The sequence below is a fragment of the Marinibacterium profundimaris genome (assembly GCF_002210095.1).
Taxonomy (GTDB): domain Bacteria; phylum Pseudomonadota; class Alphaproteobacteria; order Rhodobacterales; family Rhodobacteraceae; genus Marinibacterium; species Marinibacterium profundimaris.
Window position 1 is genome coordinate 110,637 of sequence record NZ_AQQR01000001.1, and the last position, 55,895, is coordinate 166,531.

At 66.6% G+C, this 55,895-nt stretch carries 55 protein-coding genes, 2 tRNA genes and 1 pseudogene (2 of these 58 cut by a window edge); 44 read left to right on the plus strand and 14 right to left on the minus strand.

Annotated features, from left to right (window positions below; genetic code table 11):
- Positions 1-299, plus strand: the 3' end of a protein-coding gene (locus ATO3_RS00555) for a biotin transporter BioY (RefSeq protein ID WP_088647854.1). 301 nt of this gene lie to the left of the window's left edge; only the last 299 of its 600 coding nucleotides appear in the window; its start codon lies beyond the left edge, outside the window; it ends in the stop codon at positions 297-299.
- Between the two features lie 192 nt (positions 300-491).
- Here the strand turns inward: ATO3_RS00555 and ATO3_RS00560 are convergent, their stop codons facing one another.
- From ATO3_RS00560 to ATO3_RS00570, 3 genes are all read right to left on the minus strand, one after another.
- Positions 492-1,721 (minus strand): bifunctional alpha/beta hydrolase/OsmC family protein, encoded by a 1,230-nt coding sequence (locus tag ATO3_RS00560; RefSeq protein ID WP_088647855.1) that lies wholly within the window; start codon positions 1,719-1,721, stop codon positions 492-494.
- A gap of 251 nt (positions 1,722-1,972) precedes the next feature.
- Positions 1,973-2,218, minus strand: coding sequence for a hypothetical protein (locus ATO3_RS00565; protein ID WP_088647856.1), 246 nt, complete (start codon positions 2,216-2,218; stop codon positions 1,973-1,975).
- Positions 2,218-2,871, minus strand: a complete 654-nt coding sequence (locus ATO3_RS00570; protein WP_088647857.1) for an alpha/beta hydrolase — start codon at positions 2,869-2,871, stop codon at positions 2,218-2,220. The genes ATO3_RS00565 and ATO3_RS00570 overlap by 1 nt, the downstream gene beginning before the upstream one ends.
- 235 nt (positions 2,872-3,106) lie before the next feature.
- Between ATO3_RS00570 and iscR the strand changes: the two genes are divergently transcribed.
- The 15 genes from iscR (at position 3,107) to ATO3_RS00645 (ending at position 17,371) form a co-directional block, all read left to right on the plus strand.
- Positions 3,107-3,568 (plus strand): Fe-S cluster assembly transcriptional regulator IscR, encoded by a 462-nt coding sequence (gene iscR, locus ATO3_RS00575; protein ID WP_088647858.1) that lies wholly within the window; start codon positions 3,107-3,109, stop codon positions 3,566-3,568.
- A gap of 90 nt (positions 3,569-3,658) precedes the next feature.
- Positions 3,659-4,705: a cysteine desulfurase family protein gene (locus ATO3_RS00580; protein ID WP_233151985.1), complete on the plus strand. Its 1,047-nt coding sequence runs from the start codon at positions 3,659-3,661 to the stop codon at positions 4,703-4,705.
- A gap of 245 nt (positions 4,706-4,950) precedes the next feature.
- Positions 4,951-6,498, plus strand: a complete 1,548-nt coding sequence (gene sufB, locus ATO3_RS00585; protein ID WP_088647859.1) for a Fe-S cluster assembly protein SufB — start codon at positions 4,951-4,953, stop codon at positions 6,496-6,498.
- Positions 6,499-6,500: 2 nt separating this feature from the next.
- A complete protein-coding gene (locus ATO3_RS00590) occupies positions 6,501-6,698 on the plus strand; it encodes a hypothetical protein (protein WP_088647860.1) in 198 nt (65 codons plus the stop codon).
- On the plus strand, positions 6,695-7,006 hold the full coding sequence (locus ATO3_RS00595; protein WP_088647861.1) for a heavy metal-binding domain-containing protein: 312 nt from the start codon (positions 6,695-6,697) through the stop codon (positions 7,004-7,006). The genes ATO3_RS00590 and ATO3_RS00595 overlap by 4 nt, the downstream gene beginning before the upstream one ends.
- Positions 7,007-7,029: 23 nt before the next feature.
- Positions 7,030-7,785 (plus strand): Fe-S cluster assembly ATPase SufC, encoded by a 756-nt coding sequence (sufC, locus tag ATO3_RS00600; protein WP_088647862.1) that lies wholly within the window; start codon positions 7,030-7,032, stop codon positions 7,783-7,785.
- Positions 7,785-9,065, plus strand: a complete 1,281-nt coding sequence (sufD, locus tag ATO3_RS00605) for a Fe-S cluster assembly protein SufD (protein WP_088647863.1) — start codon at positions 7,785-7,787, stop codon at positions 9,063-9,065. Before sufC ends, sufD begins: the two co-directional genes overlap by 1 nt.
- 1 nt (position 9,066) lies before the next feature.
- On the plus strand, positions 9,067-9,552 hold the full coding sequence (locus ATO3_RS00610; RefSeq protein ID WP_088647864.1) for a YIP1 family protein: 486 nt from the start codon (positions 9,067-9,069) through the stop codon (positions 9,550-9,552).
- The gene (locus tag ATO3_RS00615) at positions 9,549-10,139 is read left to right on the plus strand and encodes a YIP1 family protein (protein WP_088647865.1); all 591 of its coding nucleotides are present in this window, start codon (positions 9,549-9,551) and stop codon (positions 10,137-10,139) included. Before ATO3_RS00610 ends, ATO3_RS00615 begins: the two co-directional genes overlap by 4 nt.
- Positions 10,132-11,352 (plus strand): cysteine desulfurase, encoded by a 1,221-nt coding sequence (locus ATO3_RS00620; RefSeq protein WP_088647866.1) that lies wholly within the window; start codon positions 10,132-10,134, stop codon positions 11,350-11,352. The genes ATO3_RS00615 and ATO3_RS00620 overlap by 8 nt, the downstream gene beginning before the upstream one ends.
- 409 nt (positions 11,353-11,761) lie before the next feature.
- A complete protein-coding gene (locus tag ATO3_RS00625; RefSeq protein ID WP_088647867.1) occupies positions 11,762-12,772 on the plus strand; it encodes a methyltransferase in 1,011 nt (336 codons plus the stop codon).
- Positions 12,773-13,006: 234 nt separating this feature from the next.
- A tRNA-Arg gene (locus ATO3_RS00630) sits at positions 13,007-13,083 on the plus strand.
- Between the two features lie 664 nt (positions 13,084-13,747).
- Positions 13,748-14,491: a Crp/Fnr family transcriptional regulator gene (locus tag ATO3_RS00635; protein WP_088647868.1), complete on the plus strand. Its 744-nt coding sequence runs from the start codon at positions 13,748-13,750 to the stop codon at positions 14,489-14,491.
- A 443-nt stretch (positions 14,492-14,934) separates the two neighbouring features.
- Positions 14,935-15,222, plus strand: coding sequence for a hypothetical protein (locus ATO3_RS00640; RefSeq protein WP_088647869.1), 288 nt, complete (start codon positions 14,935-14,937; stop codon positions 15,220-15,222).
- Complete coding sequence (locus ATO3_RS00645; RefSeq protein ID WP_088647870.1) at positions 15,215-17,371, plus strand: phage head spike fiber domain-containing protein; 2,157 nt, start codon at positions 15,215-15,217, stop codon at positions 17,369-17,371. The genes ATO3_RS00640 and ATO3_RS00645 overlap by 8 nt, the downstream gene beginning before the upstream one ends.
- Before the next feature lie 132 nt (positions 17,372-17,503).
- Here ATO3_RS00645 and ATO3_RS00650 read toward each other — a convergent pair whose 3' ends face one another.
- The gene (locus tag ATO3_RS00650; RefSeq protein ID WP_088647871.1) at positions 17,504-18,799 is read right to left on the minus strand and encodes a DEAD/DEAH box helicase; all 1,296 of its coding nucleotides are present in this window, start codon (positions 18,797-18,799) and stop codon (positions 17,504-17,506) included.
- A 428-nt stretch (positions 18,800-19,227) separates the two neighbouring features.
- On the opposite strand from ATO3_RS00650, the gene ATO3_RS00655 reads away from it, so the two are divergent.
- Entirely contained in the window at positions 19,228-19,878 is a 651-nt protein-coding gene (locus ATO3_RS00655) for a class I SAM-dependent DNA methyltransferase (protein ID WP_088647872.1), read from the plus strand.
- Between the two features lie 28 nt (positions 19,879-19,906).
- Here the strand turns inward: ATO3_RS00655 and ATO3_RS00660 are convergent, their stop codons facing one another.
- On the minus strand, positions 19,907-21,541 hold the full coding sequence (locus tag ATO3_RS00660; RefSeq protein WP_088647873.1) for an FAD/NAD(P)-binding protein: 1,635 nt from the start codon (positions 21,539-21,541) through the stop codon (positions 19,907-19,909).
- A 1,073-nt stretch (positions 21,542-22,614) separates the two neighbouring features.
- Here ATO3_RS00660 and ATO3_RS00665 point away from each other — a divergent pair.
- Positions 22,615-22,971, plus strand: coding sequence for a hypothetical protein (locus ATO3_RS00665; RefSeq protein ID WP_143747198.1), 357 nt, complete (start codon positions 22,615-22,617; stop codon positions 22,969-22,971).
- A 374-nt stretch (positions 22,972-23,345) separates the two neighbouring features.
- Complete coding sequence (gene oxlT, locus ATO3_RS00670; protein ID WP_198963182.1) at positions 23,346-24,650, plus strand: oxalate/formate MFS antiporter; 1,305 nt, start codon at positions 23,346-23,348, stop codon at positions 24,648-24,650.
- 195 nt (positions 24,651-24,845) lie between these two features.
- Here oxlT and ATO3_RS00675 read toward each other — a convergent pair.
- Together ATO3_RS00675 and ATO3_RS00680 are read right to left on the minus strand one after the other, a co-directional pair.
- Positions 24,846-24,935 (minus strand) — tRNA-Ser (locus tag ATO3_RS00675).
- A gap of 104 nt (positions 24,936-25,039) precedes the next feature.
- Positions 25,040-26,500, minus strand: a complete 1,461-nt coding sequence (locus tag ATO3_RS00680; protein ID WP_088647875.1) for a calcium-binding protein — start codon at positions 26,498-26,500, stop codon at positions 25,040-25,042.
- A 199-nt stretch (positions 26,501-26,699) separates the two neighbouring features.
- Between ATO3_RS00680 and ATO3_RS00685 the strand changes: the two genes are divergently transcribed.
- The 8 genes and pseudogenes from ATO3_RS00685 (at position 26,700) to ATO3_RS00720 (ending at position 34,041) form a co-directional block, all read left to right on the plus strand.
- Positions 26,700-27,542 (plus strand): DUF2059 domain-containing protein, encoded by an 843-nt coding sequence (locus ATO3_RS00685; protein ID WP_088647876.1) that lies wholly within the window; start codon positions 26,700-26,702, stop codon positions 27,540-27,542.
- The gene (locus tag ATO3_RS00690; protein ID WP_088647877.1) at positions 27,542-28,432 is read left to right on the plus strand and encodes a hypothetical protein; all 891 of its coding nucleotides are present in this window, start codon (positions 27,542-27,544) and stop codon (positions 28,430-28,432) included. The genes ATO3_RS00685 and ATO3_RS00690 overlap by 1 nt, the downstream gene beginning before the upstream one ends.
- Before the next feature lie 304 nt (positions 28,433-28,736).
- A pseudogene (gene rplU, locus ATO3_RS00695) lies at positions 28,737-29,126 on the plus strand (50S ribosomal protein L21); the annotation flags it as partial.
- A gap of 18 nt (positions 29,127-29,144) precedes the next feature.
- A complete protein-coding gene (gene rpmA, locus ATO3_RS00700; protein WP_088647879.1) occupies positions 29,145-29,414 on the plus strand; it encodes a 50S ribosomal protein L27 in 270 nt (89 codons plus the stop codon).
- Between the two features lie 391 nt (positions 29,415-29,805).
- Positions 29,806-30,342 (plus strand): GNAT family N-acetyltransferase, encoded by a 537-nt coding sequence (locus ATO3_RS00705; protein WP_088647880.1) that lies wholly within the window; start codon positions 29,806-29,808, stop codon positions 30,340-30,342.
- A gap of 192 nt (positions 30,343-30,534) precedes the next feature.
- Positions 30,535-31,569, plus strand: coding sequence for a GTPase ObgE (gene obgE, locus ATO3_RS00710; protein ID WP_088647881.1), 1,035 nt, complete (start codon positions 30,535-30,537; stop codon positions 31,567-31,569).
- Positions 31,557-32,663, plus strand: coding sequence for a glutamate 5-kinase (proB, locus tag ATO3_RS00715; protein ID WP_088647882.1), 1,107 nt, complete (start codon positions 31,557-31,559; stop codon positions 32,661-32,663). The genes obgE and proB overlap by 13 nt, the downstream gene beginning before the upstream one ends.
- A gap of 112 nt (positions 32,664-32,775) precedes the next feature.
- A complete protein-coding gene (locus tag ATO3_RS00720) occupies positions 32,776-34,041 on the plus strand; it encodes a glutamate-5-semialdehyde dehydrogenase (RefSeq protein WP_088647883.1) in 1,266 nt (421 codons plus the stop codon).
- Between the two features lie 150 nt (positions 34,042-34,191).
- On the opposite strand, the gene ATO3_RS00725 is transcribed toward ATO3_RS00720, so the two are convergent.
- Positions 34,192-34,788, minus strand: coding sequence for a histidine phosphotransferase family protein (locus tag ATO3_RS00725; RefSeq protein ID WP_088647884.1), 597 nt, complete (start codon positions 34,786-34,788; stop codon positions 34,192-34,194).
- Positions 34,789-34,871: 83 nt separating this feature from the next.
- Here ATO3_RS00725 and ATO3_RS00730 point away from each other — a divergent pair, with 83 nt between their 5' ends.
- From ATO3_RS00730 to tsf, 6 genes are all read left to right on the plus strand, one after another.
- Complete coding sequence (locus ATO3_RS00730; protein WP_088647885.1) at positions 34,872-35,057, plus strand: DUF3553 domain-containing protein; 186 nt, start codon at positions 34,872-34,874, stop codon at positions 35,055-35,057.
- Between the two features lie 186 nt (positions 35,058-35,243).
- Positions 35,244-36,044 (plus strand): GNAT family N-acetyltransferase, encoded by an 801-nt coding sequence (locus ATO3_RS00735; RefSeq protein WP_088648675.1) that lies wholly within the window; start codon positions 35,244-35,246, stop codon positions 36,042-36,044.
- Positions 36,041-36,886, plus strand: coding sequence for a lysophospholipid acyltransferase family protein (locus ATO3_RS00740; protein ID WP_088647886.1), 846 nt, complete (start codon positions 36,041-36,043; stop codon positions 36,884-36,886). The genes ATO3_RS00735 and ATO3_RS00740 overlap by 4 nt, the downstream gene beginning before the upstream one ends.
- A gap of 31 nt (positions 36,887-36,917) precedes the next feature.
- Complete coding sequence (locus tag ATO3_RS00745; protein ID WP_088647887.1) at positions 36,918-38,306, plus strand: alpha/beta fold hydrolase; 1,389 nt, start codon at positions 36,918-36,920, stop codon at positions 38,304-38,306.
- 405 nt (positions 38,307-38,711) lie between these two features.
- On the plus strand, positions 38,712-39,506 hold the full coding sequence (gene rpsB, locus ATO3_RS00750; RefSeq protein WP_088647888.1) for a 30S ribosomal protein S2: 795 nt from the start codon (positions 38,712-38,714) through the stop codon (positions 39,504-39,506).
- 99 nt (positions 39,507-39,605) lie between these two features.
- Positions 39,606-40,481 (plus strand): translation elongation factor Ts, encoded by an 876-nt coding sequence (tsf, locus tag ATO3_RS00755; protein WP_088647889.1) that lies wholly within the window; start codon positions 39,606-39,608, stop codon positions 40,479-40,481.
- 725 nt (positions 40,482-41,206) lie between these two features.
- Here tsf and ATO3_RS00760 read toward each other — a convergent pair.
- From ATO3_RS00760 to ATO3_RS00775, 5 genes are all read right to left on the minus strand, one after another.
- Complete coding sequence (locus tag ATO3_RS00760; protein WP_088647890.1) at positions 41,207-41,962, minus strand: LuxR family transcriptional regulator; 756 nt, start codon at positions 41,960-41,962, stop codon at positions 41,207-41,209.
- Positions 41,959-42,408, minus strand: a complete 450-nt coding sequence (gene aroQ, locus ATO3_RS00765) for a type II 3-dehydroquinate dehydratase (RefSeq protein WP_088647891.1) — start codon at positions 42,406-42,408, stop codon at positions 41,959-41,961. Before aroQ ends, ATO3_RS00760 begins: the two co-directional genes overlap by 4 nt.
- Before the next feature lie 128 nt (positions 42,409-42,536).
- On the minus strand, positions 42,537-42,830 hold the full coding sequence (locus ATO3_RS29515; protein ID WP_332888688.1) for a MaoC/PaaZ C-terminal domain-containing protein: 294 nt from the start codon (positions 42,828-42,830) through the stop codon (positions 42,537-42,539).
- Positions 42,781-43,014 carry a MaoC/PaaZ C-terminal domain-containing protein gene (locus ATO3_RS29520; protein ID WP_332888685.1) on the minus strand — a complete coding sequence of 78 codons (234 nt, stop codon included), beginning with the start codon at positions 43,012-43,014 and terminating at the stop codon, positions 42,781-42,783. Before ATO3_RS29520 ends, ATO3_RS29515 begins: the two co-directional genes overlap by 50 nt.
- Before the next feature lie 122 nt (positions 43,015-43,136).
- On the minus strand, positions 43,137-44,132 hold the full coding sequence (locus tag ATO3_RS00775) for an NADPH:quinone oxidoreductase family protein (RefSeq protein ID WP_088647892.1): 996 nt from the start codon (positions 44,130-44,132) through the stop codon (positions 43,137-43,139).
- Between the two features lie 220 nt (positions 44,133-44,352).
- Between ATO3_RS00775 and ATO3_RS00780 the strand changes: the two genes are divergently transcribed.
- From ATO3_RS00780 to ATO3_RS00830, 11 genes are all read left to right on the plus strand, one after another.
- Positions 44,353-45,174 carry an SDR family oxidoreductase gene (locus ATO3_RS00780; protein ID WP_088647893.1) on the plus strand — a complete coding sequence of 274 codons (822 nt, stop codon included), beginning with the start codon at positions 44,353-44,355 and terminating at the stop codon, positions 45,172-45,174.
- Positions 45,175-45,186: 12 nt separating this feature from the next.
- The gene (locus tag ATO3_RS00785; protein ID WP_088647894.1) at positions 45,187-46,119 is read left to right on the plus strand and encodes an SDR family NAD(P)-dependent oxidoreductase; all 933 of its coding nucleotides are present in this window, start codon (positions 45,187-45,189) and stop codon (positions 46,117-46,119) included.
- A gap of 26 nt (positions 46,120-46,145) precedes the next feature.
- Entirely contained in the window at positions 46,146-47,342 is a 1,197-nt protein-coding gene (locus ATO3_RS00790) for an acetyl-CoA C-acyltransferase (protein ID WP_088647895.1), read from the plus strand.
- Between the two features lie 17 nt (positions 47,343-47,359).
- A complete protein-coding gene (locus tag ATO3_RS00795) occupies positions 47,360-48,367 on the plus strand; it encodes an NAD(P)H-dependent flavin oxidoreductase (protein ID WP_088647896.1) in 1,008 nt (335 codons plus the stop codon).
- Between the two features lies 1 nt (position 48,368).
- Positions 48,369-49,031 carry a histidine phosphatase family protein gene (locus tag ATO3_RS00800; RefSeq protein WP_088647897.1) on the plus strand — a complete coding sequence of 221 codons (663 nt, stop codon included), beginning with the start codon at positions 48,369-48,371 and terminating at the stop codon, positions 49,029-49,031.
- 16 nt (positions 49,032-49,047) lie between these two features.
- Positions 49,048-50,079 carry a phosphotransferase family protein gene (locus ATO3_RS00805; RefSeq protein ID WP_088647898.1) on the plus strand — a complete coding sequence of 344 codons (1,032 nt, stop codon included), beginning with the start codon at positions 49,048-49,050 and terminating at the stop codon, positions 50,077-50,079.
- 541 nt (positions 50,080-50,620) lie between these two features.
- Positions 50,621-51,865, plus strand: a complete 1,245-nt coding sequence (locus ATO3_RS00810) for a branched-chain amino acid ABC transporter substrate-binding protein (protein ID WP_088647899.1) — start codon at positions 50,621-50,623, stop codon at positions 51,863-51,865.
- Positions 51,866-51,949: 84 nt separating this feature from the next.
- Positions 51,950-52,906, plus strand: coding sequence for a branched-chain amino acid ABC transporter permease (locus ATO3_RS00815; RefSeq protein WP_088647900.1), 957 nt, complete (start codon positions 51,950-51,952; stop codon positions 52,904-52,906).
- Complete coding sequence (locus ATO3_RS00820; protein WP_088647901.1) at positions 52,903-54,195, plus strand: branched-chain amino acid ABC transporter permease; 1,293 nt, start codon at positions 52,903-52,905, stop codon at positions 54,193-54,195. Before ATO3_RS00815 ends, ATO3_RS00820 begins: the two co-directional genes overlap by 4 nt.
- Entirely contained in the window at positions 54,192-54,950 is a 759-nt protein-coding gene (locus ATO3_RS00825; protein WP_088647902.1) for an ABC transporter ATP-binding protein, read from the plus strand. Before ATO3_RS00820 ends, ATO3_RS00825 begins: the two co-directional genes overlap by 4 nt.
- Complete coding sequence (locus ATO3_RS00830; protein WP_332888689.1) at positions 54,947-55,651, plus strand: ABC transporter ATP-binding protein; 705 nt, start codon at positions 54,947-54,949, stop codon at positions 55,649-55,651. The genes ATO3_RS00825 and ATO3_RS00830 overlap by 4 nt, the downstream gene beginning before the upstream one ends.
- A 100-nt stretch (positions 55,652-55,751) precedes the next feature.
- On the opposite strand, the gene ATO3_RS00835 is transcribed toward ATO3_RS00830, so the two are convergent.
- Positions 55,752-55,895 carry the 3' portion of a glutathione S-transferase family protein gene (locus ATO3_RS00835; RefSeq protein WP_198963183.1) on the minus strand. Its footprint extends 462 nt past the window's final position, so the window shows 144 of its 606 coding nt (coding positions 463-606); its start codon lies off the right edge, out of view — the gene reads right to left on this strand; its stop codon occupies positions 55,752-55,754.

Consider the following 55,895-nt stretch of genomic DNA (forward strand, 5'->3'; position numbering starts at 1 on the left):
ACATGATGGGCGGCACCGGCGGCTACCTGGTGGGCTACGTGCTGGCCACCGTGGCGCTTGGATACCTGGCGCAGCGCGGCTGGGACCGCTCGGCCGGCAAAATGGCCCTGGCGCTGCTGGCGGGCAACGTGCTGATCTACGTTCCGGGCCTGTTCTGGCTGGGCACGCTCTACGGCTGGGACCAGCCGATCCTGCAATGGGGCCTGACGCCCTTCCTGATCGGCGACGCGATCAAGCTGGCCCTGGCCGCGATGATCGTGCCGGGCGCCTGGAAGCTGGTGGCCAAGCTGCGCGGCTGAGCCATTCCAGGATCCATTTCGACGGGCGCGGGGAAATCTCCGCGCCCTTTTTCCTTGGGCGCGTGGCTGCCAGCGGGCCACCCGGAAGGACCGTTCCGCCCGTGGCGGATGATGCGCCCCGAACGCGCGGAGATCAGCCGCGCGCGGGGTGGAGAGGGCGCAGCGGTGGCGCCGCTGGCCCATGACGGGACATCAGGCGACCCGCGTCTCGATGTCAGCGCCCTGTTCGAGGGTGCGGTGCACGGGGCACTTGTCGGCGATCTCCATCAGCCGGGTACGCTGTTCGCTGTCCAGATCACCCTCCAGCCGGACCTTGCGGATGAAGCGGTCGATCTTCGCACCCTTCGAGGCGCTGTCGTCCGTGTCGGCCTCGGCATCCTGGCGGTGCACCTTGTCATGTGTGACATCCACGCTGACATGGTCCAGCGGCCAGCCCTTGCGCCGGGCATACATGCGGATCGTCATCGCGGTGCAGGCGCCCAGCCCCGCCGCCACCAGCCCGTAAGGGGACGGTCCGCGATCGGTGCCGCCATAGGCCTCGGGTTCATCCGCCAGCATGTGGTGATCGCCCCCCCAGGAGACATCCTGCAGAAAGCCGTCCGGATCGGCTTCGGCCACGCGCACCACGCCTTCGGGCGCGCCGGGCGGCGCAGGCGGGGGCGCGAGATCGATGTAGCGGGCAGCCCATGCGGCGATGATTCCCGCGGCGTATTCCGCATCCGCCGGGTCCGAGATCAGGTGGTCGGCGTCGTCCAGCGTGACGAAGCTCTTGGGATGCAGTGCGGCGGCGAAGAGATGGCTGGCATTCGCAATCCCCACCACCGCGTCGCGCGGCGCATGCAGGATCAGCAGCGCGGCGTGAAGATCGTGCAACGCCTCGTCCAGCCGCGCCTGCGCGACATCCTCGACGAAGCCCTGCCCGATGGTGACGGGGCGCCCGCCCAGCTCGACCTCGGCCTTGCCGTCCGCCCGGATCCGGTCGAGCGCGCCGGAGAAGTTCTCGAGCACATGCGAGGGATCGGACGGCGCCCCCAGCGTGGCGACGGCGCGTGTGGAGGGAATGCGCGCGCGGGCGCGGATCACCGCGGCACCGCCAAGGGAATGACCGATCAGCAGGGACGGCGCCATATCCCGGCCCGCCAGATATTCGGCGGCCAGGACAAGATCATCGACGTTGGAGCTGAAGGAGGTGTTGGCGAATTCCCCGCCGGAATGGCCAAGTCCGGTGAAATCGAAGCGCAGCACCGCAAAGCCCATCGACGCCAGCTGGCCCGAGATCCGGCGCGCGGCGGGAATGTCCTTGGAGCAGGTGAAGCAATGGGCCATCAGCGCCGTGGCGCGCACCGGTCCCTCCGGCAGGTCGAGCCGGGCGCTGAGCTCGCTGCCATCATGGCCGGCAAAGGTGATACGTTCGCTGGGCATGGCAGGGCTCTCCCGTTTGGCGTGCTGCCTGAAGGTGGGTCCCGGGGCCGACGTGGGCAAGGGCTGGGGACGGCCGCCACGTCATGGTGATGCCGCTGTAACATGAGCGGGACGCAGGGCGGACTGAGAGGGACAGACAGCGCGCGGGTGCTGGCCGGCGCCTCGGCGCAACGCACCGGGATCCGGACGCGGGTGTAAAGAGGGTCAGCGCAACCGGCCTGTCGCCGTGCGACGGAACCGCAGGCCCGGCCCTAGCCCCGTGGCGGGGTCGGGCGCGCCGCGCGGTATTCGGCGAGGCGCCGTTCGAGGAATGCGCGCGCCTGCTTCTCGGTCAGGCGGATACGCACCTCGGTGAGAAAGGCCTCCTCCAGCGACTGGGAGGAGGCCGAAATGACCTGCGCGACCTCGGTAAAGAACCGCTCGTCGCCCATTTCATCCATCGCGGCCACCACGTCATCGGCCAGCTGCGAGGCAAGGCGGACGAGCGTGTCGGACATCAGCGCGTGGTCTCGGTCAGGCGCCGCTTCACGTAATCGGTCACGTTGGTCATCAGCGTGTCCATGTGCGGCTCCTTGAAGAAGTGATCCGCGCCTTCGACCTCGGTATGGGTGATCGTGATTCCCTTCTGCTCGTGCAGCTTGCCGACGAGAGAGGTCGTGTCGGCGGGCGGCGCCACGCGGTCGGCGGTGCCGTTGATGATCAGGCCCGAAGAGGGGCAGGGCGCCAGGAACGAGAAATCGTACATGTTCGCCGGGGGCGAGACCGAGATGAAGCCCGTGATCTCGGGCCGGCGCATCAGCAGCTGCATGCCGATCCAGGCGCCGAAGGAGAACCCCGCGACCCAGCAATGCTTGGAATTGTTGTTCATCGACTGAAGATAGTCGAGCGCCGAAGCGGCATCCGAAAGCTCACCGATCCCCTGGTCATATTCGCCCTGGCTTCGGCCAACACCGCGGAAGTTGAACCGCAGGACGGTAAAGCCCATGTTGTAGAAGGCGTAATGCAGGTTGTAGACGACCTTGTTGTTCATCGTCCCGCCGAACTGCGGATGCGGGTGCAGCACGATGGCGATGGGGGCGTCTTTTTCCTTTTGAGGGTGGTAGCGGCCTTCAAGGCGACCTTCGGGTCCTGGAAAAATGACCTCGGGCATGGAGGGCGGCGTCTCCTGACTTGTGCTTCTTGTTCGGCCGACAAATTATTGACGGAATCGCCCGGGGTACCTACAGGGGCAGTCCAGATCGGGGCGATCGCCGCGGCGCAACCGTTCAGAGCACTTATGCTCTTGGATGGCGCGCGTCAATATTTGCGAACGCTGGTGGCGGGAACGGTTCATTTGCGCATCACACCCGAACGGGCGCGCGGACCACGGCGGAGGAGAAAACCAGGTGAAGCTGTCGACCAAGGGGCGTTATGCCATGGTGGCCCTGGCGGATATCGCCCTGCAACCGGCCGAGGAACTGGTGACGCTGAGCGCGATCGCGCAACGCCAGAAGATTTCGCTGCCCTATCTCGAGCAGCTCTTCGTGAAGCTGCGGAGAGCCAACCTCGTCGTATCGGTGCGCGGGCCCGGCGGCGGCTATCGCCTGGCGCGCCCCCCGGCCGAGATCCGGGTCGTCGACGTGCTGAGCGCCGTGGACGAAACCGTGGACGCGATGCACAAGGGCGCGGGCGCCTCGGGAGGGTCGTCGGGAAGCCGGGCGCAATCGCTGACCAACCGGTTGTGGGAGGGGCTGTCGGCCCATGTCTATGTCTTCCTGCACCAGACCCGGTTGTCGGACGTGATCGCCAATGACCTGGCGCCCTGTCCGGCGGTACCCAACCTCTTTGCGGTTGTGGACGAAGACTAGGCCGGTGTACCGACCCGGTCCCGACGGTCGAGGGGCGCTGCCCCTCGAGCTCCCCGGAGGTATTTTTGCAAAGATGAAGGAACGGGCCCCGTGAAGAGCCGCGTCTACCTGGACTGGAATGCGACGGCGCCTTTGCGGGTCGAGGCGCGCGAGGCCATGATTGCGGCGATGGATGTCGTGGGCAATCCGTCCTCGGTCCATGCCGAGGGGCGTGCGGCCAAGGGGCTGGTGGAACGGGCCCGGGCGCAGGTGGCGGCGGCCTTCGGGGCCGAGGGGGCGGATATCGTCTTTACCTCGGGGGCGACCGAGGCGGCCGCACTGGCCTGTGCCGGGCGCGGTTTGCTGGGCGCCCCGGTGGAGCATGACGCGGTGCGCGCCTGGGTGTCCGAAGAGCTAGGCGTGTCGGAGAGCGGAGCCGTGCAGGTGGACGACCCCGGCCGGTCGGTCCTGCAGCTCGCCAATTCCGAGACCGGCGTGATCCAGGATCTGCCCGAGGGGCTGGAGCTGGTGGACGCGACCCAGGCCTTTGGCAAACTGCCGGTCGCCTTCAACTGGATGGGCGCGCGGATGGCGCTGATTTCGGCCCACAAGCTGGGCGGTCCGAAGGGAATCGGGGCCCTGGTGATGAAGCGCGGCACGGATGTCGCCGCGCGCATCCTTGGCGGCGGTCAGGAGATGGGTCGCCGGTCGGGGACGGAAAACGTCATTGGAATCGCGGGCTTCGGGGCCGCAGCAGAGGCGGCGGCACGGGATCTGGACGCCGGCGTCTGGGAGTCTGTTTCTGGAATTAGAAATATTCTAGAAAAGGCTATTGAGGTCGCTGCGAAAACGACTATTTTCGTCGGGAAAGATGCTGCACGCCTGCCCAACACGTCCTGCCTGATAGCCCCGGGCTGGAAGGGCGAGACCCAGGTGATGGCGATGGATCTGGCCGGCTACGCGATTTCCGCGGGATCGGCCTGTTCGAGCGGCAAGGTGCGGGCCAGCCACGTGCTGATCGCGATGGGATACGACCCCGACCTGGCCGGGGCAGCCGTGCGGATCAGCATCGGCCCGGCCACGACGGAAGACGAGGTACTGAGGTTCGCCGAAACCTGGGCCCGAGGGTTCAACCGGCATCGCGACCGCGGTGCATAAGGCAGACCGCACCGGCGGTGCAGACGTGTGTACTGCGCCACCGATGCGAGAGTTCCGTCAGCGCCGAGGGGCGCAATGTTCGATACGCACCTCGGTGCGACCCTGAAAACCGCACCCCCTGGTGCGAGCCTAATAACCGCACCTTCGGTGCAAACCTACTAACCGCACCGTCGGTGCGAGCAATCAAGCGCACATCAGGTGCGAGACAGACGAGCGCCGAAAGTGGCGCATGATCGGAGGACAGCATGACCGCATTGGATCAGCACCCGGCGGATGCCAAGATCAAGGACGCCGACGTCAAGGACGGTGTCGACCAGGAAACCGTTGACGCAGTCCGCGAGATCGGGACCTACAAATACGGCTGGAACACCGATATCGAGATGGAATACGCGCCCAAGGGCCTGACCCCGGATATCGTGCGCCTGATCTCGGAGAAGAACGAAGAACCCCAGTGGATGACCGACTGGCGGCTGGCGGCCTACGAGCGCTGGCTTCAGAAGGAAGAGCCTGACTGGGCGATGGTCGATTATCCGGAAATCGACTTCCAGGACCAGTATTACTATGCCCGCCCAAAGAGCATGGAGACCAAGCCGAAGTCGCTTGACGAGGTGGATCCCAAGCTGCTGGCGACCTACGAAAAGCTGGGCATCCCGCTGAAGGAGCAGATGATCCTCGCCGGTGTCGAAGGCGCCGAGGATGCGCCGGCGGACGGGCGCAAGGTGGCCGTGGACGCGGTGTTCGATTCCGTCTCTGTCGGCACCACCTTCCAGAAGGAACTGCAGAAGGCCGGGGTGATCTTCTGCTCGATCTCCGAGGCGATCCGCGAGCATCCCGAGCTGGTGAAGAAATACCTTGGCTCGGTCGTTCCGGTGTCGGACAACTTCTATGCGACGCTGAACTCGGCCGTCTTCTCGGACGGGTCGTTCGTCTATGTGCCGCCGGGCGTGCGCTGCCCGATGGAACTGTCGACCTACTTCCGGATCAACGCCGAGAACACGGGTCAGTTCGAACGGACGCTGATCATCGCCGACAAGGGCTCTTACGTCAGCTACCTCGAAGGCTGCACCGCACCGCAGCGCGACACGTCGCAGCTGCACGCGGCCGTGGTCGAGATCATCATCGAGGAAGACGCCGAGGTGAAGTATTCCACGGTGCAGAACTGGTTCCCGGGCGACGAGAACGGCAAGGGCGGGATCTACAACTTCGTGACCAAGCGCGCCGATTGCCGGGGCGACCGGGCGAAGGTGATGTGGACCCAGGTCGAGACCGGCTCGGCCGTGACCTGGAAATACCCGTCCTGCATCCTGCGCGGCGATGACAGCCAGGGCGAATTCTACTCGATCGCCATCACCAACAACCACCAGCAGGCCGATACCGGCACCAAGATGGTGCACCTGGGCAAGAACACCCGTTCGCGGATCGTGTCCAAGGGGATCTCGGCCGGGTTCGCGCAGAACACCTATCGCGGCCTGGTCTCGATGCATCCGAAGGCGATGAACTCGCGGAACTACACCCAGTGTGACTCGCTGCTGATCGGCGACAAGTGCGGGGCGCATACGGTTCCCTACATCGAGGTGAAGAACAACTCGAGCCGGGTGGAACACGAGGCGACGACGTCCAAGGTGGACGACGACCAGATGTTCTATTGCCGCCAGCGCGGCATGGACGAGGAAGAGGCCGTGGCGCTGATCGTCAACGGCTTCGCCAAGGAAGTGCTGCAGGCGCTGCCGATGGAATTTGCCATGGAAGCGCAGCAGCTGGTTGCCATCTCGCTGGAAGGCTCCGTGGGCTGATCATGTCGGGCGGCCTGAAGTTCTTCGCCGCGGTGGCGCTGACCGCCGTCGTGGCGGCGGCGCTGACGATCGCAGCGGCGCAGGGGTTCGGCCTGCTTCAGGGCGAAGCCCTGTCCCTGGTGTCGATCGCCGCGCTTGCGGGGGCGGCCGGGTGCCTCGGGGCACGGGCGGCGGCGCGTTTCGGAAAGGACCGGAAATGATCATCACCACAACACCCAATGTCGAGGGCCACCAGATCTCCGACTACAAGGGGATCGTCACGGGTGAGGCCATCCTTGGCGCCAATGTCTTCCGCGATCTCTTTGCCGGGATCACGGATGTCATCGGCGGTCGCTCCGGCGCCTATGAACAGGAACTCGGCCGTGCGCGCGAAACCGCCCTGGCCGAAATGGAAGAACGCGCCCTCGGGCTTGGCGCCAATGCCGTCGTGGGCGTCGATCTCGATTACGAAGTTATCAACAACATGCTGATGGTCAGTGCCTCCGGCACCGCCGTCGTGCTGGGCTGAGGGCCCTTGAGAAGGGAAAGAACATGCTGGAAATCAAGAACCTGCACGTGAAACTGGAAGAAGAGGACAAGCAGATCCTCAAGGGTGTCGACCTCGAGGTCCCGGCCGGCAAGGTCCATGCGATCATGGGCCCGAACGGCTCGGGCAAGTCGACCCTGTCCTATGTGCTCTCGGGCCGCGACGGCTATGAGGTGACCGAGGGCTCCGCCTCGCTTGAAGGTCAGGACCTGCTGGATCTGGATCCCGAAGAGCGCGCCGCGGCCGGCCTGTTCCTGGCGTTCCAATACCCGGTCGAGATCCCCGGCGTCGGCAACATGACCTTCCTGCGCACGGCGGTGAACGCGCAGCGCAAGGCGCGCGGCGAGGACGAGATGAGCGCGACGGACTTCCTGAAGATGGTCCGCGAGAAGGCGAAGGATCTCAAGATCGACGCCGAGATGCTCAAGCGTCCTGTCAACGTCGGCTTCTCCGGCGGCGAGAAGAAGCGCAACGAGATCCTGCAGATGGCTGTTCTTGCGCCCAAGATGTGCATCCTGGACGAGACGGACTCGGGTCTGGACGTGGACGCGATGAAGCTGGTGTCGGACGGTGTGAACGCGCTGCGCGACGCGGGCCGCGGCTTCCTCGTGATCACCCACTACCAGCGCCTGCTGGACCACATCAAACCCGACGTCGTCCACATCATGGCCGACGGCCGCATCATCAAGTCCGGCGGGCCCGAACTGGCGCTCGAGGTCGAGAAGAACGGCTATGCGGACATCCTGTCGGAGGTGGCTTGATGGCTTTGCCGCAGACCAAGCATGACACCACCGAAGCGCGGCTGGCGACGCTGAGCCTGCCCGAAAGCGGCTGGTCGGCCCCGGCCCGGCGCGCGGCGCTGGCCCGCGTGCGCGAGATGGGCCTGCCCGCTGCGCGCGACGAGTACTGGAAATTCACCCGCCCCGACACGCTGACCCGGCCCGATGTGATCGAGGCGGCGGTTTTCGACTCCGGCGAGCCGCCGTTCTTCAACGAGATCGACACGCTGAAGGTGGTCTTTGTCGACGGTGTCTTCGATGCCGACGCCTCGGACGACCTGTCGCTGGAAGGTGTCAGCATCGAGCGTCTGGCCGACGTGGCCGGAACCGATATCCACTGGGCCAAGGATCTTTACGGCACGCTGGAAACCAACGGGCAGGACCCGGTGGCCCGGCCGCTGGCGGCGCTGAACACCGCCTTTGCCACCGACGGGCTGCTGATCCACGTGACCGGCAAGCCGTCGAAGCCGATCCAGCTGACGTACAGCCACGCCGACACCCGCTCGGATGCAATCCTGCACCACGTGGTGAAGGTCGAGGCCGGGGCCGAGGTGACGATACTGGAAAACGGCCCGGCCGCGGCGCGTTTCAACAAGTGCACCGAGATCGACATCGCCGACGGCGCCGCGCTGCATCACGTGCGCGCGCAGGGCCGCGACCATGAGCGCCGCGCCGCGACGCATATGTTCACCCGGCTGGGCGAGAAATCGACCTACAAGTCCTTTACCCTGACCGTGAACGGCGTGATGACACGCAATGAACAGGTGCTGGAGCTGACCGGCGACGAGGCGATCGCGCATGTGGCCGGCGCCTGTGTCGGCGATGGCGATTTCCACCATGACGACACGGTCTTCATCACCCATGACGCGGTGGATTGCGAAAGCCGCCAGGTGTTCAAGAAGGTGCTGAAGAACGGCGCCACCGGTGTCTTCCAGGGCAAGATCCTGGTGAAGCCCGGCGCGCAGAAGACCGATGGCTACCAGATCAGCCAGTCGCTTCTGCTGGACGGCGACAGCCAGTTCCTGGCCAAGCCGGAGCTTGAGATCTACGCCGATGACGTGGCCTGTTCGCATGGCTCGACCTCGGGCGCGATCGACGAGGAGGGGCTGTTCTACCTGCGCTCGCGCGGGGTGCCGGAACGCGATGCGACGAACCTGCTGACGCTGGCCTTCCTCGCCGAGGCGGTGGACGAGATCGAGGACCAGGCGCTTGCCGACGAAATCGTGTCCCGCCTGGAAGGGTGGCTGACGCGGCACGGCTGAGATGGCAGTCACGACCGACATCGCGGCGATGTATCGCCGGCCGCGCCCGGTTGTGGCGCGGCTGCTTGATATGGGACCGCGCGAGGACCGTGCCCTGGTCTTCCTGATGCTGTTCTGCGCCCTGGGCTTCGTCGCCCAGCTGCCGCGCCTCTCGCGTGAGGCGTATCTGCAGGAGCAGGAGCTGAACATGCTGATGGGCGGCGCGCTGCTGGGCTGGGTCTTTCTGGCGCCGCTGATGTTCTATGGCATCGCGGCGCTGTCGCACCTGGTGGCGAAGATCTTTGGCGGCAAGGGCCAGTGGTACGGCGCGCGCATCGCGCTGTTCTGGGCGCTGCTGGCCTCTGCGCCGCTGATGCTGCTGCACGGGCTGGTGGCCGGGTTCATCGGCCCTGGTGCGGCGCAGACGCTGGTTGGCGTCCTTTGGCTTGCCGTTTTGGGCTGGTTCTGGTTCACCGGGCTGAGGCTGGCGGAGCGTAGTGTGACATGAGCGGACAGGATTGGGGGGCGCTGGCCCTTCTGACGGTGAAAGACCCGGCCGAAGCGGCGCGCCAGGTCATGGCGATGGGACTGCCCCGACAGGTTCTGTGGCTGGCTCTGATCGTTGTGTCGCTGCTGAACACGATCCTGCTGTTCACACCCGCCATCGTGGCGGGGCTGCCGGTGCTTCTGCCCGGTGTGCTGGCAAATCCGGTGCCGTATTTCCTGCTGGTCTCAGTCGGGCTTGTGGTGATGATCCACGTGATCTGGTGGATCGGCGCGAAGATGGGCGGGACAGGTTCTCTGGACGACGTGGCCGCCGTGATGATCTGGATGCAGGCGCTGCGCGTGGCGGTGCAGGCGGTGTCGCTGGTGCTGCAATTCCTGTTCCCGATCTTCACGCTGTTCCTGGCGGTGGCCGTGGGCGTCTATTCGCTCTACATCCTGCTGCATTTCATCGACCAGGCCCACCGGATGGGCTCTCTGGCGCGGTCGGCCGGCGTGCTGATCGCTTCGGTGCTGGCGCTGGCCCTGGCCATGACCCTGCTGCTGACCCTGGTCGGCGGCCCGATGGGAGAGGCGATTCCGAATGTATGACGTCACCAAGATCCGCTCTGATTTCCCGATCCTCGCGCGCGAGGTGAACGGCAAGCCGCTGGTCTACCTGGACAACGGCGCCTCGGCGCAAAAGCCCCAGGTCGTGATCGACGCGGTGACGCAGGCCTATGCGATGGAATATTCCAACGTGCACCGGGGGCTGCATTTCCTGTCGAACCTGGCGACCGAGAAATACGAGGGCGTGCGCGGGACCATCGCGCGGTTCCTGAACGCAGGCCACGAGGACGAGGTCGTGATGAACTCGGGCACCACCGAGGGCATCAACACGGTGGCCTATGGCTGGGCCGCGCCACGGCTTCAGGCCGGCGACGAGATCGTGCTGTCGGTGATGGAGCATCACGCCAATATCGTGCCCTGGCATTTCCTGCGCGAACGGCAGGGCGTGGTGCTGAAATGGGTCGATACGGATGCGACCGGCCACCTGGATCCGCAGGCGGTGATCGACGCGATCGGGCCAAAGACGAAGCTGATCGCCATCACGCAGCTGTCGAACGTGCTGGGCACCAAGGTCGACGTTAAGGCGATCTGCGACGGCGCCCGCGCGAAGGGCGTGCCGGTGCTGGTCGACGGCAGCCAGGGTGCGGTGCACATGCCCGTCGACGTGCAGGACCTGGGCTGCGATTTCTACGCGATCACGGGGCACAAGCTGTACGGGCCTTCGGGATCGGGCGCGATCTGGATCCGCAAGGAGCGGCTGGACCAGATGCGGCCCTTCATGGGCGGCGGCGACATGATCCGCGAGGTGTCGAAAGACACGGTGACCTATGCCGATCCGCCGATGAAGTTCGAAGCCGGCACGCCGGGCATCGTGCAGATGATCGGGCTGGGCGTGGCGCTGGAATACCTCATGGAGCTGGGGATGGAAAACGTCGCGGCCCACGAGGAGACGCTGCGGGATTACGCGCGGTCGCGGCTGGACGGGCTGAACTGGCTGCAGGTGCAGGGCACGACCCCGGACAAGGCCGCGATCTTCTCCTTCACGCTGGACGGGGCGGGGCATGCGCATGACGTCTCCACGATCCTCGACAAGAAGGGCGTGGCGGTGCGTGCGGGGCACCATTGTGCCGGGCCGCTGATGGACCACCTTGGGCTGACGGCGACCTGCCGGGCGTCCTTTGGCCTCTACAACACCGAAAGCGAGGTCGATGTGCTGATCGACGCGCTGGAACTGGCGCACGAGCTCTTTGCCTGACGTTTAGTCCGTCCTGCAAGGGGCGTGACGGGAACGACCTGCGGTCGTGGCCTCCGGCGGGAGGTATTTTTGCCAAGAAGAACGAGGGGCGTTTTGCGCTGTCCCCCCGACCTGCGCGGTTTTCGGGCGTCGGATCGAGGTATTTGTGCAAAGGTGAAGACAGGGCGGCAACGCGCGCGGCCCGTGGTCTTTGACAGGGTTGCAGATGTCGGATGCCATTGCGGCAGAATGGGCCGCCCTGCGGGTAGGGTGAGGCCGGCCGCGACGTCGGCAGGCGCGGGGTGGCGCTGTTCTGCCTGTGCTTTGTGCAATTGCGACCTGCAAGGTGTCGTTTTTTGGCGCTGACGGGTGGTACTCCGGGTCGTGAGGAGTAGTCTGGCGCCAATCGAAAGCCACCGACGGAGTATGTATGTCCCTTCTCACCGAAGCAGACGAGATTTCCAACATCGCATTCGGATTCATGGGGTCCAAGGCGCTTTTCGCGGCGCTCGAGCTCGAAGTCTTCTCGAAGCTTGCCCAGGCGCCCAGGACCTCGGCCGAACTGGCGGAGGCGGTCAAGATCCACCCCGATCGCGCGATGACGCTGCTGACCTCGCTGGCCGGGCTGGGGCTTGTCTCGGTCGAGGATGGCCGGTTCTCGAACTCTCCGGCGGCCGAGGCCTTCCTGGTGAAGGGGGCAAAGTACGACTTTTCCGACTACCTGCGCCTGCAGGTCGGCAAGCAGATGTATCCGCTTCTGGATCAGATCGAGGGCGCGCTGACCGGCAAGCTGGACGAGGCCGACACCAAGTCCTATGCCGACTGGTTCTCGGACCCCGAAGAGGCGCGGCTGTATTCCGAAAGCCAGCATGCGGGCTCGCTTGGCCCGGCACGACAGCTGAAGAAGGCGCTGGACCTCAGTGGCAAGAAGAGCCTTCTGGACGTTGGCGGCGGCACCGCGGCCTTCGACATCACGCTGTGCGCGGCGAACCCGGAGCTGACGGCGACGGTGCTGGAATTCCCCAATGTCGCCGCGCTGGGACGGGAATATGTCGAAGAGGCCGGGCTGACCGACCGGATCACCTACCATGAAGGCAACGCGCTGGAGGCCGAGTGGCCGAAAGGGCAGGATATCGTGCTGATGTCCTACCTGTTCTCCGGCGTGCCCGGCGACACCCATGACCGGCTGATCCAGCAGGCCTGGGGCGTGCTGAACCCGGGGGGCATGATCCTGATCCACGATTTCGTGGTGAAGGCCGACCGCTCCGGCCCGCCGCTGGCGGCGCTGTGGCAGCTGCAGCACACGGCCTTCACGCCCGAGGCGCGTTCGCTCGATGCCGGCTGGCTGACCGAGACGCTGAACCAGGGCGGGTTCAAGGATGTGGACGTGCGGACCATGATCCCCGAAATGACCATGCTGGCCCAGGGTGTGAAGCCCTGAGCCATCTGTCGTGACGATGTCTTGGCCGCAGCCTCCAGTCGGGCGCGGCCGGGCGTTGCGCGGTTGCGGGCTCTGGCTTGAGGCCGTGGCCTTGCGTGACACTCTTTCTGGAAAGGGTGGCCGAGCCTCTGGCTGCAGGTCGGGCGCCAAGATGCGCATCTGTTCAGAAAGTTGCTGAAGGCGGCTCTTCGGCGATTGCACCGGGTGCGGGCTTTCGCTACAAGCCCCGAACAGGCACCCGTAGCTCAGCTGGATAGAGCGCTGCCCTCCGAAGGCAGAGGCCAGAGGTTCGAATCCTCTCGGGTGCGCCATGATCTCAATGACTTACGAATGTGGTTTGCTCCGGGTGGTGTTGATTTGGTGTGGTTTCGCATCAAGCGCTCCTTTGCATGGCCTGAGGTGCGGCTCGCTGCAGTCGGGGTGATGGTGGGCGTGAATCCTTTGGAGGATCTTGGCTCTGGTCTGAAAATCCCCGGCTGCCTGCCAGAAGCTGGCGCGCGTCTTCAGGGCACGGGTGATGGCCGTGTGGTGCAGAAGACGACTGACAAGAGCAATTCACGGTCGGACAGGGCTGCGAAACGGTATCGGGTCCGATCTGCGGCGGCTGTCCATACGACTTGTCAGCCCGGAGACAGGACGTGCTGGCCGCATTGCTCATGACATTCGGTGCTTTTTTTGAATCAAGTGCAGGTGTTCACCCATCCCCACCTCTTGGACGTCCCTGATCATCCTCTTTGCTGGTCGTTATCTTGAATGGCCTGCGGTCCTGTTCGGTTGTTGAGATCTTAGCCGCGTCTTCAACCTCTGCGGTCGTCATGCTTGGGTTTCGGCGGAATTCGACTGACTGTCAGGGGCATTCGCAACAATTGGCCGATACCCCTGACAGATGCCGTCGACGCGGCCCGACCTGCTTGACTTGCCACCGTCACCGTAGAAGACGTCCGGCCTGAAAACTGCCCCGGACTGGCTCTTCCCATGATGTTTCCCGCTGACCGCCATCCGCTTGACGACTCCCACTGGTTGTCTCAGGTGCCAGCCGCCTTTCGCAAGGATGTGCTCGATCTGTGCACCTTTCGCAGGTTGAACGATCAGGAGTTGACCCTGGGCGCCGAGGACGCGCCGGGGAGCGTGATCGGCGTGGTGTCTGGCGCACTGGCGCTCGAACGGGACGTGCCGGGGCAAGGGTTCGTGCCTGTCTGGCTGCTTCAGGAAGGTACGTGGAGGGCGGTTGACGGGACCTTTCAGGGCGATACGCGGGGGATCACGTTGCGGGCCGCCGGACCGGCCGAGATCGTGGAGCTTTCGGCGATGCAGGTGCAGCGGATCGCCGAGGCGCACGAGGATGGCTGGCGCTGGTTTGCCCAGATCTCTGCGGGCCAGGCGCAGCTGGCGACCGAGGTGTCGCTGAGTTTCATGCAGCTTGACGGTGCCGTGCGGATGGCTAACCTGCTGCTGAGGCTTTGTCGGTCGGGACGGGCGGATGGCGCGCTGATGCCCGTGGCGCTGGCCGAAGCGGATCTTGCGCGGATCTGCGGCCTGACGCTTCTTGCGCTCGGGCGCGGACTGGGCGTCCTGGCGGCGCTGGGTCTGGTCCGACATGTGAACGGAGTGATCGAGATCCTGTCGGAACCGAAGCTGAGCGCCTGGCTGGGGCCGCGCGCGGTGCCCTCGGCGTACGCGGGCGGGGCGGCCGACGCGTCGAACAGGCGGATCGCCTGAGCGCGGGGAGAAGGCAGCGTCTGCCAGATCCAGAAAACTCCATAAAATTCAGATCTCTGTAGACGTTTTTTAAACTGTTTCCGGGATCCCTAGTCGGCTTGGAGTCCGGCGAGCGACCCGGGTCCGGACAACCGATGCCCTGGCTGCAGTGAGCGAGACAGGGTTGGAGATCGGTGCCCGGGTCTGGCCCGGTCACACCGCGCCGTGGCGCCGCATGTGGCCCGGCGCAGGTCCGCGCATGCGAGGCGCAACACCACAGAACGCTCTGGTAAGCCGGGCTTAGACCCCGTGCACCTACCTGTTTTCCTGCAAGAGGCCGGTGGGATCGGCGACGTCGCGATGAAAGCCCGGCCGTCCTGTCGGCCCGTCTTCGGCTTTCGGCCGGTCCCGCTCTGGCCTCGCCCGCACGCGTGACAACGACCTCAAACACAGGAAATCCAGCCATGGCGCATCTCAACACGATCACTTGCTTCGGCGGCGAGTGGACCGAGCTTACCAATGCGGATGTCTCCGCGATCCGGATCCAGAATCAGGGCGGTGACCTGATCCGGGTCATGGCCACGCCGGACACGGCGGAACCGGCGGGCAGCCAGGGCTCCATCGCGCTTGGCGCGGGGGACATCGTGGCGGCAAGCACGCCGCTGGCGGATCTTTTTCCCAGTGTGACCGCGGGCTACCGGGTCTGGGCCTGGGCTGTGGTGACGGTCGACGTGTCGGTGTCGCATGGCTGATTTCGTCACCGGCTTTTCCCGCAGCCCGTTCCTGGTGCAGCGGCCCGCCGGGTCGCGAAACAGCGCCTTTTCGGCCTATGCGGTCAACGGGGTCGCGCCGCGGCTGGTCAGCGATTTCGCGGCCGGCCTGTACCTGGACCAGGGCGGCGTCAGCGATGTCGCGACGCTGTTCGGCGGCTGCGACCGAAGCGGCCCGGCCACGCAATACGACAGCGACGGGCGCCTGGTGTGGGCGCCTCACAACCTGGCGGTCAACAGCGGCTCACCGGCGGCGCAGGATATCGCGGTGGAGCCCGGCGCCCGCTATACAGTTGGCTGTTCCGGGAATGGGACGGTGACATTGTCCGGGGCAGGCACGGGCAGCGCGATTGCCGGGGCGCCGGTCAGCATCGTCGCCGCCAGCGCGACACTGAGCTTGGCGGTGACCGGAGCGGTGGCGCAGATGTGGTGCCACCGGTCGGACCTTGGCGGCATGGCGCCGGTGCCGAAGGGCGTACGCCCGGCGGCGGGGCTTGAAAGCTGCCTGCCGACCGGGGGCGCGCCGCGCTACATGATGCGCTCGGCCGCCTACCTTCCGGCGCCGGGGATCTTCTGGATCGGGGACAGTTTCCTGAACGGGGATTTGTTGCCGATAGAAACCATGGCGCTGGTCGAACCCAACGGGCTGATCCCGCATGAGACAGACGGTGTCGGCGGCAGCAACCTTCAGCAGCAGGCCACGCGCTTTGCCGGCGCGGACCCGGCCATGTACGAGCGGACGCTGGTGATCATGGACGGCGGGCTGACCGACAGCGCAGCGCAGGCCATGGCGGCAATCGACGACATGGTCGGACGGCTGGGCCACGACCGCTGGATCTATGTCCAGCCGGCGCCGTTCTCGGCGCCCGATGCCGGGATGCTGCAAACCTGGGCCGACATCCGCGACCACGTGGGAGAGGCGCATTATGTCCCGACATGGGAAGGCGCGCTGGCGCTCAGCGACGGCTCGCCCGAGGACGAGGCACGGGTGGCCGACGGGCTTTGGCCGCTGTCGCTCACCGAGAGCGAGACGGATTTCCACGCCAATGCCGCCGGGCGCAGCTATCTTGCCGCGCAGATCCACGCCAAGCTGTTGGCGCGCGGGGATATCGGCAATCCGGCGGCACGGGTGCGGGCGGGCCTGCAGGTGGAACCGGCCACGTCCAACCTGCTGGAACAGACGGCCTTTGCCTCGGCCACGCCGCCGGGCTGGACGGTCTTCGTGGGCTCGGGCACGCGCAGCCTGACCGAGCTTTACGGCGCGCCCGCAATCCGCTTCACCTGTGCCGGGCAGCGCGACGCGCTCTACCAGCCGTTCACGCTGGCGCCCAACACGACCTACACGGCCTCGGCGCGGGTCAGCGTCCTGGCCGATACGCTGGGTCCGGTGATGGGGATCTACAACCTGTCGGATGCGACGGCTGCGGGCGGCAGCCTGTCGGCGACGCTGGCCGACCGCGACGCGCAGGGCTATGTCACGATCACCTTCACCACCGGGACGGATATCTACGGCGATCTCCGCTTTGGGGTCGGGCTGGACGCGGGTCGGACCGGGGATGTCGTGATCTCGGAGGTGCAGCTGGAACCCGGATCGCGGCGCACGTCTCATGTGCCGTCGCTGGCCGGTCCTGCGGTGCGCGCGGCGGATCCGGTGCCAACCATCCCGGCCGCACGCCTGCCAAGTGCCGGGGGCATGCCCGACGCGATCTGCTTCGCGATCCGGGGGCGGATGAGCTACCGGGACACGGGCAACGCGCTGGAGGTCCGGCCGCTGACCTGGCAGGGGAATTCCGACAATTTCATCCATTACTACCTGCGCACCGATGGCGCGAGCACCGGGCAGCCGCAGATGCGGCACAAGGGGCAGGGGGTGACGCAGGATGTCACCGGTCCCACCGGCGCCTATGCGCCGGGCGAGGAGGTGGCGTTTTCCCTGGGCTCCCGCCTGTCGGCGGAGGGAATCAACGCGGCGATCGACGGGGTGGCCCTTGGTGGCGCCGCATCGGTGGCGATGCCGGATCTTGCCGCCTCGAACCTGCAGCTGGGGCAGACCTTTACCGGCTATATCTCCTGCTTTGCCATGTGGGACACCGATATCGGCGACGCCGGACTGGAAGAGGCGACCGGGTAGATCAGCGGGAACCCTGGACATGAAAACGGCGCGGGGCCATGCAAGCCACGCGCCGTTTTTTTCGTTCTTGGACAGCCCTGCCTTGCGGCGGGCCATCCTGATCCGGCCGACCCAGGGGCAGATCCCCCGGGATCAGGCGGCGCTGCGGCGGGGCCTGCGGCGGCGGGCCTGGCCGCCGGGCTTGCCATGATTGGCACCCTGCGCGCCGCCCTGCGGCTTGCCGCCGCCACCGCCGCCGCGACGACGACCGCCTCCTCGGCCGCGCCCGCCGCTGCCGGCGGGTTGTCCTGCGCCCGGAGGCGGGGCTTCGCCGCTGGCGACCGGGATGTCGATCTTCATCAGCTTCTGGATCTGGCGCAGCTGGTCGGCCTCGTCCGGAGCGCAGAAGGCGATCGCCTCGCCCTCGCGGCCCGCGCGCGCGGTCCGGCCGATGCGGTGCACGTAGTTGTCAGGCACTTCCGGCAGGTCGAAGTTGATGACATAGGCCACGCCCGGGATGTCGATGCCGCGCGCGGCCACATCGGTGGCCACCAGCACCTTCACCGTGCCGTCGCGGAACGCCTTGATGGCGCGGTCACGCTGGCCCTGGCTCTTGTTGCCATGGATCGAGGCGGCGTCGAACCCGTCGGCCACCAGACCCTTCATCAGCCGTTCCGCGCCATGCTTGGTGCGCGAAAAGACCAGCGTCAGGGCATCCATGTCCTGGCGCAGGATCTCGCGCAGCTTGGCGGGCTTGTCCCCCTTGTCGAGGAAATGCACCGACTGGGTGATCTTGTCCGCGGCCTTGCCCGGAGGAGAGACCTGGACCCGGCGCGGATCCTTGAGATAGGCGCGGCTGAGCTCTTCCATCTGCTTGGGCATGGTGGCCGAGAACAGCATCGTCTGGCGCGGCGTGCCGAGCTTGGGCGCGATCTTGCGCAGGGCGTGGATGAAGCCCAGGTCCAGCATCTGGTCGGCTTCGTCCAGCACAAGGTGGCGCACCTGGCCCAGGTCCACGGCGCCGCGGTCCATCAGGTCGATCAGGCGCCCGGGCGTGGCGACAAGAACATCGGTCCCGCGCGAGAGCATGTTGATCTGCCGGTTGATCGACTGGCCGCCGACCACGGTGGACACGCGGATCTTGGTCTTTTCGGTCAGGGTCTTCAGGCTTTCGGCGATCTGGTTCACCAGCTCGCGCGTGGGCGCGAGGATCAGCGCCTTGGCGGTCTTGGGCGCTGGTCTGCCCGGCATGGACAGCAGCTGGTTGATCAGCGGCAGACCGAAGGCCAGGGTCTTGCCGGTGCCGGTCTGGGCCAGGCCCAGAACGTCATGGCCGTCCATCGCAAGCGGGATCGCCTGGTTCTGGATCGGGGTGGGTTCGGAGAAACCGATGCGCTCCAGCGCATCATTCAGCTCGGGCGAAAGGCCCAGCATGTCGAAATCGAACACGTAGTTTTCCTTTTGGCACCGGGGCCGCAATCTGGGCGGCACGGCGCAATGGCTGTGGCCGCGTGGATCGCGGCGCACGAGGGTGTTGCGCGGCCTCGGAAGACGCAGGGGGATCCTGCGGCACCCGGCCGACACATCCAGCACCCTGCGTGATGGGGAACCTGAAAGATCGTCGCTGACGGGCCCGGACAAAAACCTGCAACACATGCAGACGGGCCACGGCTAGCTCACGCGGCAATGCAGCGACGGGCAACATGTGGGGCATGGGGGACGATCTGTCAAGAGTGCAGTCGGGGCAGGGGGTTAAGAGAAGGTTGCCGCGGTGCCGCACCGCCCTGAGACGCCGCCGCCGCCGGCCCCCCGGGTTGCGGCGCTGCCAGCGGCATGGGAGGTTGCGCCGCAACGGAAACGACAAAAGGATCAGGCGCATGGCCACCAAGACCCCCGACCGGCAGCAGGGCTTCGACCTCAGGGGCGGCACCACGGACGCAAGCGCGGTTTCGGGCTATTACGACGACTGGGCCGCGACCTATGAGGCGTCGGTGAAATCCTGGAACTACAGCGCGCCCTCGGACGCCGCCGCACGGCTGGTGCCGCACCTGTCGAAGGGCGACTCGGTGCTCGACATCGGCTGCGGGACGGGGCTTTTCGGGCAGGCCATGGCCGGGCGCGGAGCCTTCCGGCTGGTCGGGCTGGATATCTCGGACGAAAGCCTGCGGCTGGCAAAGGACACCGGGGTCTATGCCGAGCTGACCGAACATGACCTGCAGGTGCTGCCGCTGCCGGTGGCGGACGACACCATGGACGCCGCCGCCTCTGTCGGAGTGCTGACCTATCTGGAAGACGCCGGCGCCATGCTGCGCGACGCCTGCCGCTGCGTGCGGCCCGGCGGGATCATAACCTTCACCCAGCGCACCGACCGCTGGGCCGCGCTCGATTTCGGCGCGACGGTCGAGCAGATCGCGAAGGACGGGCTCTGGACGGTGCTGGAGATCAGCACGCCCCAGGATTACCTGCCCGGGCACGAGGATTTCGGACAGGATATCAAGATCATCCACACGGTCTGCCGGGTGGTCTGAGGCCGGGGCGGCACAGGCCCCCGCGCGCTTAGCCCTGCGGCTGCCCGATCCGGTCGGTCACGCCCCGCGCCCAGCGGCGCGAGGCAGCGCCGAAGCAGTCGTGCAGCGAATCGGCGGCGATGACACTGCCCAGCGACATCCGCCCCAGCAGGCACAGCCCCGGCGCGGTCGCGCCGTCCGGCCCGATAAGGGCGCCGTCCCCGGCGGTGTCCGCCGCCAGAGGCCCCTCGCGCGCGGTCAGCCAGCCGTCGTCCAGCAGCCCCGTGACCAGCGGATCCCGGACCGCGCCGAGATCGGGGTTGGGAAGCACCCCATCGACCATCACGCTGGCCTCGATCGCGGTGTCGCCACAGGCCAGCCGCCAGCCTTCGGGGATCAGAGTGATCTCGGGGTCGGTCGCCAGCTCGAGCGAGACGATGCCGGCCTCGATCAGCGCGGCCAGCTCGTGGCAGGACGAGACCGGCGGGCCGTAGGAATAGCGCTTCAGCCCCTCGTCAAAGCCCACAAGGGCCTCGGCGGTGTCGGGCGGGGTGGTCGCGGGGTTGTAGCCGATGCGCAGCGCGTCCTGCCATGTCCGCCAGACCTGGCCGACCGTGTAGCCGATCGACGGCGGCTGGCGTCCCTCGGCCATGGCAAGGCCGTCCTGCAGCGCCTGCAGCGGAGAGCTGTCCTCCTGCGTGCCGGGCGCGTCCCATTCGGTGGCAAGCCAGTCGGCGACCCCGGCGGGGTCGGTCCCCGTCTCCTCCAGGATCCGGCGGACAGGGGGCAGGAGCGCGCCGTCGATCTTCTGCCGGGCCGTGTCGGGATCCGCCGTCGCGGCGGCGGCGATGGCCTCGGCAAAGGCGTCGCTTTCCGCCTGGGTCGGCGCGAAGCATGCGTCAAGCGCGGCGGTGGCGGGCTTCGGGGCGGGCGGTCGCCCGTCGAGAGAGAAGGGCAGGATACGCGCGGGCTCGCCCCCCGAGGCGACATAGGTGCCGTCTGCGAACCGCCCGCCCTGACCGGTGGTGAGCACGCGCAGCACGTCGAAGGACGACAGCGCCAGCCCCCGGATCGCGACGGTCTGGCCGGCCCAGTCCACCGCGCGATCCTGCAGCAGCCGCGCCGGATAGGCCTGCGCCAGCCTGCCCGCCCCCGTGCCGGCGTGGTCCTGCCATTCGGCAAGCTGGTCGTCCGGAGCGACTTTGGGCTGGCCCGGCACCAGCAGCACCTCGGCATAGGGTCCGTGCCAGCTGTCGTCGGAAAACAGCTGCCAACCCGTGTCGTCGCGCTTGAGATCGGTGACCGCATGCGGCCGCAGGGAGATGGCCAGCGCCGCATGCGCGCGCAGCTCGGCAAAGCGGGCTTCCAGGTAGCGGCCGAGTTCGGCGCGCGGGGGGAAGGCATCGGGATCCGCGGGCGCGTCCGGCCAGTCGGCGAAGGGGCCAAGGGCCGAGAAGGCCGGCGGCCGGATGGCGATGTCGCGCATGGGGATGTTCAGACGGCAGAGCGGGCTTTCGGCCGGGTCGAAATTCGGTCCCGCGCCGGGGGCCGGGAAGGCATCGAAGATGTCCACCTTCAGCGCCGGTTGTCCCGCGCGCGCATCGGCCAGCGCCTCAAGCGCGCCCAGCCCGCGTGGCCCCATGCCCACGACCGCAATCCGTGGTGCCGTAATCCCGTCTGACATTCGTAACTTCCCTGCGTCCCCTGTGGCGCAGGAGGATAACGCCGGCTCAGGCGCTCCGTTCCCGGGCGCGGGCTGTCCGTGGGTTTTGTGGTGGGATTGCCGCCGTGGCGGTCTTGGCGGTGCCCCTGTGGGCACTGCCCGTTACCGACCGACCTACCGTCGTGGCCCTTAACGCCCCCCCTGACAGGCTTTCCCTAAGTGCCAGGGGCAACTGGCCCCGGTTTGCGTTCACCGTCGCAACCGGGTTTTCCTTTCATCACAGCCAAGTTGGCGCCTTTGGACAATTTGGGTCAGACAGGAATGTGGCGAATGTCTGCAGCGCGTTCGCCACCAACGTAATGGCTCCCATGCACGCGTTCTTTCAGTGAATTCTTCTTCGCTGAGCAGCCCCCTCCGCAAGAGACTTCTCACGAAATCTGCTGTGTCAGCGGCTTGCTTTCTTCTTTTGCACCCGTAGCACGCTGCAACAGTCTTTCCATAAGTATTGTCGCCCTGACCTGAATGGGAAACGACGTGGTCAAGCTCGCAATTTTCGTCCGAAATCTCTCTCAAGCAATAAAAGCACTTATAATTATCTCGCTCCATGATCGGTAATGAATGCCTAATTGCGAGAAGCACGCTCGGTGAATTGAATCTCGGAATTGATCTTTTCCGGTTTCGGCCATCTGCGGGACATCATCCCGAATGTCGCCCGGCGGATCGGGGCGAGCGATATGGTCCCTCACTTCTGTTGTGCGCTCATGATGCACCTGCAGCAGGACTTGAGGCTTGAAAGCCCTGCCTGGCATGGCTCAAACGGGGTCGGGGATAGAACCATGACGACGCATGCGCCGCTTTACCCAAGGGAAGGTCGACATTGCGTTGCGCGTTTTTTCAGCGCATTGCCGGAGGCTCCAGACGGAGTAAGGATGCACAATAAGCTGGGGTCGCTTCTTTTGGCCCGATTTCGACATCCACGATAATTGCGGATGAACGTCAGCAGGAATTTTCCGACGCCGCGGGGAAAATGCCAAACAATTTCTTGCTCGAATCAAGGGACAGTGTCTTATTCACCGATCATGAGCCACATCCACTTGTCCCTTCATTCCGTTCTGACGATCCTGCGCTCCCTTCTCGTGGTGGCGCTGATCCTGGCGGCAATGCCGTGGAAGACGGGATCTTCGGGCCCCCGCCTCGGAGAGGGGGCGCCAAGACTCGAGGTGGCCCAGGACGGCGGTGACAGTCTCATGCCGCGCCCGGTACTGCCGCAGGCGGAACGGAGCGCGAAGAAGGACGTGACGGCCGACAGCGACTGCGGGACCCTGCCGTCGGGGGCGCACCCCTCGCCGGTGCTGCGGATGGCGCTCGCGGGAGGCACGGCCGCGCGGCTGTGGCGCGAGATGCCGACATCGCTCCGGCCCGAGCCGAGGGCGCCGCCGCAGACCACCTGATCCGCCCTGCGCGCCCCGGCCCGACCGGGCCCACGCACCGGCGGTATTGGACAGCGCGACCCGGCAAGGTCCGCTTTCCCTGACCATTCAGAATTCCGATACGCCCCACGGGCGGACAGGATCGGCAGCGACGCCCCGGCCCCACACCGGCCGCGTCGTTGCCCCGAAAGGCCGCGGGGGCTCCGCGCCCCGTAGGCCCGCCATGGCGACCCGAGGTCGTCCAGGCCCGCCACCGACCCCGGCCGCACTGGCCGGAGACGACACCGCACCCACGAAAAACAATACCCAAGAAAAACAAGAAACGTCGTGCCGACCGCATCCGGTCGGTTTCGCGGCCGGTGCTGTACCGGACCGTGCTTTTGGAGGAACAATACGTGTCGAAACTCTTCTCGGCGTCCGAGGGACTGGGTCCCGACGTACCGGTCAACCGCTGGCTTCAGCTTGTGGCCGGCGTGGCCTGCATGGTCGCCGCCTCGAATATCCAGTACTCCTGGACGCTCTTCGTCCCCGCGATCCAGGAAACCCACCAGTGGAGCCGGGCGGCGATCCAGACCGCCTTTACCATCTTCGTGCTCATGCAGACCTGGAGCACGCCGCTGATCGGGCATTTCATCGACCAGCGGGGGCCGAGGACCGTGGTCTCCATCGGCGGGATCCTGATCGCGATCGCCTGGCTGGTCAATTCGCAAACCGGCTCGCTTGCGGGCTTCTACGTCGGCGGCGCCATCGGCGGTGTCGGGGTGGCCTGCGTCTACTCGAGCTGCATCAACAACGCGCTGAAGTGGTTCCCGGACAAGCGCGGTCTGGCCGTGGGCCTGACGGCGGGCGGCTACGGGGCAGGGACCATCCTGACCATCATGCCGATCGCGGCGATGATCGAGAACTCGGGCTACCAGTCGGCCTTCTTCGTCTTCGCCCTGATCCAGGGTGCGGCGATCTTCGGGCTGTCCTGGTTCCTGAAGGCCCCCAAGGGCGAGGTCGGTTATTCGACCACCGTGGCCCAGAGCCGGCGCGACTATACGCTGGTCGAGGCACTGAAGACTCCGGTCTTCTGGGTCATGCTGGCCATGTTCACCGCGACGGTGACGGGCGGGCTGATGGCCGTGGCGCAGCTTGGGCCCATGGCGAAGGATCTTGGCGTGGCCGATCACGTCATCTTCTGGGGCATGGCCGCGCTGCCGCTGGCGCTGATGCTCGACCGTCTGATGAACGGGCTGTCGCGTCCGCTGTTCGGCTTCATCTCGGACAAGATCGGGCGTGAGCCGACGATGTTCATCGCCTTCTCGCTCGAGGCGACGGGGATCTTCGCGCTGGCGCACCTGGGGCACAACCCCTACATGTTCGTGCTGCTGTCGGGGGTGGTCTTCATCGCCTGGGGCGAGGTCTACTCTCTGTTCTCGGCGACGGCGGCAGATGTCTTCGGCACCAAGCACATCGCGAAGATCTACGGCGTGCTCTACACCGCCAAGGGGTTCGCGGCCCTGCTGGTTCCGATCGGCAACCTGCTGATGGAATCGACGGGCACCTGGAACACCGTGTTCTACAGCATGTCGTTCCTCGATGCCTGCGCGGCGGTCTGTGCCATCCTCGTGCTGCGGCCGCTGATCCGGCGCCATCACGCGAACAACGAGGCGATCCGCGCCGAGCCGCCGGCCGCGCGCGTGGTTCCCGCGCAGTAACGTTACCTGTGACCGGTGGAGGCGGGGCGCGCTTGCGCTCCGCCTTTCCATTTGAGGGGGGTGCGGTGGCCCGGAGATACGTCGCCGTCAGCGACCGGTCGGCGTTGGCCGGACGGCAGGTCGCATGGTGGACAGCTCAAAGTGGAACGCTCAAAGTGGAACGCTCAAGATAATGTCGCACTATCAGGGGAATAGTGGCGGAGAGACAGGGATTCGAACCCTGGGACCCCGTGAAGGGTCAACGGTTTTCGAGACCGCCCCGTTCGACCACTCCGGCACCTCTCCGCGGGGGTCTGTGGAAGCGCCGTTTACGCGGCTTTGCCGGGGCATGCAAGGGTGGAATCCGGGGTTTTTTCATCTCTGCCCGTGCGGGCATGTCCAGGCCCCGGTCAATAGCCCGAGACCAGGTGCAGGATCGCCTCCAGCTCGGCCTGGCCGGCCAATGTCAGGGAATGCGCCGGACCGAAGTCCAGCACCAGCGTCCCGTCGATCAGCGTGGCGCTGTCGCGCAGGTCGTCCTCGGTCAGGCTTGCGCCGCGGGCGAAGCGGTCGGATATCTCGATCCGGTCCTCCGGCGTGAGATCGAGGATCACGTCATGGCCGCCGTTGAAACGGAAGGTGTCGGCATCGGCGCCCCCGTGCAGCCGGTCATCGCCCGCTTCGCCGATGAGCAGGTCGCGCCCGTCCTCTCCAAACAGCGCATCGTCCCCGGCGCGGCCGCGCAGCACGTCGTCGCCCGCGCCGCCGCGCAGGGCGTTGGCCTGGGCGTCGCCGCGCAGCACATCGTCGCCGGCGCCCGCGATCACCATCTCGACCGACACGAACCGGTCGCCCCATGCCACGCCGCTGGAGGCGGTGGGATCGGCCATGTCGATGCTCAGCCGTGTCTCGACCCGCGCATAGCTGACCCGGTCCCAGCCGGTGCCGCCGTCCAGAAGATCCGGCCCCGCGCCGCCCACCAGCAGGTCGTTCCCCGCACCGCCGCGCAGGATGTCGGCGCCGCCAAGACCGATCAGCCGGTCGTCGCCCGCCTCTCCGCGCAGGCGGTTGTCGCCGGTGGTGCCGACCAGCAGATCATCGCCCGATGTGCCGATGGCGTTCTCGACGGCGACAAAGCTGTCCTGCGCCGCCGCGCCCGCATTGCCGCGGCTGTCGGCCAGGTTGATCGTGCTGCCCGCGTAGCCATAGGCGCCCCGGTAGTCGACGGTGTCCAGCCCCGGCCCGCCGTCGAAGAGATCCGGGCTGTCATCCGCGACCGCGCGAAAGAGATCGTTGCCCAGACCGCCGAAATGCTCCGATGTCCGGGCAAAGGCGTCCTCGATCACGTCGGCCTCGCTGACCGTCACGCCCGAGAGCGTGGCCAGGTCCACCACGGCGCCCTCTGCAAAGGCCGGCCCCGGATCGCTTTGCCGCGCCGCGTCGGTGAAGCGGCGAAAATCCTCCGGGCCGCGGAAGACGGGCAGGGGGGCGCCATCCAGCAGCGCCCAGCTGTCGTATTGCCCGACCGAGCGGAACTCGCTCCCGTCATCGATCAGGTAATCATAGGTCACCCGGTAGATGGTCGAGGTCCCGCCCGACCAGCGCAGGTCGAAGACCTCGTGGGTGAAACTACGCCGGTCGGCCGCGTAATATGTCGGGCTCTCACCGTAAGAGGCCACGTCGATCCAGCTGCCGCTGTCCCAGGCCAGCGCGCCCTCCTCGATGGTGACGGGCGCGTCATCCCGCGTGTACAGGCGCCCGGTATAGGCCGTCAGCTCGTCGCCGCGCGAAACCTCGGGCCCGTCGCCGAAAAAATCGGACCGGCTGCGCCAAGTCCAGGATTCGATGATGTCGAAACTGTAGGTGGTCATGCCGGCCCCCTTGTACTGATACTGACACGCGCCCCGCTGCGCCCGGGTGTCGCAAACAGCCCATGACTAGCCGCAAATTCCGGCCACCGGGCAACTTTTTTCGACGTGCGACGGCCGACGCGGCGTCGCGGATCACGATCTGGCGCACGGTGCCGGTTTTCGTTGGCCCCGCTCGGCCACAGGGCTTATCTTCCCCCCCATGACAGCTTTGCTTCGCACCCCCGCCCGATGGCTGGGCGCCGCCTTCGTGGCGCTGGCCCTCTCCGCATCCTCCGCCGCCGCGGCCGACCGCGAACGGGTGGAGGCCTTTCTGGAAGTGACCGGTTTCGACGTCTCGCTCGAAAGCCTGAAATTCTCGGCCGAGGACGCGCCCGAAATGCTGGGCCTGGATGCCGGAGTCTTCGGCTACAGCTGGACCCGGCTCTCGGGCGAGGTCTTTGACGTCGACCTGATGCATGACATGGCCGTCGACATCCTCGAACAGACGCTCGAGGACGACAAGCTGGCCCATGCCGCCGATTTCTACGCCTCCGACCTCGGCCAGCGGCTGGTCGAGGTCGAGAACGCCTCGCACATGGATCCCGACGACACCGGCAAGCAGGAAAAGGGCGCCGAACTGGTGGCCCAGATGGTCGAGGAGGGCTCGCCCCGGCTTGAGATGTTCAAGCGCATGGGCGCCGCGATCGACAGCTCGGGCACCGCGGTGCGCGCGATGCAGCAGATCCAGATGCGCTTCCTGCTGGCCGCCAGCGCCGCCGGCGTGATCGAGCTTCGGGTGGATCCCGAAGAGATGGAAGCGATGATGAAGGAACAGGAGCCGGCGCTGCGCATGGCCGTGGCCCAGAACGCGCTGGCCTCGTCGGCCTATGTCTACCGCGATTTCAGCGACGAAGAGGTCGAGACCTATACCGAGGCGCTGGAGCATCCCGACATGCAGGAGGTCTATGAACTGATGAACGCCGTGCAATACGAGATCATGGCAAATCGGTTCGAGGCGCTCGCCGCCCGCATGTCCGAACTGGATACCGGACAAGACATCTGATGGGACGGCAGACGACGCAAGCGGGCGCCGCGGCAAAGCGGCGTGTCGCCGGGTCGCCGGTGCGGCATGTCGGCCTGCCCGCGCTGCTGGCCCTGGCGCTGACCTTCCTCGTGGCGCTGGCGCCCCGGGTCGCAGCCGACGGTCCGGCCCAGGCGCTGACCGACGCGCTGCGCCTCGAGGAACTGGCAGGGCTGATCCGCGCCGAGGGGCTGGCCGATGCCGGCACCTTCGTGCCGCCCGGCCCCTCGGGCAAGACCTCGGACGACACGCTGGCCCGGATCGAGGCGCTGTTCAATCCCGCCATGATCCGCGCCGAGATGCAGGCCGCCCTGGCTGCCGGGATGGAGCGTGACGCGCAGATCCGCGCGATGAACTTCTTCGACGCGCCCCGGGGGAAGTCCCTCGTGAGGATGGAACTGGACGCGCGCGCGGCCATTTCCGACCCCGATGTCGAGGCGATCGCGCGCTCGGACTGGGCCATGCGCCAGGATGACAGCGACCAGACGATCCAGTTGCTCAAGCGCTTTGCCGAGGTCAATTCCCTGGTCGAGCGCAACACCGCCTCGACCATGACCGCGCGCTACCACTTCCTGTGCGGCCTTGCGGTCGGCGCCGGCGGGATCCCCGACGAGGATGCCATCCTGTCGCAGGTCTGGAGCCGCCAGGACATGATCCGCGCCGACACCGAAAACTGGCTGATGGGCTACCTGATGATGGCCTATGCGCCGGCGGATGACGCGGATCTGAAGGCCTATGTCGCCTTTTCCGAAACGCCCGCCGGCCAGGCGATGAACGCGGCCCTGTTCGACGGGTTCGAAGCGGCCTATGCCCGCATCTCCTATGGGCTGGGGCTGATCGCCGGGCAGGCGACGCTGGGGCAGGAGCTGTAGCAGCCCGCGCCGCTGTCCCGCCGCCGTGCGGGGCTGGCCGGCCCTGCCGTCCGACGGACGGGTCCAATTGGAGGGATTGACCGGTTGACAGGCCCGGGGGGCCGGTCCATATAGCCCAAATCCCGGCCGGACGCTCCGCGCCGGGTTTTGCAGTCATTATGCCCCGGAGGGGGCGCGCTGTTCGAGGTGGCCTGCCGCCGATCCCTGTCCGGACCGATCCGGACGCCCGGGATGGCGGATCGACATCAGGCCGAAACGCCCGGGACCGGGGACCACAGGACGCGGCAGATAAAAGGAAGACGCTATGTTTGCGGTCATGAAGACCGGTGGCAAACAGTACAAGGTCCGCTCGGGCGATGAGCTCCGGATCGAGAAACTGGCCGCCACTGCCGGAGAAACGGTGCAGTTCAACGACGTTCTGATGATCGTCGGTGACGATACGGTTGTCGGCGCGCCGACGATCGAAGGCGCTGCCGTGCAGGCCGAAGTGGTGGACGTTGTGAAGGCTGACAAGGTGATCAGCTTCGTCAAGCGCCGCCGCAAGCATTCCTCGAAGCGGACCCGCGGTCATCGCCAGCAGCTGACCCTGGTGCGCATCACAGAAATTCTGGCCTCGGGCGCGGATGCGACCGGTGTCAAGGCCGCCGCCGGCGCGGGCTCCGTCAAGGACGCCCCGGCCGCCGAGGCCGCCGAAGCGTAAGGAGAGACCAGCATGGCACATAAAAAAGCAGGCGGTTCATCCCGCAACGGTCGCGACTCCGCAGGTCGTCGCCTTGGCGTGAAGCTCTACGGTGGCCAGGCCGCCATCCCGGGCAACATCATCGTGCGCCAGCGCGGCACGAAGTTCTGGCCGGGCGAAGGCGTGGACATGGGCAAGGATCACACGATCTTCGCCACCACCGAGGGCGCCGTGACCTTCCACAAGGGTCTGAAGGGTCGAACCTTCATTTCGGTCCTGCCGGCGGCAGAGGCCGCAGAGTAAGCCGAACCCGTACGAGGAACGTAACACCCAGGGGATCGGCCAGACAGGCCGGTCCCCTTTCGCGTTTCAGGGGATCGGGTTTCAGGGGGCCGGTTTCAGGGTCGGTTCTCAGGGACCCGATATCTTGGGACCAATTACAGGGCCCGCGCGGGAACGCCACGGGCCCCATGCGAGTTTCGGAAGAGCCGGACAGGGGTTTCCCCGGCTCTCCCCGTCCCGGCCGGGAGTCGCGGCATGCGCCGCGGACAGGAGGAGGACCGGGACGATCACCGCCTCGCCAGGGCCTCGTTAGGCCCAAGCCATGGAGCTATGGCCGGCCGCATCCGCGACCGGAGACAGACAAGTGAACCGGGATCCGGGCCGCATGGACCCGCCCGGCAGGGAGTGAACCATGATACTCGACCGGATCGTCACCCAGCCCGTGATCGAAACCGAACGCTTCGACCTGCGCCCGCTGCGCCGGTCCGATGCCGGCCTGATCAGCCATTGGGCGGGAGATGCGCGCGTGGCGCGCATGACGACGTCGATTCCGCACCCCCTGCCGCCCGGCGCGATCGAGGCCTTCGTCGAACGCGCCATGGCCGCGGACCGCGACGAACATGTCTGGGCCATCGACGGCACCCGCGACCAGGGGCCGGAACTGATGGGCGTGATCTCTCTCAAGCCGCTGGACGAGGACGGGGCCGAGGTCGGCTATTGGGTCGCGCCGCTGTTCTGGAACACCGGCATGGCCTCGGCGGCACTCGAGGCGCTCGTGCGCGAGAACCCGATGGGCGACCGGACGCTCTTTGCCTCGGTCTTCCAGGACAACCCGGCCTCGGCGCGAGTGCTCAGCCATTGCGGCTTCGAGTACCTGGGCGATGCAGAAAGCTACTCGGTCGCGCGCGGGGCGCTGGTGCCGACCTGGACCTATTCGCGCAAGCTGTAGGGGCAGGGAGTCCTTGTTTGGGGGGCGCTGCCCCCGTCCGCCGAGGGCGGACTCCCCCGGAGGTATTTGGGCCAAGAAGAAGCAGGGGCGCGGCGCGGACTGGCCGCCGATATGCCCGGAATTCGTCACTTGGTATTGGAATGAAAGCGCGCGCGACTTGTGTTGCGCGCGTCTTGGTGTAGGAACCCGGTCATGAAGTTTCTCGATCTCTGCAAGGTCTATATCCGCTCGGGCAGCGGGGGCGGCGGTGCCGTCTCGTTCCGCCGTGAAAAGTTCATCGAATACGGCGGGCCCGATGGCGGTGACGGCGGCGGCGGCGGCTCGGTCTGGGCCGAGGCGGTGGACGGGCTGAACACGCTCATCGATTTCCGCTACCAACAGCATTTCTTTGCCGAGAACGGGCGACCCGGGATGGGCCAGCAGCGCACCGGCAAGACCGGCGACGACATCGTGCTGAAGGTGCCCGTCGGGACCGAGATCCTGGACGAGGACGAGGAGACGGTGATCGCCGACCTCGCCACGCTGGGCGATCGGGTCGAGTTGGCGCGCGGCGGCAATGGCGGCTGGGGCAACCTGCATTTCAAGACCTCCACCAACCAGGCGCCGCGCCGGGCCAACCCGGGCCAGCCGGGGGTGGAGCGCACGCTGTGGCTGCGGCTGAAGCTGATCGCCGATGCCGGGCTGCTGGGCCTGCCCAACGCGGGCAAATCCACCTTCCTGGCCGCGACCTCGAACGCGCGGCCGAAGATCGCGGATTATCCCTTCACCACGCTGCATCCCAACCTCGGCGTCGTGGGCGTCGACAACGCGGAATTCGTCATCGCCGACATTCCCGGCCTGATCGCCGGGGCCCATGAGGGGCGCGGCATCGGGGACCGGTTCCTGGGCCATGTCGAACGCTGCTCGGTTCTGCTGCACCTGGTCGACGGCACATCCGAGACCATCGCCGAGGATTATCAGACCATCATCGGCGAGCTTGAAGCCTATGGCGGGCATCTGGCCGACAAGCCCCGGGTCACCGCGCTGAACAAGATCGACGCGCTGGATGACGACCAGCAGGCCGAGGCGATGGCCGAGCTGCAGGAGGCCTGTGGCGGGCCGGTGCTGGCCATGTCCGGCGTCGCGCGTCACGGCGTGACCGAGGTGCTGCGCGCGCTGAAGGCCGAGATCGCCGAGGACCGGCTGCGCCAGTTGCCCGTCGAGGACGAAGAGCCGTGGCATCCCTGAGCACGGCGCGGCGCATCGTCGTCAAGATCGGCTCGGCCCTGCTGGTCGACCGCGACAGCGGCGACCTGCGCGCGCAATGGCTGACCGCGCTGGCCGAGGATGTCGCGCGGCTGAAGGCGCGCGGCGCCGACGTGATCCTGGTCTCGTCGGGGTCCATCGCGCTGGGGCGCGGCGTGCTGGGCCTGCCGCCCACCGTGCTGGCGCTGGAACAATCCCAGGCCGCCGCCGCCGTCGGCCAGATCCGCCTGGCCCGCGCCTATGAAGAGGCGCTTGCGCCGCACCACATCACCGCCGGACAGGTTCTGGTCACGCTGGAAGACAGCGCCGACCGCCGGCGGTACCTGAATTCCCGCGCCACGCTTGAGACCCTTCTGGCGCTTGGCGTCGTGCCCATCGTGAACGAGAACGACACCGTCGCCACGGACGAGATCCGCTATGGCGACAACGATCGCCTTGCCGCGCAGGTCGCCGTGACCGTGGGGGCGGATGTGCTGGTGCTGCTGTCGGATATCGACGGGCTTTACACCGGCAATCCCAAGGACGACCCGGACGCGCGGCGGTTCAACCGGGTCGACCGGATCACGCCCGAGATCGAGGCGATGGCCGGCGACGCCGGATCGGGGCTGTCGAAGGGCGGCATGAAGACCAAGATCATGGCCGCGCGCATGGCAACCGCCGCCGGCTGCGCCATGGCGATCACCGAAGGTTCGGCGCTCAATCCGCTGACCCTGCTGGAAGGCGGCGCGAATGCCACCTGGTTCACCGCGCAGCTTGATCCGCAGGCCGCGCGCAAACGCTGGATCGCGGCGATGAAGCCGCGCGGCACCGTGGTGATCGACGCCGGCGCCGCAAGGGCGCTGAGCGCCGGGCGCTCGCTGCTGCCCGCCGGGGTCACCCGGGTCGAAGGCAGCTTTGGCCGGGGCGATCCGGTGGCCATCGCGGACGAGGCCGGAAGCCGGCTGGGCCAGGGCCTGACCCGCTATACCGCCGCCGAGGCGGAGGCCATCCGCGGCCACCAGAGCCACGAGATCGAGGAGATCCTCGGCAACCCGGGCCGCGCCGCGCTGATCCACCGGGACGACATGGCGCTTTAGGTCACGGGGGCGGGAGGCCGGCATTTTCCTCCTGACTCATGCGTCATCTTTGTCTAGATACCTTGAACCGGCGCCCGCCAGGGGCGCGCCCGTCAACCATGGGAGAAGGCCGATGAAAGATCTCGACGACATCCAGGCCGTGATGGCCACGCTCGGAACACAGGCGAAAGATGCCGCTGCCGAACTGGCCTTTGCCCCAGCGGAACAGAAGCGGAAGGCGCTCGAGGCGGCGGCCGATGCGGTCTGGGCCCGGCGGGCCGAGATCCTGGAGGCCAACGAGAAGGACATGGCCTTCGGCGCCGAAAAGGCGCTGAGCCCGGCGATGATGGACCGGCTCAAGCTGACCGAGGACCGGATCCAGGGCATTGTCGACGGCCTGCGCGCGGTGGCGGCCCAGGACGATCCGGTGGGCGAGGTGCTGACCGAATGGGACATGGACAGCGGGCTGCATATCCAGCGGGTGCGCACGCCGCTGGGCGTGGTCGGCGTGATCTATGAAAGCCGGCCGAACGTGACCGCCGATGCCGGCGCGCTCTGCCTGAAATCCGGCAATGCGGTGATCCTGCGCGGCGGGTCGGAAAGCTTCAACTCCTCCGGCGCGATCCATGCCTGCCTGGTCGACGGGCTGCGCGCGGCGGGCCTGCCGGAGGCGGCGATCCAGCTGGTGCCGACGCGCGACCGCGCGGCGGTGTCCGAGATGCTGGCGATGACCGACACGATCGACGTGATCGTGCCGCGCGGCGGCAAGGGGCTGGTGGGCCTGGTGCAGCGCGAGGCGCGGGTGCCGGTCTTTGCCCATCTGGAAGGGATCGTGCATATCTATATCGACGCCGCCGCCGATCCGGAGAAGGCGCTGAAGGTGGTGATGAACGCCAAGACCCGGCGCACGGGCATCTGCGGCGCGGCCGAATGCCTGCTGATCCACCGCTCGCTGGTGGACACGATCGGGCAGGGGGTGATCCGGGCGCTGATCGACGCAGGCGTCGAGGTGCGCGCCGATGCGGCGCTGCAGAAGGTGCCGGGGACCGTGCCGGCGAGCGCCGAGGACTGGGGCCGCGAATACCTGGACACGATCATCGCCGCGCGGGTGGTGGATGACGTGGACGCGGCGATCGCCCATATCCGCAAGTATGGCAGCCATCATACCGATTGCATCCTGACCGAGGATGACGCCGTGGCCGCGCGGTTCTTCCAGCGGCTCGACAGCGCGATCCTGATGCGCAATGCCTCGACCCAGTTCGCCGATGGCGGGGAATTCGGGATGGGGGCCGAGATCGGCATCGCCACGGGCAAGATGCATGCGCGCGGCCCGGTGGGCGCGGCGCAGCTGACCAGCTTCAAGTATCTGGTGACCGGTGACGGGGCGGTGCGGGGCTGAACGGCGCCGCTTGTCCGGCCCTTGCAGGCCGGCCGCGCGAGGTGGGCACCCTGACCCGAGCTTGGGCTCGGAGCCTCGGGGAGCCGCCTGAGCGGCGACATCCGGGGCCAAATGTGCAGCGCCTTGAGGCCGGGTCCGGCCGGGCGGATGTCAGAACGTCAGCTCGATCCGGTCCGTCCCGGCGGCCACCTGCAGGTTGCGCCCGGCATCCTCGACCGCCGCGGGAAGCAGGCCGAATTGCACCAGTGCCGGCGTGATCTCGGGCTTGGCGGTCAGGTCGGTCAACCCGCCCCACAGCACCGGGTCGAGCGAGAGCCGCTCGGCGCTGCCCGCCACGGTCCAGACCGCGCCGTCCTGCGTGATCCGGATGTCCCCGCCATAGGGCATCGCGGTTTCCAGGCACTGGATGCACAGCAGCGCCAGCCGCACCTCGCAGCGCGGCTGCGGCTCCAGCGGCATCCACTCGAAATTCAGCCGGCCGCCGGACGCCACGTCGCGCAGGACCGAGACGACCTCGGACCGCGGGATCGCCTGATCGCCCGCGGCGCCGTAGGCCAGCCGGAAGAAGCGGATCCGCGCCTCGGCATTGGTGACGCTGTCGGCGATCAGCCCCATTTCCGGCCCCGACGCCGCGCCGGCCATGTCGAGCAGTTCGAGCCCGTTGTGGATTGCCCCGATCGGGCTGATCAGGTCATGACAGATCCGCGACCCTATCAGCGCGGCAAGGTTCTCGTTAGCCTGTCCCATGAAGCCTCCCGTGGACATTCCCCTGGCGGATACCCGCCACACCCCTGACGCAACTGCCTCGCAACCCAGATCCGGAGACATCCTTGACCAATCTGAACTCCATTCTCGCGCCCGGCATGCTGGTGCGCCATCCCGATCACCCCGACTGGGGCACCGGGCAGGTGCAATCCAACATCGGCGGCAAGGTTACCGTGAACTTCCGCGACGCCGGCAAGGTTGTCATCGACGGCACCCGTATCGGGCTGCTGCCCGTCTTTGATGACGGATGATGGTTACTTAAGCGTTAACACAACCCTGGCGTGAAACGGCGATCCGCGCAAGCATGCCGGCACCGCCTGTTGCATCGCCGGTCCCCCCCGGGGTATCCCCTGCGCAACCGCGCCCGGGGTTCCCGTATCGCCCGATCCGTCCCCGACAAGGGCGCCCAAGCCGAGGTCCGTCCGCCCATGCCCGACATGCCCGACCGGGGCCCCTCCTTCACCGTCTCCATCGCCGAAACCGAGGCCGAGCTGCGCGCCGCCCAGGCCCTGCGCTACGATGTCTTCGTCCGCGAGCTGGGCGGCGGCGGCGCGCTGGTCGATCACGACGCGGGACTGGAGCGCGACGCCTTCGACCCGTTCTTCGACCACATGATCGTGCGCGACGACCGCTCCGGCGCGGTGGTCGGCGTCTACCGCCTTTTGCGCGGCGACCAGGCCGAGGCCGCTGGCCAGTTCTATTCCGAGGACGAATACGACCTGTCGCGCCTGCGCGCCTCGGGCCGCCGCCTGCTGGAACTGGGCCGGTCCTGCCTGCATCCCGATTACCGGGGCGGGGCGGCGATGTATCACCTCTGGACGGGGCTCGCCGCCTATGTCGAAACCCACGGGATCGAGATCCTCTTCGGCGTGGCCAGCTTCCACGGCACCGATCCCGCCCGCCTGGCCGAGCCGCTGTCGCTGCTGCATCACAACCACCTGGCGCCGCCGGACCTGCGGGTGCGCGCGCTCGACGGGCAATATCAGGACATGAACCTGATCCCGAAGGACCGGCTGGACCGCAAGGCCGCGATGGTCGCCATGCCCGCGCTGATCAAGGCCTACCTGCGCCTGGGCGGCACGGTGGGCGAGGGCGCCTATGTCGATCATGCCTTCAACACCACCGACGTCTGCCTGGTGATGGACACGGCGCGGATGAACGACCGTCAGAAACGGATCTATACCGGGCAATCCACGGGCCAGACGGCGCGAAAGCCCGCAGGCGTCCGCGCCGGATGAGCCCCACCTGGCAGGCCGACACGCCCCCGGACCCGGTGCGCATCCCGCCGCTGGGCTGGCTGCTGGTGCTGGTGCGGGGGGTGCCTCTGGCCCTGCTGGTCTTCGGTGGCCTGGCCCTGTTGCTGGCCCTGCGCCTGATCGAAAGGCCGATCCACGGGCTGCACCGGCCCTGGACGCCCCGGATCACGCAAATCGTCTGCCGCAACGCTCTGCGGATCATGGGGATCACCTTCACCAACCGGGGCGAGGTCATGCCCCACCATGGCGCGCTGGTCGCCAACCATTCCAGCTGGCTCGACATCTTCACGCTGAACGCGCAGCAGCGGGTCTATTTCGTCTCCAAGGCCGAGGTCGCGGGATGGCCCGGGATCGGCTGGCTGGCCCGCGCCACGGGCACCGTCTTCATCGAACGCGACCGCCGCCAGGCGCGCGACCACAACCGGCTGTTCGAGGACCGGTTGGGCGCCGGGCACAAGCTGCTGTTCTTCCCCGAGGGGACCTCGACCGACGGGCTGCGGGTGCTGCCGTTCCGGACGACGCTCTTTGCCGCCTTCTTTGCCGAACCCCTGCGCGACACGACCTGGATCCAGCCCGTGACCGTCCGCTACCGGGCGCCCCGGGGCCGGCCGGCGCGGTTCTACGGCTGGTGGGGCGAGATGGATTTCGGCACCGACCTGCTGAAGATCCTCGCGCAGTCTCCCCAGGGGGGTGTCGAGGTGATCCATGGCACGCCGCTGCGGGTGGCCGACTTCCCTGACCGCAAGGCGCTGGCCCGCGCCGCCGAAGAGGCCGTGCGCGCAGGGCTGGCCGACGCCCCCGGTGACAGCCGGGCAGGGGCCTGATACCTTTTCTTACCCAAGCGAAAGGGCCGGGATGGAACGACGACTTGCCGCGATCCTCGCCGCCGACATGGTCGGCTTCTCGCGCCTGATGGAGCGCGACGAGCTTGGCGTCCTGTCGCGGCAGAAGGCCCACCGCGCGTCGCTGATCGACCCCGAGATCGCCCGCCACCGGGGCCGCATCGTCAAGACCACCGGCGACGGCATGCTGGCCGAGTTCGGCTCGGCCCAGGACGCGGTGCGCTGTTCCATCGACATCCAGCGCGCCATGAACGACCGCGAAGGCGACAGGGGCGCCGACGACCGGATCCAGTACCGGATCGGCGTGAACCTGGGCGACGTGATCTTCGACGAGGACGACATCTTTGGCGACGGGGTGAACGTGGCCGCGCGGATGGAGGGGCTGGCCGAGCCCGGCGGGGTCTGTGTCTCGGATTCCGTGCTGCAGGCGATGGGCGACAAGCTGTCGGCCGGGTTTCGCGACATGGGCAGCCAGCGGGTGAAGAACATCTCGCGCCCGATCCGCGTCTGGCAGTGGAGCCCGACGCAACGCGCCCGGCCGGCGCCGCCACGGCTGGCGCGTGACCAGCACGTGCGGTTCTGTCGCTCCGGCGACGGCACCACCATCGCCTGGGCCGAGCTGGGCGATGGACCGCCGGTGCTGAAGGCGCCGCACTGGATGTCGCACCTGGAATACATGTGGACCAACCCGATCTGGAGCCCCGAGATCACCGCCTTTTCCGAACGCTTCCGCTATGTCCGCTTTGACCAGCGCGGCAACGGCCTGTCGGACCGCGAGGTGGAGCGGGTCACCGTCGAGGCGATGGTCGAGGACATGGAAGCGGTGGCCGATGCCGCGGGGCTGGAGCGCTTCGCCCTGATCGCGGCAAGCCAGGGCGCGGCCTTCTCGGTGGAATATGCCCGCCGGCACCCCGACCGCGTCAGCTGCATCGTGTTCAACGGCGGATACCTGCGCGGCCGGCTGACGCGCGGCACGCCCGAACAGGCGGCGCTGTACGAGACCGCGATGGGAATGATCCGGCAGGGCTGGGGCTCGCCCAACCCGCTGTTCCGGTCGTTCTTCACCTCAAGCTTCGTGCCGGGGGCAAGCCCCGACCAGCAGGCGAGTTTCGACGAGGGGCAGAGGGTGGCCACGGATACCGAAATGGCGCTGCGGCTGTTCGACATGAACGCGCGGATCGACATGCTGGAGCGGGCGGCCGAGGTGACGGTGCCCGCCCTGGTGATGGGCGCGCGCGGCGACCGGGTGGCGCCGCCCGAGGAATCGCGCCTGCTGGCCCGGGCGATCCCGAACGCGCAGTTCATCGAGATCCCCGGCGACAACCACATCCAGCTGGAAGGCACGCCGGGCTACGATTGCCTAATCGAGGAGACGACCCGCTTCATCACCGCGCATGCCTGAGCGCGCGCGGCGCGGGCGGTTCGGCCCTCCGGGCCTGTGTCGGGCAGACCCCGGGGCCTCGGCTTCGCCTCGGACCGGCTTCGGGGCGCCTCGGCTTCGCCTCGGGCGGGCTGCGGGGCGGCCCTCCGGGCCGCTATCATTGTCGCGCGTTCCTTGACGAAAGGTTAATCCGCCGCTGCAACCCATTGATTTTCCTCAACCGCCCTCCTGTCCCACGCGTGGGACACCCGGGACGGAACAGACGGGGAAGTTTGGCCTTGCGCAGGGGGGCGGGTTGGGCTATCCCCCGCGCCATCAATCCCGCTGGCGGGGATTGGGCCTATTGGGGGAGACATCCCCAGGGTCCGCCGGTTGGAGCATCCGCTCTGAACCCCCGCCGAGGCATGAAACCGGAAAGGACGAGCAATGGCTCTTACTGACTTCAACATGCGTCAGCTGCTGGAAGCTGGCGTGCACTTTGGCCACCAGACCCAGCGCTGGAACCCGCGCATGAGCCCGTATATCTACGGCGCCCGCAACGGCATCCACATCCTGGACCTGACGCAGACAGTCCCGATGCTGGACCAGGCCCTGCAGGTCATCCGTGACACCGTCGCCAAGGGCGGCCGGGTCCTCTTTGTCGGCACCAAGCGCCAGGCCGCCGCGGCCATCGCCGATGCCGCCGAGAAATCCGCGCAATACTACATGAACCACCGCTGGCTCGGCGGCACGCTGACCAACTGGAAGACCGTCTCCCAGTCGATCGCGCGCCTGAAGACCATCGACGAGGCCATGGATGCCGGCGCCGAGGGCCTGACCAAGAAGGAACGCCTGGGCATGGAACGCGACCAGGAGAAGCTGCAGGCTTCGCTGGGCGGGATCCGCGAAATGGGCGGCGTGCCGGATCTTCTCTTCGTCATCGACGTGAAGAAAGAGGCGCTTGCCATCGCCGAAGCCAACAAGCTGGGCATCCCGGTCGTGGCCGTGGTCGACACCAACTGCAACCCGGAAGGCGTCGACTACGTCATCCCCGGCAACGATGACGCCGCGCGCGCCATCACGCTGTATTGCGAACTGGCCGCCAACGCCGCCCTGGAAGGCATGTCCGACCAGCTGGGCGCCGCCGGCGTCGACATCGGCGAGATGGAAGAAGCCCCGGTCGAGGAACTGGCCGACGAAGCCGCTCCGGCCGCCGCCGAAGAGACCCCGGCCCAGGCCTGATCTTTCGCCGACGTGCGTCCGGGGCATGTGTCACGGACATGACATGTGGAGCGGGTTAAACCCGCTCCAAACACAAACTGAACGTGAGGAGAGCGCCAGATGGCAATCACCGCAGCAATGGTCAAGGAACTGCGCGACAGCACCGGCGCAGGCATGATGGACGCCAAGAAGGCCCTGACGGAAAGTGACGGCGACATGGACGCCGCCATCGACTGGCTGCGCACCAAGGGTCTTGCGAAAGCCGCCAAGAAATCGGGCCGCACCGCGGCAGAGGGCCTGGTGGCCGTGGCCATCGACGGCGGCAAGGGCGTTGCCGTCGAGGTGAACTCGGAAACCGACTTCGTCGCCAAGAACGCCGACTTCCAGGGCATGGTCGAAAAGATCGCCAACGCCGCGCTGACCGTGTCCGAAATCGACGCGCTGAACGCGGCCGAGATCGACGGCAAGCCGGTTTCGACCATGATCACCGACGCCATCGCCAAGATCGGCGAGAACATGTCGGTCCGCCGCATGGCCTCGATCGAGGGTGAGACCGTCGTGTCCTACATCCACAACGCCGCCGCCCCCGGCATGGGCAAGATCGGCGTGCTGGTCGCCATGAAGGGCGGGGACGAAGCCTTTGGCAAGCAGGTCGCGATGCACATCGCAGCCGTGAACCCGGCCGCCCTGAACGAGAACGACCTGGATCCGGCCGTTGTCGAGAAGGAAAAGCAGGTCCAGATGGACATCGCCCGTGAAAGCGGCAAGCCCGAGCAGGTCATCGAGAAGATGATCGAAGGCCGCATGAAGAAGTACATGGCCGAGGTCACGCTGGTGAACCAGTCCTTCGTGATCAACCCCGACCTGACCGTCGGCGCCGCCGCAACCGAAGCAGGTGCCGAGATCACCGGCTTTGTCCGTCTCGAGGTCGGTGAAGGCATCGAGAAGAAGGAAGAGGATTTCGCAGCCGAAGTCGCCAAGGCGGCCCAGGGCTGATCCTTTAGGAATGCCTCGCGCGCCCCTTATCGGGGCGCGGTGAAAAATCGACCCGGGTGGCCTGCGCTGCCCGGGTTTTTTCTTGCGAGGAAGGAGACCTGGACATCCTTGCCGCCTCCGCGACTGCGGATGGGGCGGGATGTCTTGTGAGGAAGGCCGGGATCGACCCGACGGAGGTGGCTGGTGTGCCGCGCCTGGGATTGCCAGGCCCTGAAAGGGGTGAAAGCCGGACGACGCGCTCAACATCATCCGGCTAAACCCAATAAACGATGGGACTCTTTACTGGGTCCCGAGGCCGCGCCAGTGGCGCGACCCCAGGTGTCTGACGGCCCCGTGTGACAATGGGGATGGGGCGGGACCGAGCAGACCCGACCAGTGCACGGAAAAAAGCGAACACCAATCGGTCCGGCTATGCCGGCGGGTCAGAGGGCCCCGAAATCGCAGGGATCATGACCCGAAGTTCCATGGCCAAAGCCACCACTCACGGAACGTGAGCAAACTGCTGTTTTTGCTTGTAAATTGATAGTCCGGGATTCCTTACCATAGGTTAACGGGCGCTGACCTGACGGCAAGAAGTCGCCCTTTTTCCTTAAATATCAGATGTTTAAGGCGAACTCTCGACGGCGAGATAACCAGATTTCTTTCCGGGCGCCTGTTCGCCACGCAGTCCGAACCACGGAACTGCCCGAAAATCGATCCCGGCGCGCCCCGGAATCGGCCCCGAGTCAGGCCTCGAGCACGAACATCTGATTGTGCAGCGCGGCCTTCAGAACCGCCTGTGCGGTGGTCTCGACGGCCAGCGCCTCGCGGGCCAGGCGCAAATGCTTTTCCACCGTCGCCGAGGTCAGCCCCATGAGGACCGCGATGTCCTGCGTCGTCTTGCCGTCGCCCACCCATTCCAGCGCCTCGCGCTGGCGCTTGGTCAGCGACCGGGTCGGGGTGGAATAGGGCAGGGTGAGGATCTTGAGATGCGCGATATTGTTGATCAGCTGGATGTCCTCGCCGTGCTCGGCCCAGATCTCGTCAACCTCGTCCTGGCTCAGCCCGCGCCGGGCACACAGGGAAATCGCGCCTTTCGAGCGCACCGAGACGGACTTGAAGCTGATCGTGTAGCCCGCGGTGACCCCAAACTTCGAATTGAAATCGAAGACCCGCTGCTCTTCCTTCGTCATCGTGTCCGACTGCGCCAGCGCCTGCAGAACGCGCCAGCTGCCCGCGCCTTCGTTTGACAGGGCCCAGCGGGTCATCGGCGCATGAAAATAGCGCCCCTCGTCAATGAAGCCCTTCACGTATTCGGGGGAGTGGTTGGTCAGGATGATGAAATCCTCGGGATCGCCCAGCGAGGTTTCGGTGCGGTACCGGGTAAAGCCATAGATCAGCCGGTCAAAGCCGTACTCTTCCATGCGCTGCGTATGCGCGGACCACAGCTCTTCGAGGCTGCGCGCATTGGTGATGAAAAACAGGTACTCCCGCAGTGTCATGTCGCGTGCGCCTCTTCGAAATGGCCTGCCAGCGCCTCGAGCGCCAGAAGGTATCCAAGGGGACCGAAACCGCAGATCTGGCCCAGGGCCACCGGCGCGATATGCGAGACATGGCGAAACGCCTCGCGGGCGTGGATGTTGGACAGATGCACCTCGACCAGCGGCAGTTCGACCGAGGAAATCGCGTCGCGCAGCGCGACCGAGGTATGGGTCAGCGCGCCGGCGTTGAGCACCATGCCGTCATGGACACCCCGCGCCGCGTGCATCGTGTCGATCAGCACGCCTTCGTGGTTGGATTGCATGAACTCCAGCCCGAACCCCAGCGCCGAGGCCTTCTTGCGGCAGGAAGATTCGATCATGCTCAGCGTCGTCCGCCCGTAGACCTCGGGCTGCCGGGTGCCGAGAAGATTCAGATTCGGCCCGTTGAGCACCAGTATCGATGGCATTCGCTACGCTCCCTTGGTATTCCGAAGCTGCGCCAGCCACCTGACTGACGTTCGGAATCGGCCCTTCTGCCGGATGTCGCGCGTCCTGACCCGGGCGAGCGCACCGGATATCCCCACGTCATCTCGTGTCACGAAGAAGGAGGAAATACAACCATTCCGAGCCAGTCCGCGACCAGTGCGGGCGTATCCTGCCCCTCGATTTCCACGGACAAGGCGTTTTCGCGCAACACTTCGCTGTCCGACCGCTTCTTGGCCGATTTCAGCGTGAAGCGTCCGCGCAGCCGGCTGCCGGCGCGGACAGGCGACAGGAAGCGCAGGCGGTTGAAGCCATAGTTGATCGACATGATCTGGCCGTCGAATTGCGGCACGCAGTCATAGGCGAAGCGGCTGGCCAGCGAGAGCGTCAGGAAGCCATGGGCGATGGTGCCGCCAAAGGGGGGTCTCCGCTGCCGCGCGGGCCGGGTCCACGTGGATCCACTGGGTGTCGAAGGTGGTCTCGGCGAAGCGGTCGATCATCGCCTGGTCGACCGTCACCCAGGAGGAGACACCGATCTCTTGCCCGATCTGGCCTTCAAGCTGCGCCATGGCGTCGTCGATTGCACTCATGCTCTGTCTCCTTCAAAGGCTCGGCCAACGGCACGATCTTGCGGCGGGTCCTGCAGGGCGAAAGGCCGGTCCTGCGGGGCTGCAACGGTTGCGCGCCTCTGCAGGCCTGATCAGTCAGTTGGTCATTCGGGCGTGATGACGACCTTGCCCGTCACCTTGCGGTCGGCCATGGCCTGCAAAGCCTCGCCGGCCTGTGCCAGGGGGTAGCGCGCGGTGATCCGGGGGCGGATCTTGCCGTCGTTGTACAGCGCGAAGAGCTCGTAGACATTGCGCGCATGGGCCTTCGGATCGCGCCGGACGGAGCCACCCCAGAAGACGCCGACGATCTGGCAGGATTTCAGCAACGGCAGGTTCAGCGGGATCTTCGGGATCCCGGCCGGGAAGCCCACCACCAGGAACCGCCCGTCCCAGCCCATGGCGCGCAGGACCGGCTCGGCGTAATCGCCGCCGACGGCGTCATAGGCCACGTCCAGCCCCTTGGGCCCGACCAGATCCTTGATCCGGTCCGACAGCGCCTTCTGCGCGTCGCGGTCCATCTCGCGCGGGTAGACGATGGTATCGTCGGCGCCCAGGTCACGGCAGAAGGCGGCCTTGTCCTCGGACGACACGCCCGCGATCACCCGCGCGCCCATGGCCTTGCCCAGTTCGACCGCCGCCGCGCCGACCCCGCCCGAGGCACCCAGCACGAACAGCGAATTTCCGGGCCTGAGATAGCCGCGATCCTTGAGCGCGTGGTACGAGGTTCCATAGGTGAAGACGAAGACGGCCGCATCCTCGAAGGGCATGTCCGCGGGGATCTTCGAGACGCTCGCGGCATCGGCACAGACATATTCGGCAAATCCGCCATGGCCTGTCAGCGCCAGGACCCGGTCGCCCGGGGCAAAGCCCTGCACGCCGGAGCCAATGGCATCGACAATGCCCGCCACCTCGCCGCCCGGGGCGAAGGGGCGGGGCGGTTTCATCTGGTAAAGATCGCGGATGATCAGCGTGTCGGGGTAATTCACCCCCGCCGCCCGCACGGCAATGCGGACCTGCCCGGGCCCCGGTTCGGGCACCGCCACGTCACTCAGTTCCAGCGTTTCGGGCCCGCCGGGGGCGGTGCTGAGCATGGATTTCATGGGGTCCTCCGGTGGGCATCGTGACGTTCCGTTCCAGTGATCCCGCCGAGGATCCGCCTTGTCAACGCAGAATCGAAATGCAATTCTGCACAGCGAAACTTGGCTTGCCGCATTGGGAGGAATGGCGCGACGCAGGCCGGGCACCCGGACCGCCGGAGGAGGCGGGCCGCGGGCTATTTCGCATCTTCACATATCCGTCGCGCCGGGAAAAAGGATGGTCATGACACCGGAGTCCCTGTTTTCGCTCGAGGGCAAGACCGCCCTTGTCACCGGTGGCGCCACCGGCATCGGCCGGATGGCGGCCGAGGCGCTGGTCGGCGCCGGCGCCCGTGTGCTGATCTGTTCGCGCAAGGGCGAAGCCTGCGAGACCGTCGCCGCCGAGCTGAACGCGCTGCAGATGCCCGGCCGGGCCGAGGGCTTTGCCGCCGATGTCTCGACCGAAGAGGGGCTGGACGCGCTGGCCGCCGAGGTCGCGGCGCGCACCGATCGGCTGCATATCCTTATGAACAACGCCGGGATCACCTGGGGCGCACCGCTGGGCGAGTTCCCGCATCACGCCTGGGCCAAGGTCATGAGCGTCAATGTCGCCGGGGTCTTTCACCTGACCCAGCTGCTGCTGCCGATGCTGAAGGCCACGGCCACGCCGGACGATCCCGCGCGCGTGGTCAACCTTGGCTCTGTCATGGGAGAGATCCCCATGGGCGACGGCGCCTATTCCTATTCCGCCTCCAAGGCGGCGGTGATCCACGTGACGAAGATCCTGGCCAAGGAACTGGCCGGCGACTTCATCACCGTCAACGCCCTGGCGCCGGGGCCTTTCGTGTCGCGCATGACGGCCTTTGCCACGGCGACCGAGGACAAGCAGGCGCTGGTGGGCGGGGATGTGCCCCTGAAACGGGTGGGCCGGGCCGAGGATATCGGCGGCTGCATGCTGTTCCTTTGCGGTCAGGGCGGCGGCTATGTCACCGGCGCGGTGATCCCGGTCTCGGGCGGGATCAACGTCGATACGGGCGGCGATATCTTCGAGAAAGCAAGAGGTTAGGAGGCGCGGCTCATGGCGGGGATCAGCTTTGAGGGCCGCGTGGCCATCGTCACCGGCGCGGGCGCCGGTCTGGGCCGGTCGCATGCGCTGGGACTGGCGGAGCGCGGCGCGAAGGTGGTGGTGAACGACCTTGGTGTCTCGACCGCCGGTGAAGCCGCCGCCCCGGCCGCCGAGGCCGTGGTCGAGGAGATCCGGGCCGCGGGCGGCGAGGCGATGGCCCACGGCGCCGATGTCTCGGACGCGGCGCAGGTGGCCGACATGATGGCGCAGGCGATGAACGCCTGGGGCCGGGTCGATATCGTCGTCAACAACGCCGGCATCCTGCGCGACAAGACCTTCGCAAAGATGGACCTGTCCGACTTCCGCAAGGTCATCGAGGTGCACCTGATGGGCGCGACCACCGTGACCCACGCCGCCTGGCCGATCCTGCGCGACCAGAAATACGGGCGGGTGGTCATGACCTCCTCGGCCTCCGGCATCTACGGCAATTTCGGACAGTCGAACTATGGCGCGGCGAAGATGGGGGTCGTGGGGCTGATGAACGTGCTGGCCCTGGAAGGCGCGCGGGACAACATCCGCGTCAACACGCTGGCCCCCACCGCCGCGACGCGGATGACCGAAGACCTGCTGCCGCCCGAGGCGCTGGAGGTGCTGGAGCCCGAGGCGATCACGCCGGGGCTTCTTTATCTCGTTTCCGAGGATGCGCCGACCCGGACCATCCTGGGCGCCGGCGCCGGTGTCTTCGCCCAGACAAGGATCTACGAGACACCCGGCGTGCTGCTGCAGGGCGAGGACAACACGCCCGAGGCTGTCGCCGCCGCTTTCGAGCGGATCCATGACGCGCAAGGCCAGCGGGAGCTGCCCGACGCCTTTGCGCAGACCCGAAAGTTCGCCCGCCGGGCGGCAGAGGCGAAAGGCCTCTCGCTGCCCTGGGGCGAGGATTGAGACCGGATCAAGGGAGGATCCTGACCATGCGTGACGCCGTTATCGTGTCCACCGCGCGCACCCCGATTGGCAAGGCCTATCGCGGGGCGTTCAATGCCACCACGCCGCAGGCCCTGATCGGCCACGCGGTGTCCAACGCCGTAAGCCGCGCCAAGGTGGACCCGGCCGAGGTGCAGGATTGCATCATCGGCGCCGCGCTGCAGCAGGGCCACCAGGCCGGCAACATCGGCCGCCAGGCGGCGCTGCGGGCCGGGCTGCCGGTGACGGTGGCGGGCATGTCGCTGGACCGGCAATGTGCCTCGGGCATGATGGCGATCGCCACGGCGGCGAAACAGGTCGTCCAGGACGGGATGCAGGTGGCCGTGGGCGGCGGGGTGGAAAGCATCTCGATGGTGCAGACCCAGGAGATGCGCGTGAAGCGTGACCCGTACCTGATTGAAACAAAACCCGAAATCTACATGTCCATGCTGGAGACGGCGGAAACCGTGGCCGACCGCTATGGTATCAGCCGCGAGGCGCAGGATGCCTATGCCGCGCAATCCCAGGCCCGCACGCACGAAGCGCAGCAGGCCGGGCGTCTGGACGCCGAGATCGTGCCGCTGACCACCACGATGAAGATGCAGAACAAGGAAACCGGCGAGATCACCGAACACGAGGTGACGCTGGAGAAGGACGAGGGCAACCGCCCCGGCACCACGGCCGAAAGCCTCGCCGGTCTGCAGCCGGTCTTCAAGGACGGGATCCATGTGAAGGAAGGCGGCTTCATCACGGCCGGCAATGCCTCGCAGCTCTCGGACGGGGCCTCGGCCGCCGTGATCATGGAGGGCAAGCTCGCCGAGCAGAAGGGGCTGGAGCCTCTGGGCCGCTACGTGGGTGTCATGGCGGCGGGCTGCGAGCCGGACGAGATGGGGATCGGACCGGTCTTCGCGGTGCCGAAACTGCTTGAGGCGCATGGGCTGAAGATGGACGACATCGGTCTGTGGGAACTGAACGAGGCCTTCGCGGTGCAGGTGCTTTATTGCCGCGATACCCTTGGAATCCCTGACGAAATCCTGAACGTGAACGGCGGCGCGATCTCGATCGGGCATCCCTATGGCATGTCCGGCGCGCGGATGGTCGGCACCGCGCTGATCGAAGGCAAGCGGCGCGGCGCGAAATATGTCGTCTGCACCATGTGCGTGGGCGGCGGCATGGGGGCGGCCGGGCTCTTCGAGGTCTTCTGAGCGAGGCGAGGCAAGGCATGGACGGAACCTGGACAAGGGACGAAACGCGTCTGCCGGCGCAGCTGCGGGGGCTGCGGCTGCCGCTGGTGGGATCACCGATGTTCATCATCTCGGGGCCCGATCTGGTCATCGCGCAATGCAAGGCGGGCATCGTGGGGTCCTTCCCGGCGCTCAACGCGCGTGAGGGCGCGGGCGAGGCACCGCTGCTCGACGCCTGGCTGACCCGGATCAGGGAGGAGCTGGACCGCCACAACCAGGCCAACCCGGACAGCCCGGCGGCCCCTTATGCGGTCAACCAGATCGTCCACCGGTCGAACACACGGCTGGAGCGCGACATCGACATCTGCGTGAAACACGAGGTGCCGATCTGGATCACCTCGCTGGGCGCGCGGGTCGAGGTCAACGAGGCCGCCCATTCCTGCGGCGGCATCACCCTGCATGACGTGATCAACAACACCTTCGCGAAGAAGGCGATCGAAAAGGGCGCCGACGGGCTGATCGCAGTGGCCGCGGGCGCGGGCGGCCATGCGGGGATGCAATCGCCCCTGGCGCTGGTGCAGGAGATCCGGTCCTGGTTCGACGGTCCGCTGCTGCTTTCGGGCGCGATTGCCAGCGGCGCGTCGCTTCTGGCCGCCCGCGCGATGGGGGCGGATTTCGGCTATGCCGGCTCGCCCTTCATCGCCACGGAAGAAGCCAATGCCGAGGCGGCGTACAAGCAGATGATCGTCGACAGCACCGCCGAGGACATCGTCTATTCCTCGCTCTTTACCGGCGTGCATGGAAATTACCTGAAGGGGTCGATCCGCAACGCGGGCATGGATCCGGACAACCTGCCGGGCTCGGACCCGTCGGCGATGGATTTCGGAAACCGCGACAAGAAACCCAAGGCCTGGAAATCGATCTGGGGGGCGGGGCAGGGCGTGGGCGCGATCGACGATGTGGTGCCCGCCGCGCGGCTGATCCAGCGCATCGGCGACGAATACCGCCAGGCCGGCCGCCGGCTCGCTGCGGAATTCGGCGGCTGACATGGCGGAACTGATCGTCGTCCGTCACGGCCAGGCCAGCTTTGGCTCTGCCCAGGCGCAAGGCTACGACCGGCTGTCGGAGCAGGGCGAAGTGCAGTCGCGCATGGTGGGCGCGACGCTGAAGGCCGCGGGCGTGGTGCCCGACCGGCTGATAACCGGCACGCTGGAACGCCAGCGCCGCACGCTTGAGCTGATGGGCTTCGACGGCACGCCCGAGGAACACCCCGGCTTCAACGAATACGATTTCCACGACATGCTGCACGCCCGTTTCGACGGCGTGCCGCCGGACGATGTCGTGCGCGACCGCAAGCACCATTTCCGCACCCTGCGCGACACGCTGAAGGACTGGCAGCAGGGCGGGTTGCCCGGTGCGGCCGAAAGCTGGCCGGCCTATTCCGACCGGGTCGAGGCCGCGCGGCTGCATGCGACCCGGCCCGGGGCCGACTGTGTCGTGGTGGTCAGTTCCGGCGGCACGATCGGGCGGCTGGTGCAGCGCGCGATGGGGGCACCGGACGAGATGATGATCACGCTAAACCTGCAGGTGAAGAACACCTCGGTCACGCGGTTCATCTTCAATGCCCGGGGCCGGTTCTACCTGCATGAATTCAACGCCGCGCCGCATTTCTTCACCGCCGACGGGGCCCGGCACATGACCTACAGCTGACACCGGAGAAGGCGAAATGACCAGCGACAGCCAGACGCTCGATACCGATGCCGTTGCGGCCTATCTGACAGCCCATCTGCCGGGGTTCGAAGGGCCGCTGACGGCGGAGAAGTTCCAGACCGGACAATCCAACCCGACCTTCCTGCTGCGCACACCCGCAAGCAACTACGTGCTGCGGCGCAAACCACCGGGGGTTCTGCTGAAATCCGCCCATGCGGTGGACCGGGAATACCGGGTGCAGAAGGCGCTGGCCGGGACGGACGTGCCCGTCGCGCGGATGCATCTGCTGTGCGAGGATGACAATGTGATCGGTTCGGCCTTTTACGTGATGGATCACGTGCCCGGCCGCAACTTCGACGATCCGCGGATGGACGGCGCCGACAACGCCACGCGCGCGGCGGTGATCGACGACATGAACCGCGTGCTGGCGGCGCTGCATGACGTGGATGTCGATGCGGTGGGCCTGTCGGATTACGGGCCGCCGGGAAATTACTATGAACGCCAGATCGGGCGATGGTCCAAGCAATACAGGGCCTCCGAGACGGCGGTGATCCCCGAGATGGACCGGCTGATCGACGCGCTGGCCGAGGCGATGCCCGAGGACGACGGACAGCGCGGGCTGGTGCATGGCGATTACCGGATCGACAACATGATCTTCGACGCCAAAGAGCCGCTTTGCCGCGCCGTGCTGGACTGGGAACTGTCGACCATCGGGCATCCCTATGCCGATCTGGCCGCGGTCATCATGCAATGGCGGATGCCGGCGGGGACCGAGGGCCGGGGGCTGGCAGGGATAGACCGCGCGGCCCTGGGCCTGCCCTCGGACGAACAGTTCGTGGCGCGGTATTGCGAGCGGCGGGGCCTGCCGGAGATCGGGCATTTCGGCTTCTACCTGGCCTTCTGCTTCTTCCGCATGGGGGCGATCGTGCAGGGCGTGCTGAAGCGCGGGCTGGACGGCAATGCCTCGAACCCAGAACGCGCGCTGAAACTGGGCGAATACGTGCCGACCTTCGCCAAGGGCGGGCTGAAAGCGCTGGAGGAGGGCTGACGCGCAAGGGCGCGCTCGAGGCGCGCGCGCCGGCAGGTTCTGCGAAAATCGGGCCCATCTCGGGGCGCCGTCACGGCGTCTGCCTCGTCGTGGCCTGACGTGACCCATTTGCCCCGATCCTTTTCGAATCGCTTGGAATTTTCGCCACAGGGCCTTGCAAACGAATGTTCCGCATAGCGGACACAATATCCTCCTGAAAGCGCCCGAAGCGGATCATCCGAAGGCTGTTTTCGGTAAAAAAACTGACATGCGTCAGGGGGCGTTCAGTGGGTTGCGACGTGTGCTCATGGAAGGCCCGGACTGAGCCAAATCAGGTGCATATTTTACAATTATCATCATATACTTGAGAGGCGAAATTCATGTCGAAAATCACCCCCGGTCAACGCCCCGAAACCTGCCCGATCCAGCCCGCACAACGGCCCTTGCGGCGCGAATGCTTCGCCCGGCGGAATGCTTGACTTTGAGGATTGTTGTGCAACGCTGAAATCGGATCCCGGCGCGCGGAGGAGAATGCGACGGGGTATCCAAGGGAGGAAAACTCATGCGCAAGACCACTGGGATCGGCCTTTCGGCCGTCATGGCTACCCTATTGGCTGCCGGTACGGCATCCGCCGACACGATCAAGATTGCCTTCATCGACCCGCTTTCGGGCCCCTTCGCCAGCACCGGGACAAATGGTCTGCACCAGTACGAATTCGCGGCCGAAACCCTGGTGAACGAGAAGGGCGGGGTCCTGGACGGCGACACGTTCGAAATCGTCGCCTTCGACAACAAGACCAGCCCGAAGGAAAGCCTCGTGCAGCTTCAGGTCGCCATCGACCAGGGCATCCGTTACGTCGTGCAGGGCAACAGCTCGGGCGTGGCGCACGCGCTGACCGACGCGATCGAAAAGCACAACCGCCGCAATCCCGATGACCGGGTGCTGTTCCTGAACTATTCGGCCGTCGACCCGGCGCTGACCAACGAGAACTGCAACTTCTGGCATTTCCGCTTCGACGCCAATGCCGACATCAAGATGGACGCCCTGACCGACGTGATCGCCGAGCAGGACGACATCACCAAGGTCTACGTGATCGGGCAGGATTATTCCTTCGGCAAGGCCGTGTCCTCGGCCGCGACGTCGTTCCTGGGCGAAAAGCGCCCCGACATCGAGATCGTCGGGAATGAACTGCATCCCATTGGAAAGGTGAAGGATTTCACGCCCTATTCGCGCAAGATCGTGTCCTCTGGCGCCGATGCCGTGATCACCGGCAACTGGGGTGCGGACATGCTGAACCTTGGCAAGTCGGTGATCGACAACGGGTTCGACGGGCCGATCTACACCTATTACGCCGCCGCTGACGGCATCACCGCCGCCTTCGGGGAAAGCGGCAAGGACCGCCTGCGGCTGGTGACCGAAGGGCAGACCAACCCGCCGCCCAACGACCGCGCCGCCGCATACATCGAGGCGTTCAAGGCCAAGTACCCGGACGGCAACATGAGCCAGACCCGCATCACCAACGTGATCGAGATGCTGGCCAAGGCGATAAACGAGGCCGGCACCGCCACCGACGTGGTCGCCGTGGGCGAGGCGCTGGAGGGGATGGAGCACGAGAGCATGTGGGGCGGCACGCTCTACATGCGGCCCGAGGATCACCAGCTGATCCAGGACGTGCTGATCACCGTGCACACGAACGAGGGCATCGACTATGACCTCGACAATTCGGACTACGGCCAGCGGATGGAACACCGCATCGAGATGGCCGGGATGGACAGCCCGACCACCTGCAAGATGCGCCGCCCGTAAACCGGGACACCCCCGCGCCGGGCAGGCCCCGGCGCGGGTGGCATCCGACAAAAAACAAATGTCTAGAAAGGGATAGCCGGGTCCATGGATCTTGTACTGGTGAACCTGATCGACGGGCTGGTGACCGGCCTTCTGCTTTTCATGCTCTCGGCGGGGCTGACGCTTATCTTTTCAATGATGGGCGTGCTGAACTTTGCCCATGCCAGTTTCTACATGCTGGGGGCCTATTTCGCCTACCAGATCTCGGTCTACCTGGGATTCTGGATGGGCTTGCTGGTCGCGCCGCTGATCGTCGGTGCCCTGGGCGCGGGGGTTGAACGCTACGGGCTCAGACGCGTGCACCAATATGGCCACGTGCCCGAGCTGATCTTCACCTTCGGCCTGGCGCTGCTGATCGAGGAGGTCGTGCAGTTCATCTGGGGCAAGGATCAGATCCCCTACGAGATCCCCGGGATCCTCGAAGGCGCGGCCTTTGCCATCGCCGGCAACACGATCCCGCTTTACAAGGTGTTCATGATCTTCCTGTCGCTGGCAATCTTCGGCGGGCTGCTCTTCGTGCTGACGAAGACGCGGGTGGGGATGATCATCCAGGCGGCCCTGTCCTATCCGCGCACGGTCGAAGCGCTTGGCCACAACGTGCCGCTGGTCTTCATGGGCGTCTTCGGCGTGGGCACGGCGCTGGCCGGTGTCGCCGGGGTGATCGCCGGACCGGTGCTGTCGACCTTCCCGGGCATGGCCGTGGTCCTCGGCTCGATCGTCTTCGTGACCATCGTCATCGGCGGTCTGGGCAGCCTCGGCGGCGCGCTGGTCGCCTCGCTGATCATCGGCTGGATGACCACCTTCGCCAAGGCCTATGACATGCGGATGGAGGATCTGCTGACCTGGATGGGCCTGACCAAGCCCGAGCCCATATGGGACAGCGCCTGGCAGGATCTCTGGACGCTGACCTCGCCTCAGGTCGCCGACATCCTGCCGTATCTGCTGATGGTGCTGATCCTGATCTTTCGACCCTACGGGCTTTTCGGGAAGCGTGACGTATGACCGCAACGACGCATAAACCGCAATCCGCCGACTTCGCAGGCGGCGGCGTGACCCTGGCCGGGCTCGCGCCCTGGCTGATCGCCGTGGCCTTCCTGCTGGTGATGCCGTTCATCTTCACCTCGAACTCGGCCATCACGATCATGAACCAGATGGCGATCACGATCATCTTCGCGCTCAGCTACAACATGCTGCTGGGGCAGGGCGGGATGCTGTCCTTCGGCCATGCGGTCTACATGGGCGTGGGCGGGTTCGTCTGCGTGCACGTGATGAACTGGGACGGGTTCTTCTCGGGCCTGCCGCTGCCGGTGCTGCCGATCTTCGGCGGGCTCTTTGGAATGGGTCTGGCGCTGATCGTGGGGTCGTTCTCGACCCGCCGCGCCGGGACCGTCTTCGCCATGATCTCGCTGGGTGTCGGAGAACTGATCGCGGCCTGTTCGGTCATCATCGTGGTCTTCTTCGGCGGCGAAGAGGGCGTCAGCGGCGACCGCACCTACGGCCTGCCGGTCTTCGGCATCGAGTTCCTGCAACAGATCGAGGTCTACTACCTGATCGTCTTCTGGCTGGTGCTCTCGGCGCTTGGCATGTTCCTGTTCTCGCGCACGCCGGTGGGGCGCATGGCCAATGCCGTGCGCGACAACCCCGAACGAGCCGAGTTCCTGGGCTATTCCGCGCGCTGGGTCCGGTTCTATTCCTTCGTCGCCGCGGGCTTCTTCGCAGGCAGCGCCGGCGGGCTTTTCGCCATCAACTACGAGATCCTGACCGAGGAGAACCTCAACCTCGCCACCTCCGGCACCATCCTGCTGGTGACCTTCCTGGGCGGCGTCGGCTTCTTCTTCGGACCGATCATCGGGGCCATCGTCTTCACCCTGCTACAGACGGTGCTGTCGCTGCAGACCGAGCTCTGGGCGCTCTACGTCGGCGCGCTTTTCGTCGCCACGGTGATGTTCTTCCCCGGCGGGCTGGCCGGGGTCATCATGATGCATGTCCCGCCTCTGGTGCTGGGCAAGCTGCACCTGCTGGTGAAACCCTACATCAAGGTGCTGGTGCCGGGGCTGGTCTGCATCCTCGCCACGGCGGGCTTCATCGAGATCCTGTTCCACGCCCGCCACGCGGCCCTCGGCGATGACGAGATGACGCTCTACTGGGTCACCTTCTCGCATCTGAACCCGCTGCCCTGGATCGTCACCGGCGGCCTCGCCGTGGGCGGCTTCTGGCTTGCCCGCCGCCACGCGCCCGAACTGGCCGAGGCCTGGCACGAGGCCAACACCGACCGGAGGGCCAGCGCATGAGCGCCGCGCTTGAAATCACCAACCTGCGCAAGAGCTTCGGCCAGGCCGAGATCATCCGCGGCGTCGACCTGCAGATCATGCCCGGCGAACGCCACGCGGTGATCGGGCCCAACGGCGCGGGCAAGTCCACGCTCTTCAACCTGATCACCGGCCGCTTCCCGCAGACCGCCGGCGTCATCGCCCTGCACGGGCACGACCTGAAGGGCAAGGCCCCGTTCGAGATCAACCGCATGGGCCTGTCGCGCTCCTTCCAGATCACCAACATCTTCCCACGGATGACGGTTTTTGAGAACGTGCGCTGTTCGCTGCTGTGGTCGATGGGCTACCGCTATTCCTTCTGGAACATGGTCGCGCGCAGCCAGGCCCTGACCGAGGGCGCCGAGGCGGTGCTGGAGCAGATCAACCTGCAGACCCGCCGCGATATTCCGGCCGGCATGCTGTCCTACGCCGAACAGCGCGCGCTGGAGATCGGGATCACCATCGCGGGCGGGGCCGACGTCATCATGCTGGACGAACCCACCGCCGGCATGAGCCATTCCGAAACCGACTATATCGTCGAGCTGATCCGCGAGGTCACCGTGGGCAAGACGCTGGTGATGGTCGAACACGACATGGGCGTGGTCTTTGGCCTGGCCGACCGGATCTCGGTCCTGGTCTATGGCGAGATCATCGCCTCGGGCACGCCCGAGGAGGTCCGCGGCAATCCCCGCGTGCAGGAAGCCTATCTCGGCGCGGCACTGGAGGCAGACCACTGATGCTCGACGTCATCGACATGCATGCCTTCTACGGCAAGTCCCATATCCTTCAGGGCGTCAACATGACGATCCGCGAAGGCGAGATCGTGGCGCTTCTGGGCCGCAACGGGGTCGGACGGTCGACCACCTGCAAGGCGATCATGGGAGAGGTCCCCCCAAAGGGCCAGGTCCGCTTCAAGGGCCAGGACATCGCCGGGCGCAAGGCCTACGAGATCGCCAACCTCGGGATCGGCTACGTGCCGGAAAACCGCGACATCTTCCCCGGCCTCACCACGCGGCAGAACCTGAACCTCGGCCTGAAGCCGGGACAGAAGGACGGGGCAGGGCGCTGGTCGATGCAGGACATGTTCGACATGTTCTCAAACCTCGCCGAACGCGCCGATGTCGAGGCCTCGGTGCTCTCGGGCGGCGAACAGCAGATGCTGACCATGTGCCGCACGCTGATGGGCGATCCCGACCTGGTGATGATCGACGAACCGACCGAGGGCCTGTCGCCCCAGATGGTCCAGCGCGTCGCCGACCTGCTGCAGGAAATCGCCCGCCGCGGCATCGCCACGCTGCTGGTCGAACAGAAGCTCGCCATCGCGCTCGACATCGCGCACCGGGTCTACGTGATGGGCCACGGCCAGGTCGTCTTCGAAGGCACCCCGCAAGAGCTCAAGTCCCGCGACGACATCCGCAAGGAATGGCTCGAAGTCTGACCCCATTCAAAGCACCACGCCCCCTGCTTCTTCTTGGCCCAAATACCTCCGGGGGAGTCCGCCAGCGGCGGACGGGGGCAGAGCCCCCCATAGCAAAAATCTACACGCTTTCCGCCGCCTGAAACGCCGGCCGCGCCTCCAGCCGCGCCCCGTAACCCTGCAGGTTCGGCATCCCCGACATGTCCGCTCCCAGCCGCCCGGCCATTATCACCGCATGGCCCGTCATGATATCGGCGGCCGAAAA

Excerpts from the sequence above, each read along its gene's own strand:
- tsf (WP_088647889.1), top strand. The coding sequence starts at position 39,606 with ATGGCAATCACCGCAGCAATGGTCAAGGAACTGCGCGACAGCACCGGC.
- ATO3_RS00735 (WP_088648675.1), top strand. The coding sequence starts at position 35,244 with ATGCCCGACCGGGGCCCCTCCTTCACCGTCTCCATCGCCGAAACCGAG.
- ATO3_RS00685 (WP_088647876.1), top strand. The coding sequence starts at position 26,700 with ATGACAGCTTTGCTTCGCACCCCCGCCCGATGGCTGGGCGCCGCCTTC.
- ATO3_RS00565 (WP_088647856.1), bottom strand. The coding sequence starts at position 2,218 with ATGTCCGACACGCTCGTCCGCCTTGCCTCGCAGCTGGCCGATGACGTG.
- ATO3_RS00785 (WP_088647894.1), top strand. The coding sequence starts at position 45,187 with ATGGCGGGGATCAGCTTTGAGGGCCGCGTGGCCATCGTCACCGGCGCG.
- ATO3_RS00595 (WP_088647861.1), top strand. The coding sequence starts at position 6,695 with ATGATCATCACCACAACACCCAATGTCGAGGGCCACCAGATCTCCGAC.
- ATO3_RS00690 (WP_088647877.1), top strand. The coding sequence starts at position 27,542 with ATGGGACGGCAGACGACGCAAGCGGGCGCCGCGGCAAAGCGGCGTGTC.
- ATO3_RS00740 (WP_088647886.1), top strand. The coding sequence starts at position 36,041 with ATGAGCCCCACCTGGCAGGCCGACACGCCCCCGGACCCGGTGCGCATC.
- ATO3_RS00620 (WP_088647866.1), top strand. The coding sequence starts at position 10,132 with ATGTATGACGTCACCAAGATCCGCTCTGATTTCCCGATCCTCGCGCGC.
- ATO3_RS00720 (WP_088647883.1), top strand. The coding sequence starts at position 32,776 with ATGAAAGATCTCGACGACATCCAGGCCGTGATGGCCACGCTCGGAACA.
- ATO3_RS00705 (WP_088647880.1), top strand. The coding sequence starts at position 29,806 with ATGATACTCGACCGGATCGTCACCCAGCCCGTGATCGAAACCGAACGC.
- ATO3_RS00790 (WP_088647895.1), top strand. The coding sequence starts at position 46,146 with ATGCGTGACGCCGTTATCGTGTCCACCGCGCGCACCCCGATTGGCAAG.
- ATO3_RS00775 (WP_088647892.1), bottom strand. The coding sequence starts at position 44,132 with ATGAAATCCATGCTCAGCACCGCCCCCGGCGGGCCCGAAACGCTGGAA.
- ATO3_RS00680 (WP_088647875.1), bottom strand. The coding sequence starts at position 26,500 with ATGACCACCTACAGTTTCGACATCATCGAATCCTGGACTTGGCGCAGC.
- ATO3_RS00760 (WP_088647890.1), bottom strand. The coding sequence starts at position 41,962 with ATGACACTGCGGGAGTACCTGTTTTTCATCACCAATGCGCGCAGCCTC.
- obgE (WP_088647881.1), top strand. The coding sequence starts at position 30,535 with ATGAAGTTTCTCGATCTCTGCAAGGTCTATATCCGCTCGGGCAGCGGG.
- ATO3_RS00645 (WP_088647870.1), top strand. The coding sequence starts at position 15,215 with ATGGCTGATTTCGTCACCGGCTTTTCCCGCAGCCCGTTCCTGGTGCAG.
- ATO3_RS29520 (WP_332888685.1), bottom strand. The coding sequence starts at position 43,014 with ATGAGTGCAATCGACGACGCCATGGCGCAGCTTGAAGGCCAGATCGGG.
- ATO3_RS00805 (WP_088647898.1), top strand. The coding sequence starts at position 49,048 with ATGACCAGCGACAGCCAGACGCTCGATACCGATGCCGTTGCGGCCTAT.
- sufD (WP_088647863.1), top strand. The coding sequence starts at position 7,785 with ATGGCTTTGCCGCAGACCAAGCATGACACCACCGAAGCGCGGCTGGCG.
- ATO3_RS00795 (WP_088647896.1), top strand. The coding sequence starts at position 47,360 with ATGGACGGAACCTGGACAAGGGACGAAACGCGTCTGCCGGCGCAGCTG.
- sufB (WP_088647859.1), top strand. The coding sequence starts at position 4,951 with ATGACCGCATTGGATCAGCACCCGGCGGATGCCAAGATCAAGGACGCC.
- ATO3_RS00640 (WP_088647869.1), top strand. The coding sequence starts at position 14,935 with ATGGCGCATCTCAACACGATCACTTGCTTCGGCGGCGAGTGGACCGAG.
- rpsB (WP_088647888.1), top strand. The coding sequence starts at position 38,712 with ATGGCTCTTACTGACTTCAACATGCGTCAGCTGCTGGAAGCTGGCGTG.
- ATO3_RS00745 (WP_088647887.1), top strand. The coding sequence starts at position 36,918 with ATGGAACGACGACTTGCCGCGATCCTCGCCGCCGACATGGTCGGCTTC.
- aroQ (WP_088647891.1), bottom strand. The coding sequence starts at position 42,408 with ATGCCATCGATACTGGTGCTCAACGGGCCGAATCTGAATCTTCTCGGC.
- ATO3_RS00560 (WP_088647855.1), bottom strand. The coding sequence starts at position 1,721 with ATGCCCAGCGAACGTATCACCTTTGCCGGCCATGATGGCAGCGAGCTC.
- ATO3_RS00780 (WP_088647893.1), top strand. The coding sequence starts at position 44,353 with ATGACACCGGAGTCCCTGTTTTCGCTCGAGGGCAAGACCGCCCTTGTC.
- ATO3_RS00570 (WP_088647857.1), bottom strand. The coding sequence starts at position 2,871 with ATGCCCGAGGTCATTTTTCCAGGACCCGAAGGTCGCCTTGAAGGCCGC.
- ATO3_RS00800 (WP_088647897.1), top strand. The coding sequence starts at position 48,369 with ATGGCGGAACTGATCGTCGTCCGTCACGGCCAGGCCAGCTTTGGCTCT.
- ATO3_RS00655 (WP_088647872.1), top strand. The coding sequence starts at position 19,228 with ATGGCCACCAAGACCCCCGACCGGCAGCAGGGCTTCGACCTCAGGGGC.
- ATO3_RS00815 (WP_088647900.1), top strand. The coding sequence starts at position 51,950 with ATGGATCTTGTACTGGTGAACCTGATCGACGGGCTGGTGACCGGCCTT.
- ATO3_RS00825 (WP_088647902.1), top strand. The coding sequence starts at position 54,192 with ATGAGCGCCGCGCTTGAAATCACCAACCTGCGCAAGAGCTTCGGCCAG.
- ATO3_RS00610 (WP_088647864.1), top strand. The coding sequence starts at position 9,067 with ATGGCAGTCACGACCGACATCGCGGCGATGTATCGCCGGCCGCGCCCG.
- ATO3_RS00590 (WP_088647860.1), top strand. The coding sequence starts at position 6,501 with ATGTCGGGCGGCCTGAAGTTCTTCGCCGCGGTGGCGCTGACCGCCGTC.
- ATO3_RS00635 (WP_088647868.1), top strand. The coding sequence starts at position 13,748 with ATGATGTTTCCCGCTGACCGCCATCCGCTTGACGACTCCCACTGGTTG.
- ATO3_RS00660 (WP_088647873.1), bottom strand. The coding sequence starts at position 21,541 with ATGTCAGACGGGATTACGGCACCACGGATTGCGGTCGTGGGCATGGGG.
- ATO3_RS00820 (WP_088647901.1), top strand. The coding sequence starts at position 52,903 with ATGACCGCAACGACGCATAAACCGCAATCCGCCGACTTCGCAGGCGGC.
- ATO3_RS00810 (WP_088647899.1), top strand. The coding sequence starts at position 50,621 with ATGCGCAAGACCACTGGGATCGGCCTTTCGGCCGTCATGGCTACCCTA.
- ATO3_RS00725 (WP_088647884.1), bottom strand. The coding sequence starts at position 34,788 with ATGGGACAGGCTAACGAGAACCTTGCCGCGCTGATAGGGTCGCGGATC.
- sufC (WP_088647862.1), top strand. The coding sequence starts at position 7,030 with ATGCTGGAAATCAAGAACCTGCACGTGAAACTGGAAGAAGAGGACAAG.
- ATO3_RS00615 (WP_088647865.1), top strand. The coding sequence starts at position 9,549 with ATGAGCGGACAGGATTGGGGGGCGCTGGCCCTTCTGACGGTGAAAGAC.
- rpmA (WP_088647879.1), top strand. The coding sequence starts at position 29,145 with ATGGCACATAAAAAAGCAGGCGGTTCATCCCGCAACGGTCGCGACTCC.
- ATO3_RS00625 (WP_088647867.1), top strand. The coding sequence starts at position 11,762 with ATGTCCCTTCTCACCGAAGCAGACGAGATTTCCAACATCGCATTCGGA.